The 56659-nt window shown below is 72.2% G+C and carries 52 protein-coding genes, 2 pseudogenes and 1 riboswitch (1 of these 55 cut by a window edge); of the genes and pseudogenes, 36 read left to right on the top strand and 18 right to left on the bottom strand.

The genetic code is table 11. From position 1 onward, the window contains the following. On the bottom strand, positions 1-282 hold the 5' portion of the coding sequence (locus ABEA26_RS05230; RefSeq protein ID WP_345589648.1) for a trypco2 family protein. The gene continues 15 nt to the left of window position 1, outside the view; only the first 282 of its 297 coding nucleotides appear in the window; its start codon is at positions 280-282; its stop codon lies off the left edge, out of view. Positions 283-359: 77 nt separating this feature from the next. On the opposite strand from ABEA26_RS05230, the gene ABEA26_RS05225 reads away from it, so the two are divergent. The 12 genes and pseudogenes from ABEA26_RS05225 to ABEA26_RS05170 all read left to right on the top strand — a co-directional run bounded on the left by ABEA26_RS05225 (position 360) and on the right by ABEA26_RS05170 (position 14491). Beyond that, the gene (locus ABEA26_RS05225) at positions 360-2045 is read left to right on the top strand and encodes a S1 family peptidase (protein ID WP_345589646.1); all 1686 of its coding nucleotides are present in this window, start codon (positions 360-362) and stop codon (positions 2043-2045) included. 75 nt (positions 2046-2120) lie between these two features. Continuing rightward, positions 2121-4595, top strand: coding sequence for a tetratricopeptide repeat protein (locus ABEA26_RS05220; RefSeq protein ID WP_345589644.1), 2475 nt, complete (start codon positions 2121-2123; stop codon positions 4593-4595). A gap of 47 nt (positions 4596-4642) precedes the next feature. Next, a complete protein-coding gene (locus ABEA26_RS05215) occupies positions 4643-6127 on the top strand; it encodes a VWA domain-containing protein (RefSeq protein ID WP_345589642.1) in 1485 nt (494 codons plus the stop codon). Next, positions 6124-7062: a hypothetical protein gene (locus ABEA26_RS05210; protein WP_345589640.1), complete on the top strand. Its 939-nt coding sequence runs from the start codon at positions 6124-6126 to the stop codon at positions 7060-7062. Before ABEA26_RS05215 ends, ABEA26_RS05210 begins: the two co-directional genes overlap by 4 nt. Next, positions 7059-8264 (top strand): ABC transporter substrate-binding protein, encoded by a 1206-nt coding sequence (locus ABEA26_RS05205; RefSeq protein ID WP_345589638.1) that lies wholly within the window; start codon positions 7059-7061, stop codon positions 8262-8264. The genes ABEA26_RS05210 and ABEA26_RS05205 overlap by 4 nt, the downstream gene beginning before the upstream one ends. Positions 8265-8381: 117 nt before the next feature. Next, entirely contained in the window at positions 8382-9068 is a 687-nt protein-coding gene (rpe, locus tag ABEA26_RS05200; protein WP_055415908.1) for a ribulose-phosphate 3-epimerase, read from the top strand. A 78-nt stretch (positions 9069-9146) separates the two neighbouring features. Further along, the gene (locus tag ABEA26_RS05195) at positions 9147-10190 is read left to right on the top strand and encodes a sugar-binding transcriptional regulator (protein WP_345589635.1); all 1044 of its coding nucleotides are present in this window, start codon (positions 9147-9149) and stop codon (positions 10188-10190) included. A gap of 109 nt (positions 10191-10299) precedes the next feature. Beyond that, positions 10300-10620: a barstar family protein gene (locus ABEA26_RS05190; protein ID WP_345589634.1), complete on the top strand. Its 321-nt coding sequence runs from the start codon at positions 10300-10302 to the stop codon at positions 10618-10620. 141 nt (positions 10621-10761) lie between these two features. Beyond that, positions 10762-12204: a GuaB1 family IMP dehydrogenase-related protein gene (locus ABEA26_RS05185; RefSeq protein ID WP_345589632.1), complete on the top strand. Its 1443-nt coding sequence runs from the start codon at positions 10762-10764 to the stop codon at positions 12202-12204. A 75-nt stretch (positions 12205-12279) separates the two neighbouring features. Beyond that, positions 12280-12496, top strand: a pseudogene (locus tag ABEA26_RS05180) (RNA-guided endonuclease TnpB family protein); the annotation flags it as partial. A 171-nt stretch (positions 12497-12667) separates the two neighbouring features. Continuing rightward, positions 12668-13120: an Lrp/AsnC family transcriptional regulator gene (locus ABEA26_RS05175; protein WP_003977367.1), complete on the top strand. Its 453-nt coding sequence runs from the start codon at positions 12668-12670 to the stop codon at positions 13118-13120. A 138-nt stretch (positions 13121-13258) separates the two neighbouring features. Further along, positions 13259-14491, top strand: coding sequence for an MFS transporter (locus ABEA26_RS05170; protein ID WP_345589630.1), 1233 nt, complete (start codon positions 13259-13261; stop codon positions 14489-14491). Here the strand turns inward: ABEA26_RS05170 and ABEA26_RS05165 are convergent. Then, a complete protein-coding gene (locus ABEA26_RS05165) occupies positions 14439-14984 on the bottom strand; it encodes a Repetin (protein WP_345589628.1) in 546 nt (181 codons plus the stop codon). The genes ABEA26_RS05170 and ABEA26_RS05165 overlap by 53 nt on opposite strands. Before the next feature lie 341 nt (positions 14985-15325). Between ABEA26_RS05165 and ABEA26_RS05160 the strand changes: the two genes are divergently transcribed. Together ABEA26_RS05160 and ABEA26_RS05155 are read left to right on the top strand one after the other, a co-directional pair. Continuing rightward, complete coding sequence (locus tag ABEA26_RS05160; protein WP_345589627.1) at positions 15326-16114, top strand: carbon-nitrogen hydrolase family protein; 789 nt, start codon at positions 15326-15328, stop codon at positions 16112-16114. 49 nt (positions 16115-16163) lie between these two features. Next, positions 16164-17861, top strand: a complete 1698-nt coding sequence (locus ABEA26_RS05155; RefSeq protein ID WP_345589626.1) for a flavin monoamine oxidase family protein — start codon at positions 16164-16166, stop codon at positions 17859-17861. 79 nt (positions 17862-17940) lie between these two features. Here the strand turns inward: ABEA26_RS05155 and ABEA26_RS05150 are convergent. Next, positions 17941-18141, bottom strand: a pseudogene (locus ABEA26_RS05150) (LLM class F420-dependent oxidoreductase); the annotation flags it as partial. A 19-nt stretch (positions 18142-18160) separates the two neighbouring features. After that, on the bottom strand, positions 18161-18856 hold the full coding sequence (locus ABEA26_RS05145; protein WP_345589625.1) for a DUF5995 family protein: 696 nt from the start codon (positions 18854-18856) through the stop codon (positions 18161-18163). A 173-nt stretch (positions 18857-19029) separates the two neighbouring features. Here ABEA26_RS05145 and ABEA26_RS05140 point away from each other — a divergent pair, with 173 nt between their 5' ends. Beyond that, a complete protein-coding gene (locus ABEA26_RS05140) occupies positions 19030-20175 on the top strand; it encodes a glycoside hydrolase family 6 protein (protein ID WP_345589679.1) in 1146 nt (381 codons plus the stop codon). Here ABEA26_RS05140 and ABEA26_RS05135 read toward each other — a convergent pair. Continuing rightward, on the bottom strand, positions 20157-21575 hold the full coding sequence (locus tag ABEA26_RS05135) for a uracil-xanthine permease family protein (RefSeq protein WP_345589624.1): 1419 nt from the start codon (positions 21573-21575) through the stop codon (positions 20157-20159). The two genes, ABEA26_RS05140 and ABEA26_RS05135, sit on opposite strands and share 19 nt — an antisense overlap. A gap of 184 nt (positions 21576-21759) precedes the next feature. Between ABEA26_RS05135 and ABEA26_RS05130 the strand changes: the two genes are divergently transcribed. Next, a complete protein-coding gene (locus ABEA26_RS05130; protein ID WP_345589622.1) occupies positions 21760-22218 on the top strand; it encodes an acyl-CoA thioesterase in 459 nt (152 codons plus the stop codon). Here ABEA26_RS05130 and ABEA26_RS05125 read toward each other — a convergent pair. Continuing rightward, positions 22178-23389, bottom strand: a complete 1212-nt coding sequence (locus tag ABEA26_RS05125) for an MFS transporter (protein WP_345589621.1) — start codon at positions 23387-23389, stop codon at positions 22178-22180. The two genes, ABEA26_RS05130 and ABEA26_RS05125, sit on opposite strands and share 41 nt — an antisense overlap. Before the next feature lie 130 nt (positions 23390-23519). Between ABEA26_RS05125 and ABEA26_RS05120 the strand changes: the two genes are divergently transcribed. Beyond that, positions 23520-24782, top strand: a complete 1263-nt coding sequence (locus ABEA26_RS05120) for an ROK family transcriptional regulator (RefSeq protein ID WP_345589620.1) — start codon at positions 23520-23522, stop codon at positions 24780-24782. Between the two features lie 136 nt (positions 24783-24918). Here the strand turns inward: ABEA26_RS05120 and ABEA26_RS05115 are convergent, their stop codons facing one another. Then, positions 24919-25353 carry a hypothetical protein gene (locus ABEA26_RS05115; RefSeq protein ID WP_345589618.1) on the bottom strand — a complete coding sequence of 145 codons (435 nt, stop codon included), beginning with the start codon at positions 25351-25353 and terminating at the stop codon, positions 24919-24921. A gap of 342 nt (positions 25354-25695) precedes the next feature. Continuing rightward, positions 25696-28077, bottom strand: a complete 2382-nt coding sequence (locus ABEA26_RS05110; protein ID WP_345589616.1) for a chitinase C-terminal domain-containing protein — start codon at positions 28075-28077, stop codon at positions 25696-25698. A 216-nt stretch (positions 28078-28293) separates the two neighbouring features. Further along, positions 28294-28424, top strand: a riboswitch (FMN riboswitch). Positions 28425-28575: 151 nt separating this feature from the next. On the opposite strand from ABEA26_RS05110, the gene ABEA26_RS05105 reads away from it, so the two are divergent. From ABEA26_RS05105 to ABEA26_RS05065, 9 genes are all read left to right on the top strand, one after another. Further along, the gene (locus ABEA26_RS05105) at positions 28576-29187 is read left to right on the top strand and encodes a riboflavin synthase (RefSeq protein WP_345589615.1); all 612 of its coding nucleotides are present in this window, start codon (positions 28576-28578) and stop codon (positions 29185-29187) included. Beyond that, a complete protein-coding gene (locus ABEA26_RS05100) occupies positions 29184-29828 on the top strand; it encodes a nicotinamide mononucleotide transporter family protein (RefSeq protein ID WP_345589614.1) in 645 nt (214 codons plus the stop codon). The genes ABEA26_RS05105 and ABEA26_RS05100 overlap by 4 nt, the downstream gene beginning before the upstream one ends. Beyond that, entirely contained in the window at positions 29825-31114 is a 1290-nt protein-coding gene (locus ABEA26_RS05095; protein WP_345589612.1) for a bifunctional 3,4-dihydroxy-2-butanone-4-phosphate synthase/GTP cyclohydrolase II, read from the top strand. Before ABEA26_RS05100 ends, ABEA26_RS05095 begins: the two co-directional genes overlap by 4 nt. A gap of 21 nt (positions 31115-31135) precedes the next feature. Next, positions 31136-31621, top strand: a complete 486-nt coding sequence (gene ribH, locus ABEA26_RS05090; RefSeq protein WP_345589610.1) for a 6,7-dimethyl-8-ribityllumazine synthase — start codon at positions 31136-31138, stop codon at positions 31619-31621. 34 nt (positions 31622-31655) lie between these two features. After that, positions 31656-31928: a phosphoribosyl-ATP diphosphatase gene (locus tag ABEA26_RS05085; protein WP_122617146.1), complete on the top strand. Its 273-nt coding sequence runs from the start codon at positions 31656-31658 to the stop codon at positions 31926-31928. Positions 31929-31974: 46 nt separating this feature from the next. Further along, positions 31975-32832: an ATP phosphoribosyltransferase gene (gene hisG, locus ABEA26_RS05080; protein ID WP_345589607.1), complete on the top strand. Its 858-nt coding sequence runs from the start codon at positions 31975-31977 to the stop codon at positions 32830-32832. A gap of 72 nt (positions 32833-32904) precedes the next feature. Continuing rightward, positions 32905-33396, top strand: coding sequence for a PH domain-containing protein (locus ABEA26_RS05075; protein WP_345589606.1), 492 nt, complete (start codon positions 32905-32907; stop codon positions 33394-33396). 205 nt (positions 33397-33601) lie between these two features. After that, entirely contained in the window at positions 33602-34933 is a 1332-nt protein-coding gene (locus tag ABEA26_RS05070; protein ID WP_345589605.1) for a hemolysin family protein, read from the top strand. Further along, a complete protein-coding gene (locus tag ABEA26_RS05065) occupies positions 34930-35967 on the top strand; it encodes a hemolysin family protein (protein ID WP_345589603.1) in 1038 nt (345 codons plus the stop codon). The genes ABEA26_RS05070 and ABEA26_RS05065 overlap by 4 nt, the downstream gene beginning before the upstream one ends. A 9-nt stretch (positions 35968-35976) precedes the next feature. Here ABEA26_RS05065 and ABEA26_RS05060 read toward each other — a convergent pair whose 3' ends face one another. Further along, positions 35977-37842, bottom strand: a complete 1866-nt coding sequence (locus ABEA26_RS05060; RefSeq protein ID WP_345589602.1) for an AAA family ATPase — start codon at positions 37840-37842, stop codon at positions 35977-35979. 431 nt (positions 37843-38273) lie between these two features. Next, on the bottom strand, positions 38274-38894 hold the full coding sequence (locus tag ABEA26_RS05055; protein ID WP_345589601.1) for a uridine kinase family protein: 621 nt from the start codon (positions 38892-38894) through the stop codon (positions 38274-38276). A 209-nt stretch (positions 38895-39103) separates the two neighbouring features. On the opposite strand from ABEA26_RS05055, the gene ABEA26_RS05050 reads away from it, so the two are divergent. The 4 genes from ABEA26_RS05050 (at position 39104) to ABEA26_RS05035 (ending at position 42968) form a co-directional block, all read left to right on the top strand. After that, positions 39104-40477 (top strand): peptidase C39 family protein, encoded by a 1374-nt coding sequence (locus tag ABEA26_RS05050; RefSeq protein WP_345589599.1) that lies wholly within the window; start codon positions 39104-39106, stop codon positions 40475-40477. Between the two features lie 202 nt (positions 40478-40679). Next, the gene (locus tag ABEA26_RS05045; protein WP_345589598.1) at positions 40680-40820 is read left to right on the top strand and encodes an SCO1431 family membrane protein; all 141 of its coding nucleotides are present in this window, start codon (positions 40680-40682) and stop codon (positions 40818-40820) included. A 101-nt stretch (positions 40821-40921) separates the two neighbouring features. Further along, positions 40922-41581, top strand: a complete 660-nt coding sequence (locus ABEA26_RS05040; protein ID WP_345589597.1) for a TetR/AcrR family transcriptional regulator — start codon at positions 40922-40924, stop codon at positions 41579-41581. Between the two features lie 214 nt (positions 41582-41795). Beyond that, positions 41796-42968 carry an acyl-CoA dehydrogenase family protein gene (locus ABEA26_RS05035; protein ID WP_345589596.1) on the top strand — a complete coding sequence of 391 codons (1173 nt, stop codon included), beginning with the start codon at positions 41796-41798 and terminating at the stop codon, positions 42966-42968. Here ABEA26_RS05035 and ABEA26_RS36265 read toward each other — a convergent pair. Both ABEA26_RS36265 and ABEA26_RS05030 read right to left on the bottom strand, forming a co-directional pair. Then, positions 42931-43230 (bottom strand): hypothetical protein, encoded by a 300-nt coding sequence (locus ABEA26_RS36265; RefSeq protein WP_425587786.1) that lies wholly within the window; start codon positions 43228-43230, stop codon positions 42931-42933. The two genes, ABEA26_RS05035 and ABEA26_RS36265, sit on opposite strands and share 38 nt — an antisense overlap. A gap of 227 nt (positions 43231-43457) precedes the next feature. Continuing rightward, on the bottom strand, positions 43458-43895 hold the full coding sequence (locus ABEA26_RS05030; protein ID WP_345589594.1) for a hypothetical protein: 438 nt from the start codon (positions 43893-43895) through the stop codon (positions 43458-43460). Between the two features lie 267 nt (positions 43896-44162). Here ABEA26_RS05030 and ABEA26_RS05025 point away from each other — a divergent pair, with 267 nt between their 5' ends. The 4 genes from ABEA26_RS05025 (at position 44163) to fxsA (ending at position 48477) form a co-directional block, all read left to right on the top strand. Next, the gene (locus ABEA26_RS05025) at positions 44163-44603 is read left to right on the top strand and encodes an Lrp/AsnC family transcriptional regulator (RefSeq protein ID WP_345589592.1); all 441 of its coding nucleotides are present in this window, start codon (positions 44163-44165) and stop codon (positions 44601-44603) included. 131 nt (positions 44604-44734) lie between these two features. Further along, positions 44735-46339 carry an amidohydrolase gene (locus ABEA26_RS05020; RefSeq protein ID WP_345589590.1) on the top strand — a complete coding sequence of 535 codons (1605 nt, stop codon included), beginning with the start codon at positions 44735-44737 and terminating at the stop codon, positions 46337-46339. Positions 46340-46865: 526 nt separating this feature from the next. Beyond that, positions 46866-47858, top strand: coding sequence for a polyprenol monophosphomannose synthase (locus tag ABEA26_RS05015; protein ID WP_345589588.1), 993 nt, complete (start codon positions 46866-46868; stop codon positions 47856-47858). 46 nt (positions 47859-47904) lie between these two features. After that, positions 47905-48477, top strand: a complete 573-nt coding sequence (gene fxsA, locus ABEA26_RS05010; RefSeq protein ID WP_345589586.1) for an FxsA family membrane protein — start codon at positions 47905-47907, stop codon at positions 48475-48477. Positions 48478-48586: 109 nt separating this feature from the next. On the opposite strand, the gene ABEA26_RS05005 is transcribed toward fxsA, so the two are convergent. The 4 genes from ABEA26_RS05005 to yczE form a co-directional block, all read right to left on the bottom strand. Then, on the bottom strand, positions 48587-48961 hold the full coding sequence (locus ABEA26_RS05005; RefSeq protein WP_345589584.1) for an RNA polymerase-binding protein RbpA: 375 nt from the start codon (positions 48959-48961) through the stop codon (positions 48587-48589). A gap of 278 nt (positions 48962-49239) precedes the next feature. Continuing rightward, the gene (locus ABEA26_RS05000) at positions 49240-50604 is read right to left on the bottom strand and encodes an MFS transporter (RefSeq protein WP_345589583.1); all 1365 of its coding nucleotides are present in this window, start codon (positions 50602-50604) and stop codon (positions 49240-49242) included. A 93-nt stretch (positions 50605-50697) separates the two neighbouring features. Continuing rightward, the gene (locus ABEA26_RS04995; protein WP_345589582.1) at positions 50698-51465 is read right to left on the bottom strand and encodes a glycerophosphodiester phosphodiesterase family protein; all 768 of its coding nucleotides are present in this window, start codon (positions 51463-51465) and stop codon (positions 50698-50700) included. Then, positions 51462-52160 (bottom strand): membrane protein YczE, encoded by a 699-nt coding sequence (yczE, locus tag ABEA26_RS04990; protein ID WP_345589580.1) that lies wholly within the window; start codon positions 52158-52160, stop codon positions 51462-51464. The genes ABEA26_RS04995 and yczE overlap by 4 nt, the downstream gene beginning before the upstream one ends. Positions 52161-52261: 101 nt before the next feature. Here yczE and ABEA26_RS04985 point away from each other — a divergent pair, with 101 nt between their 5' ends. After that, positions 52262-53761: an SCO1417 family PLP biosynthesis transcription factor gene (locus ABEA26_RS04985; RefSeq protein ID WP_345589579.1), complete on the top strand. Its 1500-nt coding sequence runs from the start codon at positions 52262-52264 to the stop codon at positions 53759-53761. Positions 53762-53833: 72 nt separating this feature from the next. Here the strand turns inward: ABEA26_RS04985 and ABEA26_RS04980 are convergent, their stop codons facing one another. After that, on the bottom strand, positions 53834-55660 hold the full coding sequence (locus tag ABEA26_RS04980; protein ID WP_345589577.1) for an NACHT domain-containing protein: 1827 nt from the start codon (positions 55658-55660) through the stop codon (positions 53834-53836). A gap of 55 nt (positions 55661-55715) precedes the next feature. Then, a complete protein-coding gene (locus ABEA26_RS04975) occupies positions 55716-55910 on the bottom strand; it encodes a hypothetical protein (RefSeq protein ID WP_003977410.1) in 195 nt (64 codons plus the stop codon). 337 nt (positions 55911-56247) lie between these two features. On the opposite strand from ABEA26_RS04975, the gene ABEA26_RS04970 reads away from it, so the two are divergent. Continuing rightward, entirely contained in the window at positions 56248-56640 is a 393-nt protein-coding gene (locus tag ABEA26_RS04970; RefSeq protein ID WP_345589576.1) for an ankyrin repeat domain-containing protein, read from the top strand. Positions 56641-56659: the final 19 nt, after the last annotated feature.

Genomic DNA, 56659 nt, shown 5'->3' with positions numbered 1-56659 from the left:
CTTGACACGCTCCCCGCCCGCCAGCTCCGGTGTCAGGTCCACCTGGACCTGATGGGTGGTCTGATGGTCGACGCTGCCGCCGAGTTCGGCCGTCACCACGCCGATCCGGACGCCGCCGCGGCCGCTGCCGGCGCGGTGGACCTGCACGGTGAAGGTCAGGCTCACGTTCTCCACGGTGAAGCCGAGGGCCCGGCCCGCCGCCTCGGCGCGGGCCTCCTCCAGCTCGCCCCGGACCTGACGGATCACCTCGGCCAGCCCCACGAACCCCGATTCGTTCGTCAATTCTCCTCCGTACAAGGCTCGTTCACCTCTTGTCGTACCAGTATGCGACAGGAGTGCACGCCCGTATAGTTTTGTCCATGGCTGCTGGCGGGGGAGTCCAGGCCGCCTCGTTGATGCGCACGCCGAGCTGGGCGGTGCGGATCCGGGGAGCGGACGGCGAGATCGCGGGGGCCGGCATTCTGCTGAGCCCCGACCAGGTGCTCACCTGTGCCCATGTGGTGGACCGCGCGGCGGCCACGATCACCGCGGAGTTCGTCGGCGCGGCCGAGTGCGATGTGCCCGCGATTCCCGCCCGGGTGGACGGTGACGCCTACGTGCCGGAAACGCGGGACGCCGACGGCGACCCCGGCGGGGACGTGGCGCTGCTGCGGCTGGAGCGGCCCCGGCCCGCGGAGGAGGCGGTACGGCTGCGCCGGCTGTCCACGTCCAACCGCGACGTGCGGATGTACGGCTTCCCGTACGACCACAACGGCGGCGTCTGGTTCCGTGCCACCGTCGTCGGTGGCTGCGGACGCGACGGACAGGTGCAGCTGAGCCCGGCCACCCCCGGTGAACTGGCCAGCGCCGGATGCAGCGGCGCGGGCGTCGCCGACAACGTGACCGGCGAGGTCATCGGCATGGTGCTCAGCGGTCAGCAGGATCAGCACGGCAACCGGTTCTCCTTCATGAGTCCCGCCGAGACCATCGCCGGTCACCTGCGTCAGGTCAAAGCCCGCACCTCGGGGCTCAGCGCCGTCGACCCCGAACTGCGGTCCACCGGCGACGACGCCTCTCAGGGCCTGCTCGACGAGCCGTTCGCCCAGCGCCTCGCGGCCTGGCTGCGCGACGACGGCAGCCAGGTGAAGATCAGCGTCGTCCGGCGGGACGACGCCGTGCGCGACGCCACCCTGCGCCGAGCCATCACCCTCGCCGACCGTGAGTTACGCACCCCGGTCTCCGTCAGCCGCGCCGCCCAGGACCCGCCCGGCACGGTCCCGTCGGCCGGCGGTCACGACCTCGCCGTGCACGCGGGCGGGCGGACCTCCGCCTGGATCGCCGAGCGGATCGCCTCACGCGTGGGGCTGTGGCAGCATTCGGACGAATCCCCTCTCGACCGCATCCGGGCCGCGAAGGCCACCCTCAATCTGGTCGTCGTCGGCGTCGACGAGGCGCTCGACCCGCTCGCCCTGCTGGACCTGCTGGACGCCCTGCGTGCCGGGGGAAGCCGCCTGCTGCTGGTCTTCCGCACGGACGGCGACGGCCACCGCCGCGCTCGTGACCAGCTGCTGACCCGGCCCGCGCAGGAGCGCCGTACCCGGCTCGTCGAGCGGCTGAAGGAAATCACCGGACCGCTCGCCAAGGCCCTGCACGAACGCCGCGCGGCCGTGGTGCCGGAGGGCGTGCGGCCCTTCGACGCGGAACTGGTGGCCGCGCACGCCGCACTCGCCGACCTGCTGCGTGTGCGGGACCCGGCCCCCGGCCACGGCCCGGACCTGGGCCGGTACGAGCGGCTGGCCGACCGGGTCGCCGCCCGGCTGATGACGAGCGTGGGACGGCTCGACCGGCTCCGCGACCGCCGCGACGAACTCACCGGGCGCCTGCGCAGCTATCACGTCCTGCACCAGCACGCCACGCGGGGCGCGGAGGACATGGCGGTGGACGCCCTCTACCTCCGGGCCCACGACCTGCTCCGGGCAAGGCCGTGCGACGTGCGCGCGGCGGAAGCGGCGGTGGAGGCGTACACCCGCCGCGTCGACGACCATGGCGGAGGAGACGCGCGATGACGCCGGAACCGAGGACACCGAGGACGCCTGAAAGAGGGACACCTGACGATCCGACGGTCCGACGGGGGACCCGGCATGAGTGAGACGGTCTGCGTCAGACCCGACTGCGAGGGCGGCCACATCATGGTCACCGGCTTCTGCGACACCTGCTTCCGCCGCCCCCTAGTCCGCGAGCCCTCCCCGGCACGGTCCGCCACCGCGCCCGCCACCGAGCCGGTGGGCTCCACCGAACCGGCACCACCGGAACCATCCGCACCGCCCGCCCAGCGCGCCGCCGCAGCGACCGGTGGTGAGCTGGACCGCGACGGGCTGCTGCTCCTGCCCCACCTGCCCTCGCCCGATCCGTCCGAGACCGCCGACACCACCGCCCGTCCCCCCACCGGCGGCCGGCGCTGCGGGGTCGACAACTGCGCCGGCACCATCGGTGTCTCGTACGACGACGGCCCCGCGCCCGACCACGGGTACTGCCCGGCGTGCGGCACGGAGTACTCCTTCCGGCCGAGACTGCGTCCCGGCGACCGGGTCGGCGGCCACTACGAGGTGCTCGGCTACCTCGCGGTCGGCGGCCACGGCTGGGTCTACCTTGCCGAGGACACCCGGGTGCCCGGTCTGCACGTGGTCCTCAAGGGAGTGATCAACTCCGGCGATGCCATGGCCCGGCGGGCCGCCGTCGAGGAGCGCCGCTCGCTCACCACGCTGCACCACCGGGACATCGTCCGCATCGTCACCCACGTCCAGCACCAGGCGCCCGGCGATGCCGAACCGACCGGCTACATCGTGATGGAGTACGTCGGCGGCCGTTCCCTCGCCTGGATACGGTTCGCCCCCGAGGAGGAGCTGGTCCGGCTGTTCGGAGCCGGCGGATTCCAGTTCGGGCACGTCATCACGTACGGCTGCAAGATCCTCGGCGCCCTGGAGTACCTGCACGACCAGGGCCTGCTCTACTGCGACATGAAGCCCGAGAACGTGATCCACTACGGCCGTGAGATCAAGGTCATAGACCTGGGGGCCATCCGCCGGACCGACGACCGTTCCTCCGGGCTCGTCCACACTCACGGCTACTCCCCACCGAAGAGGGAACGCGACGAACGCGGCTTCCACGTCGACAGCGACCTGTACACCGTCGGCCGGACCCTGAAGGTGCTGGCCGAGCGTGCCTCCCCGCCCGCCGGGCTGGCCGCCCGCTCCTTCGACGCGCTGGTCCGCCGTGCCACCCACACCGAGCCCGCCGCCCGGTTCCGCTCCGCGGCGGAGATGTCCCGCCAGCTGTGGGAGGTGCTGCGCGAGCACCAGGCGCTCGGCGGGAACGAACCGTACCCGGAGCGCTCCACCCGGTTCGAGCCGACCGCCTCGGTCTTCGGCGCCGCCCTCGGCACGGTCCCGGCGCTTGGGCGGTGGACGCGCGGCGACGGCACCGGGGCGCCGGAGCTGCCGGCCGGCACCCCGGACCCCCGGGCGACGGCCCGCGCGCTGCCGGTCCCGCTCCCCGACGCCTCGGACCAGGCGGCCGTACTGCTCGGCGGACTCGCCGCCGACACCCCCGACCGCATCGCCGAACGAGCGGAGGGCGACCCCGCGCTGCGCACCGTGGAGACCGCGCTGTGGCTGTGCCGCGCCTACCTGGAAGCCGGGGACGCCGCGCGGGCCGAAGCATGGGTGGCCCGGGCCAAGGGGAGGAGCGGCGACTACGACTGGCGGATCTTTTGGCACCAGGGCCTGGTCCGGCTCGTGCACGGCGCGGTGAAGGAGGCACAGGACGAGTTCGCCGCCACCTACGCCGCGCTGCCCGGGGAGGTGGCGCCGAAACTGGCTCTCGGATACTGCGCCGAATACCTGGCCGAGCGGCTGCGTGAACCCGGCGTACGGGAGGCCCCCGCACCCGAGCCGGTGCTGCGCGACCCCGCCGCACGGAAGGCAGGTCCGGCGGACGCCGGGGCGGCGCCGGACCGGATCCGGAGCGCCGGGCAGCAGCAGGCCGGGCGGGCGCGCGCCCGCGAGCTGCAGGCCGAGGAGTACTACGAGGCCGTCCGGCGGCGCGATCCGACCCAGGGCAGCGCCGCCTTCGGACTGGCCCGCATCAGGCTGCGCCGTGGCGGCCGGAGCCAGGCCGTGGCCGTACTGGACGAGGTGCCGACCACCTCCCGGCACTACGACGCCGCGCGCATCGCCGCGGTGCGGGTGCTGGCCGGCCGGCTGCCCGGCGGGCCGGGACCGCGCGCCGCCGAGCTGAGCGAGGCCGCCGAACGGCTGACCGGGCTCCATCTGGACGGCAGCGGAGCCTGGGACCGGCTGGTGACCGAGCTGCGGGAGCACGCGCTCGCCTGTCGCCCGCCCGACGGCTGGGGGAGCGGCTTCCCCGCCGGGGAACTGTTCGGGCCGCAGGACACCGAGGAGGCACTGCGCGCGCTGCTGTCCCGGTCGCTGAAGCGGCTCGCCGACCAGGCGGGCAGCGTCGGCGAGCGCGGCGACCTGCTGGACCGGGCGTACGCGGTGCTCCCGGAACCGGCCGGTCCTCGGGAACTGCTGCGGGGATGGCGACGTAAGGCGTGAGCACGCGGCGATGCGAGTGACGACCAGGCCGAGGGGGCACGGACAGCGTGGAGACAGGAACGCCCCGGGCGGGCGAGGGGACAGGAACGCCCCGGGCGGGCGAGGAGACCGGGCAGATCACCGCCAAGCTGGAGATCGACCAGGAGAAGTACCTGTCCAGCGAGGCGGACGACCCGCAGATGCACGCAATTCTCAGCGTGCGAGTGGACGGCACCGGGGGCGTCGGCCGCCCGGACGGCCCGGTGCTGGCGCAGGTCCTCGCGGTGGACTGCTCCAGCTCGATGACCTGGCCGGTGGAGAAGCTGCACGCCGCCCAGCAGGCGGCGGTCGCGGCGATCCGCAAACTGCCGGACGGCACTCCGTTCGCGGTGGTCCGGGGCAGCGAGCGGGCGGCCATGGCGTACCCGGACACCCCGCGCATGGCGCAGGCCTCCGCCCGTACCCGGGCGCGGGCGGAGCGGGCCGTGCACGGGCTGGTCGCGGGCGGCGGCACCTGCATCGGCGCCTGGCTGGATCTGAGCCACCGGCTGCTGACGGAACAGGACGCGCCCATCGGGCACGTGCTGCTGCTCACCGACGGCAAGAACCAGCACGACGAGGAGATGCCGCTCGCACAGGTGCTGGAGGACTGCGCGGGCCGGTTCGTCTGCGACGCCTGGGGCATCGGCGACGGCTGGGACGGCCGGGAACTGCTGCGCATCACCCGCCGCCTGCACGGCAGCGCCTCCTCGGTGCGTGAGGAGGCGGCCCTGCCGGCGGAGTACGAGCAGGTGATGAGCCGTCTCCTCACCAAGGCCGTTCCCGAGCTGGCGATCTCCGTGACGCCCATGCCCGGGAGCACGGTGCGCTATCTCAAGCAGGTCTTCCCCACCGAGGCGGAGCTGACCGCGCAGGAGGGCACCGGTCGGTTCGTCACCCGGGCCTGGGGCGACGAGACCCGCCGCTACCAGCTGTGTCTGTCCGCCGACCCGGCGGGCCGCCCGCACGGCGAGGACCTCCAGCTCGCCGTGGTCGCCGTCGACGTGCCCGACGGCGAGGTTCGGCTGCCACCGCCGCGGCCCTGCCTGGTGCACTGGACCGACAACCCGGCCCTGTCCCGGCACACCGACGCCCAGGTCGACCACTTCGAGCGGCATCGGCGGCTCGGAGAGGCCATCGCCGCCGCCGCCGACGCCCACCGGACCGGACAACGCGACCTGGCCGAGCACCAGCTGGGGCGGGCCGCGCGACTCGCCCACGCGATGAACGACGACGCGCAGCTCCGTCGCCTGTCCCGGCTGGTGCGCGTCGACGACGCGCAGGCGGGCCGGGTCGCCCTGCGCCCCGACGCGGAGGCCGTCGACTTCGAGCATCTGATCACCGCGAGCAGCCGCAGCACCTTCGGCCCCGAGTCCGGCAGTGGCGTCGGCGGTGCGGCGGGTGCCGAGCCGGGCGGCGGGGGCACCGTGTCGTGCCCGGCCTGCTCGGCCAAGGCGCCGGTGGCCGCCCGGTTCTGTCCGGCCTGCCGCCACACCATCGAGGAGCGGCGGTGAGCACCACCGGCCGGGACCTGACCCGAAGACTCAGGCTGCTGCTGGTCCTCGGGACCGCCACCACCCTCGTGCTGTTCTTCGCCTACCGGGGCGTGCACGACGACACCGTGCCGCTGTCGACGGCGAGCACGCCCGGCATCCTCGCCGTCGACACCGCGCAGAACGCGATGCGCGAGGCGCACCAGGTGGTCCGCGGAAGCGGACCCGAGGGCGACATCAGCGGCGAGTTCCACACCCGGATCTCGGTCGCCCAGCAGAGCCTCGCCCTGGCCGCGTCCGAGAACGTCACCGGCCTGGCGGGGCGCCACGACCTGCAGACCGTCACCGGGCTGATCGCCGTCTACTCGGCCTGGGTGGAGCGCCGGGGCCGCGAGCCGGTCGACTCACCGCTGCGCGCCGCCTACCTCCACTACGCCGAGAAGGTCCTCGGTCTGAAGGCCGAACCGGGGACCGACGGCGACATAGAGAGCCGACTGGACGACCTGCGCGCGGAACAGCTGGCGGAGGCCCGGCGGCAGGCTGCCTTCCCCTGGCAGCTGTGGCTCGGCTGGGGCGCGGTCGCGGTGCTGTACGCGGTGCTGTGCGGGGCGCTGCTGGAGACCCAGCGGTTTCTCCGGCGCCGCTTCCGGCGGCCCGTGCAGCTGCGGCTGCTGGCCGCCACCGCGGTGTGCGCGCTCGGCGTGCCGGTGCTGGCCTGGTACACGCTCTCGGCGCACCGTGCGATGACCGGCTCCCTCGCCGACGTACGGGTGCCGCACGACGACCCGGACACCATCCCCGACGTGGCCGACGAGGTGCACGGCGCGCTCGCGGACGCCGGATTCTGGGCCTCGCTGTCCGACTGGGTGCTGCTGGGAGGAGCCGTGGTGGTGGCGTTGACGGTGTGGGGATTGTGGCCGCGGATAGCCGAGTACCGGCTCCGGGGGCCGCGATGAGCCGCCCCGGAGCCCGCACACTCGGCGTCCTCGGCGTCTGTCTGGTCCTGCTCGGCGCCGGTGTGCTCGCCGGAGTGCGCTGGGCGCGCGACTGGCAGGGTTCGGTCACCCTGCTCGCCAACTGGACCGGCGCGGAGCGCGATCAGTTCGAGGAGCACGTCATCGAGCCGTTCGAGGAGAAGTACCGGATCGACGTCGTCTACCAGGGCAGCTCCGCGCTCAGCCAGGTGCTGGCCGCCGACATAGCGGCCGGCAACCCGCCCGACGTGGCGGTGCTGCCCGGGCCCGGCGAACTGCTCGCCTACGCGGCCGACGGCCGGCTCCACCCCCTGGACGGCCTGTTCGACACCGGGCACTACGACCGGTTCTGGGCCCCCGAGGTCACCGTGCCGGGGCAGGAGGCCCACACGTACTGGCTGCCCGTGAAGACCGGTCTGAAGAGCATGGTGTGGTATGCCGGACAGCCACCCACGGCGGAATCGGCGAACCGTCCCGACCGGTGGTGCCTCGGCATGGAGTCCGGCGCCACCTCCGGCTGGCCCGGCACGGACTGGGTGGAGGACATCCTGCTCCAGCAGGCCGGACCGCGGGTGTACGAGGAGTGGGCCAACGGCCGGCTGCCGTGGACCGACGACGCCGTGCGCAAGGCCTGGACGACCTGGGCGGACCTGGTCGGCGCGGGCGCGGGCGCACGTGTCGAGCAGGTGCTGACCACCGGGTACGGGGCGGACTGCGCGCCCAGCCGCCTGGAGCACCAGGGGTCCTTCCGCGCCGGGCACTGGCAGCGGGCGGGCGGCGACTACGTCCACTTCTCCGAGGTCGTCCCGGAGCCCGGTCCGGACGCCGGCGCCTGGGAGGTCTCCGGCGACCTCGCGGCCCTGCTGAACCCGACCCCGCAGGCGGAGCAGCTGATCCGTTATCTGGCCGACCCCGGCACCGAGCTGCCGGAGTACACGGCGAACAAGGCGGCGGCAGCGGACGGTGAGCGGAACGCGACCGAGCGGGGGATCGGGGCCGTCCTGCGCGAGCCCGGCCGGGCCCGCTGCTGGGACGCCTCCGACGCCATGCCCCGTACCACCCGGGACGCCTTCCACCAGGCGGTACTGCGCCACTTCGCCGCTCCGGACGAACTCGACGAACGGCTGGCGGAGCTGGAACGCCTCCGGGAGCCACAGGACCTGCCGGTGTGCGGAGGGGGCTGAACACGCCCCGAAGGGCCACGTGGTGCGAGCGCCCCGTACCACCCGCGGCCGACGGACAACCGTATCCACCCGTGGACCGATGCCCCCCACCCCCCAAGGGCATGGCAGTCTTGGGGCATGGCCGCGCAGATCAACCCCAGCATCCTGTCCGCCGACTTCGCCCGCCTCGCGGACGAGGCCAAGGCGGTCGGGGGAGCCGACTGGCTCCACGTCGACGTCATGGACAACCACTTCGTACCGAACCTCACGCTCGGCGTGCCGGTCGTGGAGTCCCTGGCCAGGGCGACGGACACCCCGCTGGACTGCCACCTGATGATCGAGGCACCCGACCGCTGGGCGCCGCAGTACGTGGAGGCGGGCGCGGGTTCCGTCACCTTCCACGTCGAGGCGGCCGCCGCTCCGGTGCGCCTCGCGCGGGAGATCCGGGCCAAGGGGGCCCGCGCGTCCATGGCGCTGCGGCCCGCGACGCCCATCGAGCCGTACGAGGATCTGCTCCCCGAACTCGACATGCTGCTGATCATGACGGTTGAACCGGGCTTCGGTGGGCAGGCGTTCCTCGACATCATGCTCCCGAAGATCCGGCGGACCCGTGAGTTGATCAAGAAGCACGGTCTGGAGCTGTGGCTCCAGGTCGACGGCGGGGTGTCGGCATCGACGATCGAGCAGTGCGCCGACGCCGGCGCGGACGTCTTCGTCGCGGGTTCCGCCGTGTACGGGGCGTCCGACCCGGCCGAAGCGGTACGTGCATTGCGCACGCAGGCCGAGGCGGCGACCGCCAAGGCATCCTGGGCGTGCGACCACTGAGATACGAGAACGTGAACGGCTCCCATCAGGGCTGATCAAGTGCGCCGAATCTGCGAGGATGAACGGCGAATCCAGAGTGTGAACAGCAGTGAGGAGATCGCCGTGTCGGGTATGTCGGCGGGCCGTTCAGCCATGCGGATGGGACCCGCTGAGCTGGTCCAGGCGGCGGCCATGGCCCGCCGCTTCTACCTCGAGGGAAAGTCCAAGATCCAGATCGCGGAGGAGTTCGGCGTCAGCCGCTTCAAGGTGGCCCGGGTCCTTGAGACCGCTCTCGAGCGGGACCTTGTCCGAATCGAGATCCGGGTGCCGGCCGAGCTGGACGCCGAGCGCTCCGACGCCCTGCGGGCGCGCTACGGCCTCAGGCACGCCGTCGTGGTGGAGTCCCCGGCGGACGCCGAGGAGACACCCGATCCGGAGAACCTGGGAGAGGTGGCCGCAGACCTGCTCGGCGAGCTGGTCAACGAGGGCGACGTGCTGGGGCTGGCCTGGGGCCGGTCCACCATCCACATGGCGGCGGCGCTCGACAAGCTGCCGCCGTGCACGGTGGTGCAGCTGACGGGCGTGTACGACGCCGGGACCGCCGAGCGCGGCTCGGTGGAGGCCGTCCGCCGCGCCGCCCAGGTGTCGGGCGGCGACGCCCACCCCATCTACGCGCCGATGCTGCTGCCTGACGCGGCCACCGCGCAGGCGCTGCGCCACCAGACCGGGATCGCCCGGGCCTTCGAGTACTTCGACAAGGTCACGGTCGCCTGCGTCTCCATCGGTTCCTGGGAGCCGGGCATCTCCACGGTGCACGACATGCTCAGCGACGAGGAGCGGGCACACTACGCCTCGCTCGGCGTCGCCGCCGAGATGTCCGCGCACCTCTTCGACGCCGAGGGGCGCCGGGTCGGGCGGGATCTGGGGGAGCGCTGCATCACGGTCAAGGCCGACCAGCTCCGCCGTATCCCCGAGGTCGTGGCGATCGCGGGAGGGGCGCGCAAGGCGGGGGCCATCGACGCGGTGCTGCGCTCCGGGCTGGTCACCAGCCTGGTGACGGACACGTCGGCCGCGGACTCCCTGATGACGGTGGGCCCGGCGCCCAAGTCGACGCTCAACCGGACCGACCCGGACGGCATCTGACGACCGGTCGGGGCGGCCCGAGCAAGGGAAAGGCCCGAGCGAGGGAAAGGCCCGAGCGAGGGAAAGGCCCGAGCAGGGGAAGAAGTACGAGCAAGGGAAGAGGCGCGAGATGAGCGAGGACCCCGCGGGACGGCTCGTGGTCACGCTGGACCTCGACGGGGTCACGGACAAGGCGGCCCTGATGGACCGCTGCGCCTGTGACCTGGCGCTGCCCGACCGGTTCGGCCGCGACTGGGACGCGCTCGCCGACTCCCTCGCCGACCCCTCCGTCTGGCCCGAGGACGCGGTGGAGCGGGGTCTGGTGCTCGTCGTACGGGGCTGGCGGGGGTACGCCGAGACGCGGCCGGACGAGTGGGCGGTCGCCGAGGAGATCTTCGCCGAGGCGACGGACCGCGGGCCGGGGCTCTTCGTGACCCTGGGCCCTGGATGATCCTCCAAGGAGGTCGCTGACCAGCCTGGATGATCTGCCCAGGGGGTGTGGGGTGTCCGTCGTGGGAGAATGAAGTACGTGCTCTTTCCCCCTGGCTGACCTGTCCGGGGGCCACCTCTGATCGACTGGGATGTGCAGCACGTGCGTTTCCTGAATGACATCCAGCCCTCGTACGACCTGACGTACGACGACGTGTTCATGGTGCCGAGCCGCTCCGCCGTCGGCTCCCGGCAGGGCGTGGACCTCGGTGCCCCGGACGGCACGGGCACCACCATTCCGCTCGTCGTCGCCAACATGACCGCCATCGCGGGGCGCCGCATGGCCGAGACGGTGGCCCGGCGCGGCGGCCTGGTGGTCATCCCGCAGGACATTCCGATCGAGGTCGTCACCGACGTCGTCTCCTGGGTGAAGAGCCGCCACCACGTCCTGGACACCCCGATCGTGCTGGCGCCGCACCAGACCGTCGCCGACGCGCTGTCCCTGCTCCCCAAGCGCGCGCACAACGCCGGTGTCGTCGTCGACGAGGGCAACAGGCCCGTCGGCGTGGTCACCGACACCGACCTGGCCGGCGTGGACCGCTTCACCCAGCTCGAGGAGGTCATGTCCAAGGACCTGATCCTCATCGACGCGGACATGGACCCGCGCGAGGCCTTCAACACCCTCGACGCCGCCAACCGCCGCTACGCGCCCGCCGTCGACCAGGACGGCCGCCTGGCCGGCATCCTCACCCGCAAGGGCGCCCTGCGCGCCACCCTCTACACTCCGGCCACCGACGCGCGGGGCCGGCTCCGCATCGCCGCCGCCGTCGGCATCAACGGCGACGTGGCCGGCAAGGCCGAGCAACTCCTGGACGCGGGCGTGGACACCCTCGTCATCGACACCGCGCACGGTCACCAGGAATCGATGATCAGCGCCGTCAAGCTGGTGCGCGACCTCGACCCGCAGGTCCCGATCGTCGCGGGCAACATCGTCTCCGCCCAGGGCGTGCGCGACCTGGTCGAGGCGGGCGCCGACATCATCAAGGTCGGCGTCGGCCCCGGCGCGATGTGCACCACCCGCATGATGACCGGCGTCGGCCGGCCGCAGTTCTCCGCGGTCCTGGAGTGCGCCGCCGAGGCGAGGAAGTACGGCAAGCACGTGTGGGCCGACGGCGGCATCCGCCACCCGCGCGACGTGGCGATGGCCCTCGCGGCCGGCGCGTCCAACGTGATGGTCGGCTCCTGGTTCGCCGGGACCTACGAGTCCCCTGGTGACCTTCAGCACGACGCGAACGGCCGCCCCTACAAGGAGTCGTTCGGCATGGCCTCCGCCCGCGCGGTGCGCAACCGCACCTCCGAGGAGTCCGCCTACGACCGGGCCCGCAAGGGGCTTTTCGAGGAAGGCATCTCCACCTCCCGGATGTTCCTCGACCCGACCCGCCCCGGCGTCGAGGACCTGATCGACTCGATCATCGCCGGAGTCCGCTCCTCCTGCACCTACGCCGGTGCCGCCTCCCTGGAGGAGTTCGCCGAGAAGGCCGTCGTCGGCATCCAGAGCGCCGCCGGCTACGCCGAGGGCAAGCCGCTGCACGCCAGCTGGAACTGACCGCGCCCGAACCCGTTCCGTCAGGCCTGACGGAACGGGTTCGGACGCATGACGCGACACCGCAGAGCACCGAGCCGCAGCACACCCTGTGGTACCACCACGTCCGGCAGTCGGGAGTCCCAGGCCGTGTTCGTGTGCAAGAATCCGGATTGCGGCTGGTCGGGCAACGTCGGCCACAACGCGGCCCGGAACGTCCCGCACCCTGTACCGGACGGGCCTCGCGCTCATCCCGGCTGCCGGGAGGGCTGCCGTCAGGCGCGGGCAACGCGTCAAGCCCTCTACCGCAAGGTGAGCAGGAATCTCCCGGCCTTCAGCCGGGAGAGCACTTCGATTCCTGTACGGCCATCGGTCATCGCCTTCCCTTCCCCGGCTCACCACGCCGAGCACCCCCAGAAGCCCAGAAGCCCAGAAGCCCAGAAGCCCAGAAGCCCAGAAGCTCCAGAAGTGAAGTGAACCACCCGCAGTGCTGAACGATCTCGACGAACGCATCGTGCACGCCCTCGCCGAGGACGCCCGCCGCTCCTACGCGGACATCGGGCAGTCGGTCGGCCTGTCCGCGCCCGCCGTGAAACGGCGCGTGGACCGGCTGCGCGCCACCGGAGCCATCACCGGATTCACGGTACGGGTCGACCCGGCCGCGCTCGGCTGGGAGACCGAGGGGTTCGTCGAGATCTTCTGCCGCCGCAACACCTCGCCGGAGACCATCCAGCGGGGCCTGGAGCGCTACCAGGAGGTCGTGGCCGCGTCCACCGTCACCGGGGACGCGGACGCGGTCGCCCAGGTCTTCGCCTCCGACATGCGGCACTTCGAACGGGTCCTGGAGCGCATCGCCGGGGAGCCGTTCGTGGAGCGGACCAAGTCCGTGCTGGTGCTGTCACCGCTGCTGCGCCGTTTCTCGTCGGGGTCGCCCACGTAATCCCGTGGCAGGACGGCACCCGACGTCTAGCATCGGTGTCATGACCTGGCGACATTGATCCACCAGCCGTGCCTCCTCCCGAGGGCCGCCTCGGACGCCGTACCTCCGGTGTCCGATCCGCCCCCTCGGGAAGGCCTCATGACTCCCACACCCACGTGTGTGCCCGCCGCCGGCTACCGGCGGTTGACGACCACACTGTACGGCTACTCGTTCCTCGACGAGTTCATCCTGCTCTACCCGGTGTACGCGCTGCTCTTCAGCGACACCGGCCTGTCCGTCTGGCAGCTGTCCTCCCTGTTCGCCGTGTGGTCGGTGACCGGCGTGCTGCTGGAGATCCCCTCCGGTGCCTGGGCCGACGCCGTCTCCCGGCGGCGCCTGCTGTGGCTCGGCCCGCTGCTCACCGCCGCCGGCTTCGCCCTGTGGGTGCTGGTGCCGTCCTACGGCGCCTTCGCGCTGGGCTTCGTGCTGTGGGGTGCCGGGGGAGCGCTCGGATCCGGCGCGCTGGAGGCCCTGGTCCACGACGAGCTCGACCGGATGGGCGCGGCACACCGGTACGCCCGTGTCATGGGCCGGGCCCGCTCGGCCGGACTGGTGGCCGTGATGGCCGCGATGGGCCTCGCCGGACCCGTGTTCGCCCGGGGCGGCTATGCCGCGGTGGGCGCGGCGAGCGTCCTCGTGTGCCTGCTGACGGCGGTCGTCGCGACCCGGTTCCCCGAGCACCGTACGCCGGTGACCGGCGGCGACGGCTGGTCCACGACCCTGCGGGCCGGGCTTGCCGAGGCACGCGCCGACCGGTCCGTACGCGGCGCGCTGCTCCTCGTCCCGGCCGTGACGGCCGTGTGGGGCGCCCTCGACGAGTACACGCCGCTTCTGGTGCTCGGCACCGGGGTGGCGCAGTCGACCGTGCCCTGGCTGCTCCTGCTGGTCTGGGGCGGCGCGACGGCCGGCGGCCTGCTGGCCGGGGCCGGTGAACGCCTGGGCAGGGCCGGTCTCGCCGGGCTGCTCGCGGGCGCCGCCCTCGCACTGGCCGTGGGCTCCGCCGTCGGCACGCCGGCCGGGCTGCTGCTGGTCGCCGTCGCCTTCGGCGGCTTCCAGCTGGCGAGCGTGCTTGCCGACGCCCGGCTCCAGCGGCGTATCGACGCGACGGGCCGGGCGACCCTGACGTCGGTGGCCGGACTCGGCACGGAGCTGGCCACGGTCGTGGTGCTGGGAGGCTACGCCGTGATCGGGACGTCGGCCGGGCACGCCACCGCGTTCGCGTGGTCCGCGGTGCCGTACCTGCTGACGGCGGTGGTGCTGGTCGCCGCCCGGACGGGCCCTACAGCTTCGGCTGCCAGGGCACGACCTCGAAGTCACCGGTCCCCTTCTTGACCTTCTCGAAGGGGGCCGATGCCACGCACCGGGGCAGATCCCCGCCCTCCACGGGGCTGCCCGTCGCGGCCCAGCTGTAGCCGAGCCGGTCGTGGCGGCCCCGGTCGTGGACCGTGATGCCCACTCGCCTGCCCTCGGCGCCGGGCAGGTCGGAGTCGGTGATGACGCCGGAGACGACGGCCACGTCACCCCCGGTCAGCAGACAGTCGACGTCGGCCTTCGCCCGGGCGCCCTCGCCGTCCAGGTAGTGGCTGAACTCGAACGTCCCCGTGGCCTTGAGCGGGTCGTCGTTGTCCTCGGCCGCCAGGTGGGCGTCGAAGGTGAAGGTGATGTCGTCCCCGGCCGACCGGTACAGCTCGGCGCTGCCGGTGAGCGCGGCGGCCTCCCTCGGGGGCCGTTCCTCGTGCGGCCCGGAGGCGACGGCGGCGCCGGTGGTGACGGCGGTGAGCAGCAGGGCGACGCAGAGCGCGGCGGTCGTCGTACGGCGTTTCATGGCGGTCCTTTCCGCGGACGGAAACCAGTGAACGGAACCGAGTGGAACCGAACGGTCACCACTGTTCCGGCCCCGCACTCCCGCCACATCGCACCCCGGGCGGGAGTGCCCTCCGCCGTGCGGCGGGGGACGGCGGGCGCGGTCTGCGCCCCGAGAAGGAGCCGGAGGTACGACCCGGAGGTACGCCCCGCGGGCCAGTCGCGCAACGAATCGCCGGAATGTGACCGGTGAACGCAACGATCCGCTCAGCGGCGCGCAACGGCTCCTGCTTGTCCGGCCGAGTCCGCCGACCGTACCGTCTATCTGGCCCCCCGACCCCCTCCCACCGGTGAGGAACACGCATGCGCACCGCCCTGCTCCAGAGCTCCGGTCGGCCCGGCTCCACCGTCGAGAACCTCAAGGTCCTCGACGAGGCCGCGGGCCGCGCCGCCGCCGCGGGCGCCGGGCTGCTCGTCACCTCCGAGCTGTTCCTGACCGGGTACGCGATCGGCGACGGCACCGGCCGCCTCGCCGAGTCCGCCGACGGCGACGCGGCCCACGCGGTCGCGGAGACCGCCGCGCGGCACGGCCTCGCCGTCGCCTACGGCTACCCCGAGCGGGCCGGCGAGAGCGTCTTCAACTCCGTGCAGCTGATCTCCGCCGAGGGCACGCGCCTGGCCAACTACCGCAAGACCCACCTCTTCGGCTGCTTCGAGCACGACCACTTCGTCCCCGGCCGGCAACCGGTCGTGCAGGCCGAGCTGAACGGTCTCACCGTCGGCCTGATGATCTGCTACGACGTCGAGTTCCCGGAGAACGTGCGCGCCCACGCCCTGGCCGGCACCGACCTGCTGCTCGTGCCGACCGCGCAGATGCACCCGTTCCAGTTCGTCGCCGAGTCCGTCGTGCCCGTGCGGGCCTTCGAGAACCAGCTGTATGTGGCGTACGTCAACCGGGTCGGCCGGGAGGGCGAGTTCGAGTTCGTCGGGCTGTCCGTCCTCGCCGGCCCGGACGGCACCGCCCGCGCCCGGGCGGGACGCGGGGAGGAGCTGGTCCTCGCCGACGCCGACCCGGCCCTCCTCGCCGCCTCCCGCGAGGCCAACCCGTACCTGAAGGACCGCCGCCCCGGCCTCTACGGGACCCTCGCCTGACCCCCACCGCCACCTCCCCCGTTCCACCCGTGCAAGGAGTCCGTACCCCATGACGTCCACCGTGCCCAACGCGATCGAGCACGCAGACGAGCAGCAGCCGCCGATCACCATGTTCGGGCCGGACTTCCCGTACGCGTACGACGACTTCCTCGCCCACCCGGCGGGCCTCGGCCAGATACCGGCGACCGAGCACGGCACCGAGGTCGCGGTCATCGGCGGTGGCCTGTCCGGCATCGTGGCCGCCTACGAGCTGATGAAGATGGGCCTCAAGCCCGTCGTCCACGAGGCCGACAGGATCGGCGGCCGGCTGCGGACCGTCGGCTTCGACGGCTGCGACGAGTCGCTGACCGCCGAGATGGGCGCGATGCGCTTCCCGCCGTCCTCCACCGCCCTTCAGCACTACATCGACCTGGTGGGACTGGAGACGCGTCCGTTCCCCAACCCCCTCGCCGAGGCGACGCCCTCGACCGTCGTCGACCTCAAGGGCGAGTCGCACTACGCCGAGACGCTCGACGACCTGCCCCAGGTCTACCGCGACGTCGCCGACGCCTGGGCGAAGTGCCTCGAGGAGGGCGCCGACTTCTCCGACATGAACCGCGCCCTGCGCGAGCGCGACGTCCCGCGCATCCGCGAGATCTGGGCGAGGCTGGTCGAGAAGTTCGACAACCAGACCTTCTACGGCTTCCTCTGCGACTCGGAGTCCTTCAGGTCCTTCCGCCACCGCGAGATCTTCGGCCAGGTCGGCTTCGGCACCGGCGGCTGGGACACCGACTTCCCCAACTCCATCCTGGAGATCCTCCGCGTCGTCTACACCGAGGCCGACGACCACCACCGCGGCATCGTCGGCGGCTCCCAGCAACTGCCGACGAGGCTCTGGGAGCGCGAGCCGGAGAAGATCGTCCACTGGCCCCACGGCACCTCGCTGAAGTCCCTGCACGCGGACGGCGAGCCGCGCCCGGCGGTGACCCGGCTCACCCGCACCGCCGGCAACCGCATCACCGTGACCGGCGCCGGGGGCGACATCCGCACGTACCGGGCGGCGATCTTCACCGCCCAGTCCTGGATGCTGCTCTCGAAGATCGCGTGCGACGACTCGCTCTTCCCGATCGACCACTGGACCGCCATCGAGCGGACCCACTACATGGAGAGCTCCAAGCTCTTCGTGCCGGTGGACCGCCCCTTCTGGCTGGACAAGGACGAGGACACGGGGCGGGACGCCATGTCGATGACGCTCACCGACCGCATGACCCGCGGTACCTACCTCCTCGACGACGGCCCCGACAGGCCCGCCGTCATCTGCCTCTCCTACACCTGGTGCGACGACAGCCTGAAGTGGTTGCCGCTGTCCGCGAACGAGCGGATGGAGGTCATGCTGAAGTCGCTCGGCGAGATCTACCCGAAGGTCGACATCCGGAAGCACATCATCGGCAACCCGGTGACGGTCTCCTGGGAGAACGAGCCGTACTTCATGGGCGCGTTCAAGGCCAACCTCCCCGGTCACTACCGCTACCAGCGGCGCCTGTTCACCCACTTCGTGCAGGAGGAGCTGCCCGAGGACAAGCGGGGCATCTTCCTCGCCGGCGACGACATCTCCTGGACGGCCGGCTGGGCCGAGGGCGCCGTCCAGACCGCGCTGAACGCCGTCTGGGGCGTCATGCACCACTTCGGCGGCCGGACCGACGCGACCAACCCCGGCCCGGGTGACGTCTACGACGAGATCGCGCCGGTCGAGCTCCCCGAGGACTAGTCCGCGGGCCGGCCCCGGTCCGTCGCTAGACCCCGGCCGCCCTTGCCTTCTCGTACACCTCGGCGGCCAGATCCTTCAGCTACTCGGCGCCCCGCGCGGAGCCCTGGAGGTCGATGAGGATCTCGTCGAGGCCGATCTCGGCGTGCGCGGCGAGATCCTCGACGATCTGGTCGACGCTGCCGTGGAAGGGGCGGCGGTCGGTGCCCTCGTGGCCCGACGCGCGGTACCGGGCGTTGACCCGCAGCATCGTGCGGATCGGCCGGCGGTTCCGGGAGCGCGCACCGGGCAGCCGGGCCGGATCAGTCCGGCAGCGGGGTGAGCAGCATGCGTCCCGCGAAGCCCACGGCCGAGTCCAGCCGCTCGGTGAACTCCCCCGCGACATCGGGCAGCCGGCGCAGCGCCCACAGCGCGCGAGCCGTCGTCCAGGCGGCGTCGCGGGCGCGTTCAAGACTCCAGGAGCCGAGCAGATGGGTCAGCGGGTCGGCGACCTGGAGGACGTCCGGACCCGGCATCAGCTCGTCGCGGACGCGCTCCTCCAGCGACACGAGGAGATCGCCCACTCGGTCGAACTCGTCCTCCAGGTCGACGGGTTCGCAGCCGAGCGTACGACAGGTGTCCACAACGGCCAGCGCGAGATCGTGGCCGATGTGCGCGTTGACGCCCGCCAGCGCGAACTGCAACGGCCGTACGCCGGGATGGCGGCGGAACTGGAACAGGGGCCGCCAGCACGCGGGCGGACGCTGTCCCTCCTCGAACGTGTCGACGGCGGTCAGGTAGCGCTCCGCGAACCGTACGTCCAGCGCGATCGCGGCCCGTGCGTCCGTGAAACGACCGCTGTCGATGTGCCGGTCGACCGCTTCGGTGACGGCCAGGTAGACGCGGTTGAAGACCGCCACCCCGTCCCTGGCGGGCAGCGTCGTGTGGAGGGCACGCATCCGGGAGAGGACGGTGTCCACGGTTTGGACGTCCCCCGTGACTTGTTCGCAGTACGCCATGGCGGCAGCGTGGCACCTTTAGGCTGGCGGGAGTGCCGGCGGGCCCGACGCTTCCCCAGAACGGGGGAACGCACCCGTCGCACGGGGGAGGGGGAACCCTAGTGTCAGGCCTTCGTGCCCGGCGCCTGGCCGCTCGCAGGGCCGAGCGCAGGCGTGCCGCCCGCCGCAGCGCGATGGTCGCGGCGGCGTCCGTCGTGGTCGCGGTGGGCACCGCGACCGGCATGCTGTCCGCTCTCGGTGACGACGGCGGCGGTGTGGACGAGGCCCGTCCGCAGGTGACGCGGTCGCCGTCGCAGGGCTCCCTGCCCGGACTGCCCTCGCCGTCCGTGTCGGCGACGCCGTCGGCCTCGGCCTCGCCCTCCGCCTCGGCGAAGAGGACGAGTTCCGCCCCCTCGCCGAAGCCGAAGAAGAAGTCCGAGAAGGCCGACGCGAAGGAGTCCCGGACCTCCCCGGCCTCCTCCCGCCTCTACCGGCACCCCGAATCGCAGGTCCTCGACTGGGTCCGGGCCCACCCCGACGACCCGCGCCAGGACGTCATCCAGTCCCGTATAGCCGATCACCCGGCCGCCGTGTGGTTCGCCGACTACACGCCCGGGACCATCACCTCCCGGGTCCGCGCCGTCACGTCGGGCGGTGCCGAGGCGGGCCGGGTGCCCGTGGTGGTGCCGTACGCGATACCCGACCGTGACTGCGGCGGCCACTCCCAGGGCGGGGCGCCCGACCTCGACGCCTACGACGACTGGATCGACCGCTTCGCCGCCGGGCTCGGCTCCGGTGACGTCGTCGTCGTCCTGGAGCCCGACTCGGTAGCCCAGGCGGAGTGCATGTCCGCCGGTGAGCGCGCCGACCGCTTCGCCTCCCTGGCCCGCGCCGGCCGGGTCCTGAAGAACGCCAACCCGAACGCCCGGGTCTACTTCGACGCGGGGCACTCCGGCTGGCACGCGCCCGCCAAGCAGGCGGGCTGGCTGAGGCAGGCGGGCGCCGCCTCGGCCGACTCCTCCGACGGCATCTTCAGCAACGTCTCGAACTTCCACACCACCGCCGACGAGGTCGCCTACGACCGCGCGGTCCTCGACGCCCTGGGCGGCCCCGCGAGCCTGGGCGCCGTCATCGACACCAGCCGCAACGGCAACGGCGCCCCGGCCGACGGCCAGTGGTGCGACCCGGCCGGCCGCGAGATCGGCCGCGCACCGACCCTGAGCACCGGCATGGGGCGCATCGACGCCTACCTGTGGGTCAAGCTGCCCGGGGAGTCGGACGGCTGCAAGGGGAAGCCGGGCACCTTCACGCCGTCCTACGCCTACGACTTGGCGCGCTGAGACCCGTCGCCCTCGCCCTCGCCCTCCGCCTTCTCGTCGTAGGAGGAAGTGCCCTCGTCCAGCAGCGGCTGCTGCGTCTTGAGGTGGGCCGGGGCGAAGGCCCGCAGCGCGTGGTAGCCGGTGATGACGACCACGGTGCCGAGCGCGATGCCGCTGAGGGAGAAGGTGTCGGTGAACTCCATGCTGACGTTGCCGACGCCGATGATGATGCCCGCGGCGGCCGGTACCAGGTTCAGCGGATTGCGCAGGTCCACCTTGGCGTTGATCCAGATCTGCGCGCCGAGCAGGCCGATCATGCCGTAGAGGATGACCGTGATGCCGCCCAGCACCCCGCCGGGGATCGCGGCCACGACCGCGCCGAACTTCGGGCAGAGGCCGAAGAGGAGGGCGAAGCCCGCGGCGGCCCAGTAGGCGGCCGTCGAGTAGACCCGGGTCGCGGCCATCACGCCGATGTTCTCGGAGTACGTGGTGTTGGGCGGGCCGCCGACCGCGGTGGACAGCATCGAGCCGACACCGTCCGCGGAGATCGCCGTGCCGAGCTTGTCGTCGAGGTTGTCGCCGGTCATCTCGCCGACCGCCTTGACGTGCCCGGCATTCTCCGCGATCAGGGCGATGACGACCGGCAGGGCGACCAGGATCGCCGACCACTCGAAGCTCGGCCCGTGGAAGGACGGCAGCCCGATCCAGTCGGCCTGCCCCACGGCGGAGAAGTCCAGCCGCCAGTGGTCGGTGAGCTTGCCGCTGCCGTCCACCGAGTGAATCTTCCCGAAGACCCGGTCGAGGGCCCAGGAGAGGGCGTAGCCGAAGACCAGACCCAGGAAGATCGCGATCCGTGACCAGAAACCGCGCAGGCAGACCACGGCCAGGCCGGTGAACAGCATCACCAGCAGCGCCGTCCACTGGTCCTGCGGCCAGTAGGTGGAGGCGGTGACGGGGGCCAGGTTGAAGCCGATCAGCATCACCACCGCGCCGGTGACGATCGGCGGCATCGCGGCGTGGATGATCCGCGCCCCGAACCGCTGCACGGCGAGCCCCACCAGGAACAGCGCGGCACCGACGACCAGGACCGCCCCGGTCACCGTCGCGCTGGTGCCGCCCTGGGCCCGGATCACCGCGGCGACGCCGACGAAGGAGAGCGAGCAGCCGAGATAACTGGGCACCCGGCCGCGGGTGGCGAGCAGGAAGATGACGGTCGCCACGCCCGACATCATGATCGCGAGGTTGGGGTCAAGGCCCATCAGGACCGGAGCCACGAAGGACGCCCCGAACATGGCCACCACATGCTGGGCGCCGAGCCCGGCCGTGCGGGGCCACGAGAGCCGTTCGTCGGGGCGGACCACCGCTCCGGGGGCGGGTACCTTTCCGTCCCCGTGCAGCTTCCAGCGCACGCCGAGGTCCATGGTGAGGTTTCGCTTTCTCTGTACGTGAGGACTGTCCGGACCATTGTCAGGGGTGCGGGGTGGTCCCGTGTCCGGCGCCCCCGGCTGACCAGCACCTTCCCGGCCTTCACTACTGAGCGACCGCTTAGGATGGAGTGGATCCGTCGTACGTGAGCACAGCCGAGCAAGACCAGGAGCCCCGCCCGTGACCGCCGAAGCCCCCGCCGCCCCCGTCCTCTCCTACGGCCGGCTCGTCCCGGCCACCGTCCACTTCGACGACCTGGACGCGCTCGGCCTGCTGCACAACGCCCGCTACCCGGTGATGGTCGAACGGGCCTGGGCCGAGCTGTGGACCGAGCACGGCTTCCGGTTCGAGGGCGACTGGGCGGCGGCCGGCGACGCCTGCAACGCCGTCAAGGAACTGACGATCACCTACGAGGCGCCCGTCACCCGGCCGGGCGCGTACGCCGTCCACCTCTGGCTGGACCGGCTCGGCACGACCGGGCTGACGTACGGCTTCCGCTTCTGCTCGGCGGACGGTGCCACCACATACGCCCGCGGCACCCGTGTGCTGGTCCGGCTGGACCCCGGGACGCTGCGCCCGGCGCCGTGGAGCGACACCTTCAGGACCGCCGGTCGGGCACTGCTGCGTCCGACGGACTGATCTTCGGACGCTCCCGGTCCCCGGCGCGCAGCACCTTCGCGAACACCACCAGGCAGAAGGCCAGCGCGGTCACCAGACCGAACGACACCACCAGGCTGGTCGCCTGGGCCAGACCGCCGATCGCGCTGGGGGCGACCAGACCGGAGGTGTACGTGATGGTGGCGACACCCGCGATGGCCAGGCTGGGGTTGGAGCCGGCGCGGCCGGCCGCGGCGAAGCACAGCGGGATGACGACGGCGATGCCGAGACCCATCAGCGCGAATCCGGTCATCGCCACCGCCGGATGGCCCCCGGCGACGACGAGCAGACCGCCCAGGGTGGCCAGCACACCGCTCACCCGGACCGTGCGCACCGCGCCGAACCGGTCCACCACCCTGTCCCCGGCGAACCGGGCCAGCGCCATGGTCAGCGTGAAGCCCGTCGTGCACGCCGCCGCCAGACCGGGCGAGGCCTCCAGCTGGTCCCGCAGGTAGACCGCCGACCAGTCCAGGCTCGCGCCCTCGGCGAACACCGCGCAGAACCCGACCGCGCCGATCAGCAGCGCGGACCTGGGCGGCAGCGCGAACCTGGGGGGCGGATCCTCGTCCTCGGCGGGCTGGAGGTCCAGCACCCGGGCGCAGGCGACCAGGCCCACCAGGGTCAGCACCGCGGCGGCCAGGGCGTGGTGCAGCCGGGCATCCGCCTCCAGATGGGCGGCGAGCGTGCCGGCCGCCGAGCCGATCAGGGCGCCCGCGCTCCACATGCCGTGCAGGCCCGACATGATCGACTTGTCGAGCCGGTTCTCGATCTCGACGCCGAGCGCGTTCATCGCCACGTCCGACATGCCCGCCGTGGCGCCGTAGACGAAAAGGGCGAGGCACAGGGTGAGCAGGCTCGGCGCGAGAGACGGCAGGAAGAGCGCCAGCGTCCACAGGGCCAGCAGGCCGCGCAGCGCGGTGCGGGCACCGAAGCGGTGGCTGACGCGGCCGGCCAGCGGCATGGCGACCGACGCGCCGAGCGCCGGGAAGGCGAGCGCCAGGCCCAACTGGCCCGCGCTCACCCCGGCATGGTCCTGGATCCACGGCACACGCGTCGCGAACGAGCCGGTGACGGCCCCGTGCACGGCGAAAACGGCCGCCACGGCATACCGGGCGCTCCTCACCTCGCGTCGCTCGTAGACCACCGCGCTCATTTCCGGGCCCTCCGTCGGGTCTGTCGCACTGCCTGCCTCCACTGCGTCGCGTAAACTATCAGGGTCCCTTCCTGATAGATAGGGGGTTGCCGGTGCGGACCCCGCGCCGCCGATCTGGAAGGATCCCGGCATGCCCGCATCCCCGAGCACCGCCCGGGCCATCAACGACCGGCTCGCACTGGACCTGCTCCAGCGGGAGGGCCCGTTGACGGCAGGGCGGTTGAAGCAGCTGACCGGCCTGTCCCGGCCCACCGTCGCCGACCTCGTCGAACGCCTCACCGTCTCCGGCCTGATCGAGGTGGCGGGGGAGTCGGGCGAGCAGCGCCGCGGCCCCAATGCCAAGCTGTACGGCATCGTCGCCGGGCGCGCCCATCTCGCCGCCCTCGACGTGCGCACCGAGAGCGTCGCCGTACTGGTCTCCGACCTGCTCGGCCGGGTGCTGGCCGAGGCCTCCGTGCCGATCGGCGACAACACGGGGACCGGCCCCGCGGTGGAGCGGGCGGTGGGCCTGGTCGAGCGCGCGGCGAAGGAGGCCGGCGCCGAGCGGCTGCACACCGTCGGCATCGGCGTGCCCGGTTTGATCGACCCGGCCGGCGGTGAACTCCGCGGCTCCAGCGGCCTGCCCGAGTGGCACCGCCGGCTGATGGCCGCGTTGCAGGAGAGGTATCCCGAGGCGCGGGTCGGCGTGGAGAACGAGACCAACCTCGCCGCCCTGGCCGAGCAGCGCGACGGGGCGGCCCGGGACCGGGACACGTTCGTCCTGCTCTGGCTCGGCCTCGGTATCGGCGCCGCGGTCGTCCTCGACGGCACCCTGCGGCGGGGCGTGTCCGGCGGCGCGGGCGAGATCGGCTTCCTGCCGGTACCGGGCACCTCGGGCCTGCCGTCGGCCACCGACTGCGACGGCGGGTTCCACTCCGTGGCCGGGGCGACGGCGGTGGCTGCCCTCGCGGCGCGGCACGGCGTGACGGCGGTGCCCGAGGGGCCCGAGCCGCACGCCGCCGCGCTGGTGCGGGAGGCGGTACGGCGGTCGTCGACGGACAAGGACGGGGAAGGGTGCGGGGACGGGGAGGAGTGCGGGGATCACTCCCAGAACCACCACCCGGACCACGCCGCCGCTGAGCGCTTTCTCGACGCGCTCGCCGACCGGGTCGCCCTCGGCGCCGCGGCCGTCGTCTCCGTGCTGGACCCAGGTTGCCTGGTGCTGGCCGGCGAGATCGGCCGGGCAGGCGCCGGCACACTCGCCGACCGCGTCCAGCGCCGCCTCACACGGATGTCACCGCTCGCCACCGAGGTACGGCCCAGCACGCTGGGCGGCGGTGCCGTACTGCGCGGGGCTCTGCTGACCGCCCGCGACCGCGCCCAGGACGTGCTGTTCGCCCCGCAGGGGCGGTAGCCCGCCATGTGCTCGACGCGCTCCCCCGCCTCGGCCGCGGGCGGTCGCGTCGCGGGGGGCGGCACGGGTGGGCGCGGCGGCATCGTGCGGCGCCTGACGGAGCCGGTGCCCACCGGCCCTCTCGGCGGTGGTCCTCTCAGGGCGCCGGGCGCCGCGCCGTGTGGCCGGGCTCCCGGAAGGCGTCCCCGCCCGCCGCCACCCACAGCAGCACGGCCGGCAGCAGCACCGCCGCTCCCAGCAACACCATGAACCCCGCGCCGCTCGCCGCCGACAGGGGCTCCAGATGCCGGGCGTGAAAGAGAAGATGGACGACGGCGGACACGAGGTAGGCCACCAGCGCGGTGACGACCAGAAGCCGTTCCATCGCCACCACCGCCGCGCACAGCACCACCGCGAGCGCGACGCTGGCCCCGCCGAAGTCCCGCAGCAGATGTTCGTTGTACGGCGGCAGGTGCGACACCCAGGGCCACTTCCAGAACAGCTCGGGCAGCAGCATGACCCACAGCCCCAGCACCACCTGCGCGCAGGCGAGCAGTCCCAGGCCCGCACGCAGCCACGCCCGCCTGCTCATCCGCTCCACCTCCGAGTCCCGCCTCGAACCGCACCGCCGGACACTCCTGGGACGTCCCGTTGCCGACCGCCGACCGCCGACCGCCGACCGCCGACCGCCGACCGCCGACCGCCGGCACGGGCGCGAGGAGTCCGCCCGTGCGGAGACCCGGTGAGCCTTCCCCGCCGGCGACACCTTCACCCGGTGGTCCGGGCCGGACGGCGACGGACGGGCCGGTGGCGCTCGGACCCCTCGGTGATCGCGGCCGTCACGCGTCCCACCCTGCCCGAGGCCAGGGGGACGCTGTGGGAGACCCGGCGGCGGGCAAGGCTCGTCACCGCCGCCGGGCCGGTCTTGCCGGGGTCAGCAGGCGCCGAGGTCCTGCCAGACGCCCCACTCACCGGTGGTGCCGGGCTCCTCGCCCTTCGTCCACCACTTGGACTTCCATGAGTGGCCCTCGTGGGACACCGTGCTGCCACTGCCGTACTCCGTGCCCGCCGCCCAGGCCGGGGCCGCGCACTGCCCGGCGCCGTCCGTCGGGCTCGGGCTGGGGCTCGGGCCGGGAGACTCCGTGCCCGTGGGCGTGGGAGTCGGTGCCGGCGTCTGAGCCCCGGGGTCGACCACGGTCGTGCCCCGGGCCAGGTCCCCCGCCAGGGAGTACGTCTTCCCGCCGAACGCCACCGTCCAGTTCGACGGGGTCGAGACCGGCAGGTAGTAGACGAAGTCCACCGTCGTGGACGCGCCCGGCGCCAGCGACTGCCAGGCCGGCAGTTTCAGCGACACCCGGTGGTAGTCGCCCTTCAGACCGCCCACGTTGCCGCCCGTGTGGTCGCTGCGGATCACCGACGTGCCCCAGCCGGACTGGTCCTTCGCGTTGCCGGGCGCGGAGGTGGCGTAGTCGAACCGGAACTCCGTACCGCCGGGCAGCGGCGTCTCCGTGTTGTTGGTGATCTTCAGCTTGGGGCCGATCGGGTAGTTGGAGTCGCCGAGCGGGAACTCCCCGAACTCCACGTCGATGTCGAGCGCCTCGGCCGGCATGTCGATCGTGGCGCGCTCGGCACCGTAGGGGGAGGCGTTCTTGAACGTGTCGTACATCGTGTCGGTCAGCGTCGAGCCGGGCACATACTGCCCCTTGCCCGCGTCCCAGGCGTAGTCGCCCGCGAGCTCCCACACCATCGTGCCGCCGATGCCGCGGTCGACGACGTAGTCCGCCTTGGCCTGGACCGACTGCTCGTCCTCGGTGGACAGGAAGACCTTCTTCTCGGCGTTCCACAGCCAGGGCGCGACCAGCGTGGCGTCGTACTTGCGGGCGTAGGTCCCGGTCAGCTTCGTGTCCGCCGGGAATCCGTAGTCGGTGACGTAGTCGCCGACGACGCCCTTCTCCAGGTTCTTCGCGTGCCACATCGGGTTGGAACCCGCGGGCGACTCCTCGCCGTTGGTGTCCAGGTCGTGCCACAGGTTGTCGATGCCGACCGCGCCGTCACCGCACTTGGTCAGGCCGGAGCCGGCCGGGCAGTCCGTGGAGGGCGCCCTGCCCCAGAGCCCGTCGGTGCCGCCGGTGACGTTCTTGAAGCCCCGCGTGTAATAGGGCAGCCCGATGTTGATGCGGCCGGCCGGCATCGAGCCGCGGAAGTAGTGGTACGCCCAGTCGGTGTTCAGGTACCCGATACCGCCGTACTGGGAGGTGGAGTACACACCCCCGGCGGCGAGCTCGGGGTCCTTGCCGTCGTCGAAGAGGGAGGCGTTCGGGCCGACGTACTCGTTCCAGGCGCCGTGCAGGTCGTACGACATGATGTTGACGTAGTCCAGGTACTTCTGGACCTGGAAGGTCTCCATGCCGCGCAACAGATACCCGGAGGACGGCGCGGCGACGGAGAGGAGGTAGTGCCTGCCGTCCGCGGCGCCCGCGCGGTCGAGCTTCTCGCGCAGCGTCTTCATCAGGGCCGCGTAGCCCTCGACCAGCCCGGCCCGGCGGCCGTTCGCGAAGGACCAGTCGAGCGGGTTGCCCGCGTCCTTCATCGTCGTCGGGTACTCGTAGTCGATGTCCACGCCGTTGAAGCCGTACTTCCGGACGAAGTCGACCGCCGAGTCCGCGAAGGTCTCGATGCCCGCCCGGTTGACCGAGCCGTCGGCGTTGGTGGCCATCGAGTAGAAGCCGCCCGAGTCCACGCGCGTGCCGTCGTCCGCGAAGTGGCCGCCCGTCTCGGCCCAGCCGCCCACCGAGATCATCGTCTTGACGTCCGGGTGCTGCTTCTTGAACTTGTTCAGCTGGTTGAAGTGGCCCTTGTAGGGAAGGTCCGGGTCCATCTCGGCGCCCTCGACCCCCGGCCACGTCATGCCGGTCGCCGGGTTCTTCCCGCTGTCCGCACCCACGGAGAGCTTGTTCTCGCCGTCGACGTGGGCGAAGGCGTAGTTGATGTGGGTGATCTTGTCCCACGGGATGTCGGAGGCGAGGTAGGCGGGCTTGCCGTCCTTGCCGGTGCGCCAGCTCGTGAAGTAGCCGATCACACGGCGCGGGTGGTCGGCGCCCATCTTCTCCCGGCCCGCCGAGTCGTAGACCGAGCAGTAGGGGACGTCGACGCCTGGGGTCTGGTAGAGCCCGTCGGGGCGGCAGTTCTCCTGGCCGGCGGCCTGCGAGGCGGTCGCCGGGAGGCCGGCGAGCAGCAGACCGCCGACGGCGGCGGCAGCCGCGAACAGGGCCGGCCCCGCTCTGTGGCGGGTTCTGGAGCGTGACGGGGAAGGCACAGTCGGTTCCTCTCCACGGAAGTTGCGCAGACCCTAGAGAGGACTAGACCAGTGAGTCAATAGGTATGGACCAATTGCAAGGCGGGGTGGGAGGGGTCCAGTTGGGGGCGGTCGTGGCACGGCCGGGACTCTCGTGGAAGCGTTCTGTGAGCCACTCCACACAATCCGTCCGCGTGGACGGCGATCAGGCGTGGCACACTGGCCCTGTACCAGAAGCAGCGCACTCCGGGGTCGGTGAAAGTCCGAACCGGCGGTTACAGTCCGCGACCCGGTCGCTTCCAGCGATCGGTTGACCAGGTGAAATTCCTGGACCGACGGTTAAAGTCCGGATGGGAGGCAGTGCGCGGCGGGTGAGCACACGTGCGCGCCGCCGATCTCTGGGCTCGCCCGTTGCCGGGCGGGTCCCGTCCGGCGTCGTTCCCGGTGTCCTCGCTCGCGACATCTGTCGTTCCCGACAGCCCCGGAGTCCGTGCCCGAAGAGGCAGGAGGACCCGGGAAGTGTTCACCGGAATCGTCGAAGAGCTGGGCGAGGTCACGGCCGTCGAGACCCTCGACGACGCCTGCCGCTTCCGCCTGCGCGGCCCCGTGGTCACCGAAGGCGCACGGCACGGCGACTCGATCGCCGTCAACGGCGTCTGCCTCACGGTCGTCGACCACGAGGGTGACGAGTTCACCGCGGACGTGATGGCGGAGACCCTCAACCGCTCCAGCCTGGGCGTCCTCACCACCGGCTCCCGAGTCAACCTGGAGCGGCCCACCGCCGTCGGCGCCCGCCTCGGCGGGCACATCGTGCAGGGCCACGTCGACGGCACCGGCGAGATCCTGGAGCGCAAGCCCTCCGAGCACTGGGAGCTCGTGAGGATCTCCCTGCCCGCGGACCTGACCCGCTACGTCGTGGAGAAGGGCTCCATCACCGTCGACGGCATCAGCCTCACCGTCGTCGACGCCGGCCCCGACTTCTTCACCGTCAGCCTCATCCCCACCACCCTCGCCCTGACCACGCTCGGCCTGAAGCAGCCCGGCGACCCGGTCAACCTCGAGGTGGACGTCATCGCCAAGTACGTCGAGCGCCTGCTCGGCGCCCGGGCCGCCCAGGGAGACACCAAGTGAACTGGCTCAACTCCGAGGCGTTCACACTCTTCGACCAGCACATCAAGTGGTCGGACATGATCGGCAACGTGATCGGCCTGCTCGGCCTCGCGCTCGGCTGGCGGCGCTCCATCTGGACCTGGCCCGTGCAGTTCGTCTCCGGACTCGTCCTCTTCACGGCCTTCGCCACCGCCCACCTCTCCGGCAGCGCGGGCAAGCAGATCGTCGTCATGGTCGTCGCCGCCTGGGGCTTCCGGCAGTGGAACCGCGGCAGGCAGCAGACCCAGGACGGTTCCATCGCCGTCCGGTTCGCCACCTGGCGCGAGCGCGGCGCACTGCTCGCCGCCGCCGCCGTCGGCACCCTCGCGGTCGGTGGCCTGTTCACCGCCTTCCCGGCCCTGTCCTGGGATCCCTGGCCGGACGCGTACATCTTCGTCGGCACCGTCGTCGCCATGTACGCCCAGGCGCGCGGCATGGTCGAGTTCTGGTTCGCCTGGCTGCTGGTCGACCTGGTCGGCGTCCCGCTGAACTTCGCCAACGGCTTCGCCTTCTCCGGCTTCGTCTACGTCATCTACGGCGCGCTCGTCCTGTGGGGCCTGCGCGACTGGTGGCTGCGCTCCCGCACCGCGGCGCGGCCCGTCCCGGAAGGAGCGCCCGCATGAGCACGGCACCGATCCTCTACAGCACCGACGGCCTCGACGATGTCGCTCTCGACCCCGTCGAGCAGGCCGTCGCGGACATCGCCGCCGGCCGGCCCGTCGTGGTCGTCGACGACGAGGACCGCGAGAATGAGGGCGACCTCGTCATCGCCGCCGAGAAGGCGACCGAGGAGATCGTCGCCTTCATGATGAGCGAGTGCCGCGGCCTGATCTGCGCCCCCATGGAGGGCGACGAACTGGACCGGCTCCGCCTCCCGCAGATGGTCGACGACAACACCGAGTCGATGAAGACCGCCTTCACCGTCTCCGTGGACGCCACCGCCCGGCACGGCGTCAGCACCGGCATCTCCGCCTCCGACCGCGCCACCACCCTCCAGCTCCTGGCGGGCGGCACCGCCGAACCGACCGACCTGGTCCGCCCCGGGCACATCTTCCCGCTGCGCGCCCGCTCCGGCGGCGTGCTCGTCCGAGGCGGCCACACCGAGGCCGCCGTCGACCTCGCCCGCCTCGCGGGCCTGCGTCCGGCCGGCGCCATCGTCGAGATCGCCGGCGAGGACGGGCGTATGCTGCGGCTGCCCGAGCTGATCCCGTTCGCCCGCAAGCACGGCCTGACGATCATCTCCATCGAGGACCTCATCGCCTACCGCCGCAGCGAGGAGCCCACCGTCCGCCGCGAGGCCGAGGTCCGGCTGCCCACCCGGCACGGCGAGTTCACGGCGTACGGCTACCGCTCCACCGTCGACGGAGTGGAGCACGTCGCCCTCGTGCACGGCGAGATCGGCGACGGCGCCGACGTCGTGGTCCGCATCCACTCCGAGTGCCTCACCGGCGACGTCTTCGGCTCCCAGCGCTGCGACTGCGGCCCCCAGCTGGACGCCTCGCTCGACCGTATCCAGGCCGAGGGCAGGGGAGTGGTCGTCTACCTGCGCGGCCACGAGGGACGCGGCATCGGCCTGATGTCCAAGCTGCGCGCCTACGAGCTCCAGGAGCGCGGCCGGGACACCCTCGACGCCAACCTGGAACTCGGCCTGCCCGCCGACGCCCGCGACTACGGCGCAGGCGCCCAGATCCTCATGGACCTCGGCGTGCGCGCCGTGCGGCTGATGACCAACAACCCGGACAAGAGCGACGCCCTCGAACGGCACGGCATCGAGGTCACCGGCCGCGAGCCGATGCCCGTCCAGGCCGGCGAGCACAACCTCCGCTACCTGCGCACCAAGCGGGACCGGATGGGACACGACCTGCCCTGGCTGGACACGACGCCCGTGTCCACCTGCGGCAACCAGTAAGCAAGCGAAGCGAGGAGAGACGTGAGCGGCAAGGGTGCACCGGACCTGTCCGTACGCAACGTGGGCGACCTGCGGGTCGCCGTCGTCGCGGCGCAGTGGCACGACAAGGTGATGGACGGACTGGTCGACGGCGCCCTGCGCGCCCTGCACGAGCTGGGCATCGACGAGCCGACCCTGCTCAGGGTCCCCGGCAGCTTCGAGCTCCCGGTGGTCGCCAAGGTCCTCGCGGGCCGCGGCTACGACGCGATCGTCGCCCTCGGCGTCGTCATCCGCGGCGGCACCCCCCACTTCGACTACGTGTGCCAGGGCGTGACCCAGGGCCTCACCCAGGTCTCGGTCGACACCGGCGTCCCCATCGGCTTCGGAGTGCTCACCTGCGACACCGAGGAGCAGGCCCTGGACCGGGCCGGCATCGAGGGCTCCCGCGAGGACAAGGGCCACGAGGCGGTGACCGCGGCCGTCGCCACGGCGGCCACACTCCGCTCAGTATCCGAACCGTGGCGTTAGGCCGGTCGGCACTACGCGTAAAGTGGGCGCCACCATGTCCAACAAGACTTTCGAAGAGCTCTTCACCGAGCTCCAGCACAAGGCCGCGAACGGCGACCCCGCCACCTCACGCACCGCCGAGCTGGTGGACAAGGGGGTCCATGCCATCGGCAAGAAGGTCGTCGAGGAGGCCGCCGAGGTCTGGATGGCCGCCGAGTACGAGGGCAAGGAGGCGGCGGCCGAGGAGATCTCCCAGCTGCTGTACCACGTCCAGGTGATGATGGTCGCCCGCGGGATCTCCCTGGACGACGTCTACGCCCACCTGTAAAGCCGAACCCCTTTTTCCATCCCTTCACACAAAGGAAGCCGACCTCATGCTGCGCATCGCCGTCCCCAACAAGGGTTCCCTGTCAGGCCCCGCGGGGGACATGCTGCATGAGGCCGGCTACCAGCAGCGCCGCGAGTCCAAGGAACTGCGCGTCGTCGACCCGACGAACGAGGTGGAGTTCTTCTACCTCCGCCCCCGGGACATCGCGATCTACGTCTCCTCCGGCAAGCTCGACATCGGCATCACCGGCCGCGACCTGCTGATCGACTCCGGTGCCGACGCCGAGGAGATCCTCCCGCTCGGCTTCGCCCGCTCCACCTTCCGCTTCGCCGGCAGGCCGGGCACCGCGGACGGCATCGAGGACCTGGGGGGCCGGACCGTCGCCACGTCCTACGAGGGCATCGTCGCCGCGCACCTGGCCGACCGGGGCGTCGACGCCTCCGTCGTCCACCTCGACGGCGCCGTCGAGACCGCCATCGAGCTCGGTGTCGCCGAGGTCATCGCGGACGTCGTCGAGACCGGAACCTCCCTGCGCAACGCCGGCCTGGAGGTCTTCGGCGAGCCCATCATGAAGTCCGAGGCCATCGTGATCCGCCGCTCGGGCGCGGAGCCCGACGAGACGACCGAGCCCAAGGTGCAGCAGTTCCTGCGCCGCCTCCAGGGCGTCCTGGTGGCCCGGACGTACGTGATGATGGACTACGACTGCCGCGTGGAGCAGCTGGAGAAGGCCGTCGCGCTCACCCCCGGCCTGGAGTCCCCGACCGTCTCCCCGCTGCACAACGAGGGCTGGGTCGCCGTCCGCGCGATGGTCCCGTCCAAGGAGGCCCAGCGGATCATGGACGACCTGTACGAGATCGGCGCACGGGCCATCCTGACCACGGCCATCCACGCCTGCCGCCTCTGAACGGTCGTCCACGCCTGCCGTCTTCGTGCGGCCCCCTCGCCGCCGCCTCTGAGCACGACCCGGAGCAACGCCATGCCCGACACCACGCCGGACACCACGTCGGACGCCACGCCGGCCCTGCCCGCCCTGCCCGTCACCTTCCGGCCGGGGCGCACCCGCGTGGTCCTGTCCGTTCTCGCCGTCGGCACGTTCGTGACCATCTCGGCGGTCGGCATGCTGCTGGACGGCCTCGGCACGGGGGAGCGCCTCAGCTTCGCGCTGACGGCCCTCCTCCTCGCCGGGGTCCTGTTCCTGCTGGCCCGGCCCCGGATCACCGCCGACGACGCGGGCGTCACCGTCGTCAACCTCACCACCAAGCGACGCCTCGCCTGGGCCGAGATCCTCCGGGTCAACCTCCGGCAGGGCGACCCCTGGGCCTTCCTCGACCTCAGCGACGGCACCAGTCTGCCCGCGCTCGGCATCCAGCCGGGCATCGCCCGGCAGCGCGCCATCCAGGACGCGCGTGCTCTGCGCGCCCTCGCCGAGGCCCGGTCCGGTGCCGCCCCCGAGGCGCCCCGCGGCTGACGCGCGGGGCGGTGCCCCTGCCGCGGGCACCCTTTTCGTGATTAATCTGGGAACGAGGACGCGGCCGTCGCGTCCTCGCCCCTGTCGCTCCGCCCGGTGCGCGGGGGTTCCCGCTACCCGAGGAGTGACTCCCTCCGGCGATGGACGGATCGTCCTGCAGTACCTGCGCCGCCCCCTGCTGTGACTCCCCACAGGCGGCGGCAACATGACCACCCCCCTGCTGCTCCTCGCAGCCGCGTTCCTGCTGATCCTCGCCAACGGCTTCTTCGTCGCGGCCGAGTTCGGCCTGGTGACCGTCGAACGGCCGGACGCCGAGCAGGCCGCCGCCGACGGCGACCGCCGCGCCCGCCGGGTCGTCGAGTCCCTCAAGGAGCTGTCCTTCCAGCTCTCCGGCACCCAACTCGGCATCACCATCACCTCCCTCGTCGTCGGCATGCTCGCCGAGCCGGCGCTCGCCCAGCTCCTGGACGGCCCTTTCACGGCGATCGGCACCCCCGACGGCGCCGTCCCCGGTGTCTCCGTCGTCGTGGGCATGCTGTTGGCGTCGGCGGTGCAGATGGTGATCGGCGAGCTGGTGCCCAAGAACTGGGCGGTGTCCAAGCCACTCCAGGTCGCGCGCTTCGTCGCGGGCCCGCAGCACGCCTTCGCCCGGCTCTTCCACCCGGTGATCGCCGCGCTGAACGCCGTGGCCAACCGCCTCGTCCGCGCCCTCGGCATCGAACCCACCGAAGAGCTGGCCTCCGCCCGCACCCCCGGCGAACTGGTCTCCCTGGCCCGGCACTCCGCCCGGGCCGGCGCACTGGAGCAGGACACCGCAGACCTCTTCGTACGGACCCTATCCCTGGGCGAACTGACCGCGCAGCACGTCATGACCCCGCGCGTGAGGGTCAGCGCCCTGCACTCCTCGGCCACCGCCGAGGACGTCGTCAACCTGACCCGCGCCACCGGCCTGTCCCGCTTCCCCGTCTACCGGGAGAAGATCGACGACATCCTCGGCATGGTCCACCTCAAGGACGCCCTCGCGGTCCCCGCACACGACCGGCTGCGCACCACCGCCGGCCGGATCGCCCGCCCCGCGCTGCTCGTCCCCGAAACGCTGCCCGTCAGGCCGCTGCTCACCCGCCTGCGCAACGAGCAGCCCATCGCGGTCGTCGTCGACGAGTACGGCGGCACGGCAGGCGTCGTCACCCTGGAGGACATCGTCGAGGAGATCGTCGGCGAGGTCCGCGACGAGCACGACGGCCTCGACATCCCCGAACTGGCCCCCGCCCCGCCCGAGGAGGGCCGGCCCGCCTGGGACGTCGACGGCAGCTGTCGCGTCGACGCCCTGCGGCGCATCGGCCTGAAGGCGCCCGAGGGGCCGTACGAGACCGTGGCCGGACTCGTCGCCGACCAGCTCGGCCGCATCCCGGCCGTCGGCGACCGGGCGGAACTGCCCGGCTGGCGTCTCCTGGTCCGCCAGGTCGGCCACTACCGCGCCGAGCGCATACGACTGGTGCGGACGGCGCCGGTCCCCGCGCCGGAGGCCGCCCGATGAGCGTCCTGCAACTCCTCTTCGCCGCGCTGCTCGTACTCGCCAACGGCTTTTTCGTCGGAGCCGAGTTCGCCCTCGTCTCGGTGCGCCGCAGCCAGATCGAACCACTCGGCACCGCCCGCGCCCGACAGGTGCTGTACGGCCTGGAACGGCTGCCGCAGATGATGGCCGCGGCCCAGTTCGGCATCACCGTCTGCTCCCTGACCCTCGGCGCGGTCGCCGAACCGACCGTCGCCCATCTGCTGGAACCGGTCTTCGAGTGGATCCACCTGCCACAGGGCATGATCCACCCGCTCGGTTACGCCATCGCGCTGGCCCTCGTGATCTTCTGCCACCTCGTCATCGGCGAGATGGTCCCGAAGAACCTCGCGATGGCCGCCCCCGAGAAGGCCGCGCTGTGGCTGAGCCCCGGCCTGGTCGGCTTCGCCCGCCTCTGCAGGCCGATCACCGCGGCCCTCGGCGCCTGCGCCCGGGGCGTTCTGCGGCTCTTCCACGTCGAGCCCAAGGACGAGGTCGAGGCCGTCTTCACCAGTGAGCAGCTCAACCGGTTGGTCGAGGACGCCGGCCAGGCGGGCCTGCTCGACCCGGAGGAGCAGGAACGCCTGGAGGACGCCCTGGAACTGGGCTCCCGCCCGGTCACCGACGTCCTCCTCGGGCGCGAGTCCCTGATCACGGTCAGCCCTTCGGTCACGCCGGGCGAGATCGTCGCGCTGACCGCCCGCACCGGGTACTCGCGCTTCCCGGTCGCGGCGGGCAAGGGCGCCTTCATGGGCTATCTCCACGTCAAGGACGTCCTCGACCTGGAGGACTCCGACCGGGCCGTCCCGCAGCACCTCTGGCGCCCGATGACGACCCTGCGCCCCGAACTGCCGCTGGACGACGCCCTCACGGTCATGCGCCGAGCGGCCACCCACCTGGCCCAGGTGACGGACGCCTCGGGAAAGGTCCTGGGCCTGGTCGCCCTGGAGGACGTACTGGAACTACTGGTCGGAGAGGTCAGGGACCCGGCCCACAGAGAGGTGACACTGGCGACGTAGGGCGGCGCCTCACATCCCCGGAGGGTCCTGCGGCCCCCGCCCCGACAGCACCTCCCCGTACGCCTGCATCAGATCCGGCAGCCGCAACGTCGCCAGGTCGTCCCGGGTCAGCACCCCGGGACACACGGACAGCCGCAGATCCCGGTACGCGCAGCTCTTCTCGTACAGCGTCCGCAGGAACCGCCCGTTCCCCAACTCGTCGATCCACCCCTGATCCACCACGTGCCCGGCGATCGACCGCAGCTCGTCGAGTGCCTCCTCGTCCCACCCGTCCCCGTTCTCGGCGGCGAGCACCTCACCGATGGAGGTCAGTTCCAGCGGCCGGTACGACGGGAAGTCGACCCGGGTGGTGAAGCGGGAGGACAGTCCCGGGTTGGCGGTCAGGAGCCGGTCCATGCCCTCCGGGTAGCCGGCCAGGATCACCACCAGGTGGTCGCGGTTGTCCTCGGCCCTCTTCAGCAGCACCTGGAGGGCCTCGTCGCCGTACGCGTCGCCCTTGCCGTAACCGGAGTTGGACAGGGAGTACGCCTCGTCGACGAAGAGAACGCCGCCGAGTGCGGAGTCGATCAGTTCGTTGGCCTTCACGGCGGTCTGGCCGAGGTACTCGCCGACCAGGTCGGCCCGCTGTGCCTCCACGAGGTGGTCGCCGCCGAGCAGGCCGAGGGCGTAGAAGACGCGGCCCAGGATGCGGGCCACAGTGGTCTTGCCGGTGCCGGAGGGGCCGGAGAAGACGAAGTGACGCTTGGGCGGCTGGACCGGCAAGCCCTGGCCGGCCCGCAACCGCGCCATGTTCAGCTGCGCGGACAAGGCCTTGACCTGCCGCTTCACCGGCTCCAGCCCTACCATGCGCTCCAGCTCGGTGAGTGCCTCCTCCAGTAAAGCGGGGTCGGTGGGCCCGGTGGGCAGGGAGGGGTCCGGTCCGCCGGCCTTCTCGCGCACCGACGGTCCGGTCAGCGAGGGCAGAGGGGTGCTCAGCGGGGGTTCGGGGGCGGAGAGCTTGAGGCCGCGCTCCTCGGTGCCGAAGAGGGGGTCGAGTCCGTCGACGCCGTCCAGGCCGTCCGGTCCCGTACCGGCCTGCGCGAGCCCCGCCAGGTCGGCGGCGTCGTCGTAGCCGTCGCTCTCGGCGATCGCCGCCAGCCGGGCCCAGGTGTCCATGAAGGCGGGGTCGACGCGGTGCACGGCCCGGTACAGCGGCAGCGCGGCGGCGCTGCGGCCCGTGCCCTCGTGCGCCCGCGCCAGCCAGTACCGTAGTTCCTTGCGCTGCGGCTGCTCGCTGCGGCATCGCATGAGGGCCGCCGACAGCAGGGGCTCGGCCTGTCCGTACATCTCCAGGCGGACCCGGGCCATGCCACTGAACAGTCCGGCCTCGATGCGCAGCAGGGGATCGCCGAGCAACGGGTCGGTGTGCCGGACGAGCTGTTCCCAGTCCTTGACGAGGTAGGCGCGACAGGCGTGCAGGAAGCGGACCTGGGGGTCGGCGTCCACCGGCGGCAGTCCGGCCAGCGCCCGGTCCAGTTCCGGCACGTGGCGGCCGTCCAGCCAGTGGGAGGCGTGCGCCAGCAGCAGATCCCGGGGATGCTCCAGTACGGGCTGAACCCACCAGCCCAGCCAGTACCACGAGTTGAGCGTACGACGATGGCGGGCGCGCTGCTCACCGAAGCGCTCGCGGTGCCGGAACATCCTCAGCAGCGCGTTGGTGGTGTCGACGCGCAGCGCGTGCAGTCCCAGCCAGCCGTCGGCCATCCCGGGATCGGCACGTACCGCGGTCCGGAACTCCTCCTCCGCCTGTGGATAGGCCCCCATGGTGTAGGCGTCCACGCCGCGCAGCCAGGCGAGGTCGGCCGGGGCCTGCGGGCCCTGCGTGCCGAAGTCCATCCCGTCCCCCACGTACCGTGCCCCCGTCGGTATGCCGCCGAGCCGTCGCCCGTCGGCCGCCTCGGCCAACGGCTGTGCCGTGGACCGGAGTTGCAAGGTGCGCGCGGCAACCGCCCGTAGGTCGCACCGAGGTGCATCGTACCCGCGGCGGTCTTTCCTCCGAAGGGTGCCGGGGCAGGCCGTTGCGCCAGGTGGGAGCGCACGGGGCGCGCACGGAACGGTGACCGAGGGTGAGCGTTTCGCGCCATGGAGCAGCCGGAAAAGGCGCTCAGGGCAGAACGAAGCCCCCGATCACGGGGGAACAACCGGGGGCTTCGCGTCTGCCGGCGGCTTCGAACTGCCGCACATCCAGAACGTAAGACCTGTACGGCCCCCGGGTCAAGCGGAGTTGAGGCACTCCGGCCGACTGTCGGACAGCGGTCTTCACGAGGTCAGCACATTGCGGAAGGTCCGTCACCGTGTGTGAGGAAGTGGGCTGGGGAGGAGGGTCCCGCAGGCCCCGGGAGTACCTCGTACCCCCCTTCTCTCTGCAGCACCAGAAGGTGCGCGTAGGGGCGCGAGGGGTCGTCGGCGAAGTGCCGGCGCTCTGCCGGGATCCACCCGTCCCAGAACGTCCGCTGCTCCGCTCCGTCGCGCGCCCTTCCACGTGCCCACGCCTCCTCGCGCGGCAGCTCCATCCAGAGCAGCCGGGCCAGGTGCGGACGCAGTGCCCCGCGCCCGGCGCCGACCCCCTCCACCAGGACCATCGGGGCCGGCGGCAGTGGGCGGGACGTCGTGAATGACCGGGCCCGCCAGTCGTAGGGGGCGTAGTGCGCGGTGTCACCGCGCCGCAGGGGCTCGATCACCTGGCGCAGCAGCGGCCCGGTCCAGTCGAACAGCTCGTCGTGGCTGGCGATGTCGTCGAGGTGCAGCACCGGCGCGCCGCCCAGTTCGGCGGCGAGCAACCCGGCGAACGTGGACTTCCCGGAACCGGCGTACCCGTCGACGCCGATCAGGCGCACCGGCCCGCAGGAGGGGGGAAGCCGACGGAGCCGGGCTGCGAGGTCGTGCATGGCGGGTCCTGGGCGGTGCGAAGGGACGGGCGGCGTTCGTCCCGCACTCTAACCGCGTCGCTCCGCCCACCCCCACGCCACTGGTCGATACCAATATTCGTGGCGTGGCGTGCGCAGAAGTGCTGGCAGGAGTGGGCACCGGCGGCCATAGTTGGCGCACAACCGTGCAACGGACCCGCCCGACTCGGACACCTGGGGGTCTTCCGCCCATGAGCAGAGCCGAACAGCCGTCCCGCAGAACCGTCCTGGCCGCCGCCGTCGCGGCCGCCGTGGCGGGCAGCGCGATCCCGGCCACCGCAGAAGCGACGCCCGGCGCGGTCGCCGGCCGCGCGGACCCCGACCGCGGCCCCGCCGGACAGGTCGACTACCGCGCCTGGACCACCTTCCGCGACTGGCGGCGCGGCACCGCGCAGGGTGCCCGTCCCGTCGCGGGCGCCCGGCCCGGTGTCGTGATCGGCACCCCGGCCGGCATCACCGAGTACACCGACCCGCACACCGGCAGGGCCGCCACCTGGGAGTACGCGACCTGGACCTCGCCCGTCCACCGGCTCGTCGTGCCCTCGACGGAGGTCATCGCCTCCTGGAACGCGCACACCCCGAGCGGCACCTGGCTCCAGGTCGAGCTCAAGGGCACCTACTCCGACGGCACGGACACCCCCTGGTACGTGATGGGCCGCTGGGCGGCAGGCGACCAGGACATCAAACGCACCTCGGTCGACGACCAGAGTGACGGCAGGAGCAGCGTCTGGACGGACACGTTCGCCATCGACGACGCCTCCACCGGCCTGCGCCTGGCCTCCTACCGGCTCAGGCTCACCCTCCACCGCCGCCCCGGTACGAGGGTGACGCCCACCGTCTGGCGGCTCGGCGCGATGGGCTCCGACGTGCCCGACCGCTTCACCGTCCCGGCCTCCACCCCCGGGCTCGCCCAGGAGCTGCGCGTCCCGCGCTACTCGCAGGAGATCCACAAGGGCCAGTACCCCGAGTACGACAACGGTGGCGAAGCCTGGTGCAGTCCGACCTCCTCGCAGATGATCATCGAGTACTGGGGCGGCCGGCTCACCGAGGAGCAGCTCGCCTGGGTCGACCCCTCCTACGCCGACCCGCAGGTGTGCCACGCCGCCCGGTACACGTACGACCACCAGTACGCCGGCTGCGGCAACTGGCCCTTCAACGCCGCCTACGCGGCCACCTTCAAGGGCCTCCAGGGTGTGGTCACCCGCCTCGGTTCCCTCACCGACCTGGAGACGCTGATCGCGGCCGGCATCCCGGCCATCACGTCCCAGTCCTTCCTGGAGGAGGAGCTGACCGGGGCCGGTTACGGCACCTCCGGCCACCTGATGACCGTGATCGGCTTCACCGCCGACGGCGACGTGATCGCCAACGACCCGGCCTCGGACGACAACGAGTCCGTGCGCCGTGTCTACAAGAGGCGCGAGTGGGAGAACATCTGGCTCAGGACCAAGCGGTACAACGCCAGTGGCAAGGTCGCCTCCGGCACCGGCGGTGTCTGCTACCTGTACTTCCCGGCCCATCCCAGCCCGCGCCAGCGCAAGGCCCTCGCGGCGGTGGGCGTGCGCTGACCGCACCGCACCGCGACGACGGCCCCGGGCACCGCTCCGGCACCGCCGGGGGCCGTCTGCCGGGGGCGTGCGGCCCGCTGTGACCAACGTCTCCGCCGCAAAAGCCGCTCACGGTGGCAAGGTGGACAGGGTTACCGCCGGGGGAGGCGGGGTGCCGGGGGAGTCGGGGGAGTCCACCGAACGTCGAGATCAGTGAGAAGCCATGAGCGCACACACCGCCACCGCCGCCCGGGTCCGTACCGGCGGGCCCAAGGACGACGGCCCGAAGATCGTCGAGCACGTCATGGGCTGGACCCTTGTCGTGGTGATCGCGATGCTGGTCGTCCAGCTGGGTCTGCTGTGATCTGTGCGGTCTGCTGCGACGCGACCCTTGTGTGACCTGCCCCACGACTCGGCCTGCCATACTGCGGATGTCCTGCCCCCCGTAGGAGACCAGGGTCGAAATTGAACATTGGTCAACAGCGTGCCGCCGCCCGTCCCCGGGCGCGCGGTACCGAGCGCTCGCTGACGCGCCGCGCCGAACTCATCGCCATCGGGCGGATGCTGTTCGCCGACACGTCGTACGACGCGCTCTCGATGGATGACATCGCCCGGCAGGCGCGTGTCGCCAAAGGGCTGATCTACTACTACTTCCAGTCCAAGCGGGGCTACTACCTGGCGATCATCCAGGACTCGGTCGCCGGTCTCGTCACCACGGCCGCGGGCGGCACCGAACTGGCACAGGTGGACCGCGTCCACCGCACCATCGACGGCTACCTGCGCTACGCCGAGCACAACCAGGCGGCCTACCGCACGATCGTCAGCGGCGGAGTCGGGTTCGACACCGAGGTGCACGCCATCCGGGACGGGGTGCGTGAGGCGGTCGTCGTCACCATCGCCGAAGGAGCATACGGGCGTTCCGACGTCGGACCGCTGGCTCGCATGGGCCTGCTCTCCTGGGTGTGCGGCGTCGAGGGCGCCACCCTGGACTGGATCGGCCGTCCCGGACTGCCCCGCGAGACCATGCGCGACCTGCTGGTGAAGTCGCTCGGCGGCACCCTGCGCGCCATCGAGGAGCTGGACCCCGCCTACCCGGCCCCGCCCGCCGCCCGCCGGGACGGCTGACGAAGGGCGAGGGCCGGAACCTTCCTTGAAGTAAGCGGTCGTTAACTGGTGACTCCATGCCTCCGATCGGGCATACTCACAGCGCACAGCCGCTGGTCAGCCGCTTCCGTGACCCGGGAGTGCGAGCATCGGCCAGGCCCGAACGACCCGGCGGAACCGCCTCCACCCAAGGCGCACATCCGCCGATGTGCCCGACAGGGAGGAGAGCGTCGCCATGCCCGACCGCGCCCCGCAGCCGGTGGACCGGCAACTGCCCACGGACGAGGCACGGGATCTGATCTCGCTCGTCCGCGACATCGCGCAGCGTGAGATCGCCCCGAACGCGGCCGAGGAGGAGGACGCCGGATGCTTCCCGCGCGAGGTCTTCACCCTGCTCTCCGAATCCGGCCTGCTCGGGCTGCCCTACGACGCCGAGTACGGCGGCGGCGAGCAGCCGTACGAGGTCTACCTCCAGGTCCTCGAAGAGCTCGCCGCCGTCCGGCTCACCGTCGGTCTCGGCGTGAGCGTGCACACTCTCGCCTCCTACGCGCTCGCCGCGTACGGCACCAAGGAGCAGCAGGGCGAGCACTTGCCCGCGATGCTCGGCGGTGGCCTCCTCGGCGCCTACTGCCTCTCCGAACCCGCCTCCGGATCGGACGCCGCCTCGCTGCGCACCAAGGCCGTCCGTGAGGGCGGTGGCTGGGTGATCACCGGCACCAAGGCGTGGATCACGCACGGCGGCATCGCCGACTTCTACACCGTGATGGCCCGTACGGGGGAGGACGGCCCGCGGGGAATCACCGCGTTCCTGGTCCCCGGCGATGCCAAGGGGCTGAGCGCCGCGGTGCCGGAGAGGAAGATGGGACTCAAGGGCTCGCCCACGGCGCAGGTCCACCTCGACGGGGTGCGGGTTCGCGACGCCCGGCGCCTCGGCGACGAGGGACAGGGCTTCGCGATCGCCCTGTCCGCGCTCGACTCCGGGCGGCTCGGCATCGCCGCCTGCGCGATCGGCGTGGCCCGGGCGGCGTTGGACGAAGCGGTGTCCTACGCGGCCGAGCGGCGGCAGTTCGGCAAGCCGATCGCGGACTTCCAGGGGCTGCGCTTCATGCTCGCCGACATGGCGACCCAGATCGAGGCCGGCCGCGCGCTGTACCTGGCGGCGGCCCGGCTGCGCGACGCCGGGCTGCCGTTCGCCAAGCAGGCCGCCATGGCCAAGTTGCACTGCACCGACACGGCGATGCGGGTCACCACCGACGCCGTGCAGATCCTCGGCGGGTACGGCTACACCGCGGACTTCCCGGCCGAGCGGTACATGCGCGAGGCCAAGGTGCTGCAGATCGTCGAGGGCACCAACCAGATCCAGCGGATGGTCATCGCCCGTCACCTCGCGGGTCCCGAGGGACGCTGAGGTCACCGGTGGCGCCGGCTTGGGCGGTGGCGCGGAAGTCACCGGTGGTGCGGAAGCCCTCGAGCCCGCGCTCAGGCGCCGCGAGCCGGATCCACTCCGGGTCGTGGCGCCCCGGCAGGGTGCGCCCGCGGTCGGCCCAGGTCCGCATCAGCTCACGGTAGATCGGCGGGTCCGGGACCTGCGGAGCCGGGGGGACCCGTCCCGCGGGCACCGGGACGACCGCGCGACGCCGACGCGCGGTCGCCGAGTACGTGGGGGTCATACCCGGGCAACGCGGCAGAGGCGGGCAGGACACCGGCTCATGGAATCGAGCGTGAGTTCGCGGGCGTACGCGGCTGAGTCGCCGTCACGGGACCGGTCCTGACGTGTCGTCACCTGCACCGGCCCGGGCGGCGCACGTCGACCCGTGCCACGGCGTCCCTGCGGGTCATGGCACGGGTCGGGGTGCGGAACGGGTCTACGCCCCCGCAGATTGGCTGCTCGGGCGGCTCAGGCGGCCTCGCGCCGCATCGTCGGCACACGCATCGGGCGTGAGCCCGGACCGCCGACGTGGGAGAAGGGCTGGGTCCGCCAGTCGAGGCCCTGAGGGAGCGTCAACAGCAGAGCCGTGTCCTGCTCGTGGGGCTGGAACGACTTGTCCGCGGGGCGGGCGTCGGCGGCCCTGCGGCCGGTGCCGGCACAGACCGAGAGCCCGAACGGGTTCCATGGTGAGGCGCACAGGGCGTGCTCCGGCAGCACCTCCTCGTCCGCCAGCAGGGCGATGGGCTGCGCGCAGTCCGGGCAGATCACCCGGTACATCTCGAAGGTGTCGTAGGTGTCGAGTTCCTCGTCGTCGAAGGCGTCGGGTTCGACGCCCTCCGATGCGAGCTCGACGACCGGCTGCTGCCGCTTGGGCGTGGTACGTCCAGGGCGCTTAAGACTCTGCATTGGGTTCTCCCCCTCGGGCTGGGCCGTGACGGCACTGCGGCCTCGACCACAGCAAGCACTTCCCGTCCCCCCTGCGGGGTAATCACGAGGACATCACGGAGACCGTTCGGAGGGTGTGGTCTTCGTCACATGCCGCTCGTAAGTGCCCCCTGCGGCGCATTTGTCCCCACTCGGCCGTCGGTCGACCCTACGTCACATCACGAACCGGGCATGACCCGGACTGCTCAGGTATCCGAGGAGATCAACCGCACTGTAGGTTCTTGCGCCATGGAGGAGCTGGACCGACAGATCGTGCAGCTGCTCGTCAGGGACGGGCGGATGAGCTACACAGACCTGGGCAAGGCCACGGGCCTGTCCACGTCGGCCGTGCACCAGCGGGTGCGGCGGTTGGAACAGCGCGGCGTGATCCGCGGTTACGCCGCGGTCGTCGACCCGGAGGCCGTCGGGCTGCCGATGACCGCCTTCATCTCGGTGAAACCGTTCGATCCCAGCGCCCCCGACGACATCGCGGACCGCCTGGCCGGAGCCCCGGAGATCGAGGCCTGCCACAGCGTGGCGGGCGACGAGAACTACATCCTCAAGGTGCGTGTGTCCACCCCGCACGAGCTCGAGGAACTGCTCGCCCGGGTCCGCTCCCTCGCCGGGGTGTCGACCCGGACCACCGTGGTGCTGTCCACGCCCTACGAGTCCCGGCCGCCGCGGGTCTGACGGGCGCCCGGGCTCGTCGGCGCCGCCCCGGGCGCCGGGTCGTCCCGACGCTTTCGGGTTCCCGCCTCGCGCGGCGTGGCGCGGCCGACCCCCCTGCGGGGTCGTTCGCGAGAGGGGCGAGACTGGTGCTCATGAGTGAGTCCACCACGCCGTCCACGACCGTCCTGCTGCGCCGCGGCGAGGTCCACAGTCCCGCCGACCCCTTCGCGACGGCGATGGTCGTCGAACGCGGCCAGGTCGCCTGGGTCGGCTCCGAGGGCGCCGCGGACGCCTTCGCGGACGGTGTGGACGAGGTGATCGACCTGGACGGCGCCCTGGTCACCCCGGCGTTCACCGACGCACACGTGCACACCACGTCCACGGGCCTCGCCCTCACCGGCCTCGACCTGTCCGGTGCCCCCACCCGTGAGGCGGCCCTCGCCCTCGTACGGGACTTCGCCGCGGCCCGCCCGGACGACCGCGTCCTCCTCGGCCACGGCTGGGACGCCGCCCGCTGGCCCGACGGCCTGCCTCCGACCCGCGCCGAGCTGGACGAGGCCGCGCACGGGCGCCCTCTCTACCTCAGCCGTATCGACGTCCACTCGGCCGTCGTCACGACCGCCCTGCTCGATCTGCTCCCGCGGGACGCCGGCCGCGTGGACGGCCCGCTCACCGCCGACGCCCACCACGCCGTACGCGCCGCGGCCCTCGGGGCCGTTGCCCCCGCCCAGCGCACCGAGGCCCAGCGCGCCGCCCTCGCGCACGCCGTCTCTCTCGGTATCGGGACCGTTCACGAGTGCGCGGGGCCGGAGATCTCCTCCGAGGACGACCTCACCGGCCTGCTGCGTCTCGCGGCCGAGCGGCGCGGGCCGCGAGTGATCGGATACTGGGCCGAACAGGACGTCGACAAGGCGAGGGAGCTGGGCGCCGTCGGCGCCGCGGGCGACCTCTTCGTCGACGGCTCCCTCGGCTCGCACACCGCCTGCCTGCACCAGCCGTATGCCGACGCGGGTCACACCGGCACCGCCTTCCTGGACGCCGGTGCCGTCGCCGCCCACGTCGGCGCCTGCACCGAGGCCGGCCTCCAGGCAGGGTTCCACGCCATCGGCGACGCCGCCGTGACCACAGTGGTGGAGGGGGTGCGCGCCGCCGCCGACGAGCTCGGCCTCGCCCGGATCCGCGCCGCCCGGCACCGCGTCGAGCACGCCGAGATGCTCACCCCCGAGACTGTCGCGGCCTTCGCCGAGCTGGGCCTGACCGCCTCCGTCCAGCCCGCCTTCGACGCCCTGTGGGGCGGCGAGGACGGCATGTACGCCCAGCGCCTGGGCACCGGACGGGCCGGTACCCTCAATCCCTTCGCGGCCCTGCTTCGAGCCGGCGTCCCGCTCGCCTTCGGCTCCGACAGCCCGGTCACGCCTTTCGATCCGTGGGGCACCGTCCGGGCCGCCGCCTTCCACCGGACGGCGGAGCACCGCGTCTCCGTGCGCGCCGCGTTCACGGCACACACGCGCGGCGGCTGGCGGGCGGTCGGACGCGACGACGCGGGTGTCCTGGTGCCGGGCGCGCCCGCGGACTACGCCGTGTGGCGTACCGGGGAACTCCTGGTCCAGGCCCCCGACGACCGGGTGGCGCGCTGGTCGACCGACCCGCGCTCCGGCACCCCCGGTCTGCCCGATCTGACTCCGGGCCGGGACCTGCCCGTCTGCCTGCGCACCGTGGTGGGCGGCCGGACGGTGTTCGTACGGCCGGGCGAGTGATCTCCACGGCCGACGGGGCGATGATCTTCTTCCGCGTACGACCTGCGTGTCCACCGCTCTGACCTGCGCGTTGACGCGGAAGCCGCAGGTCGAACGACTGTTGACAGGCGACGGCAGGGGGCCGGTAGGTTCGGCCGAGTCCACCACCGGACGCCCGACGGGGAATCTTCCGCGCACGCGTCGCGGCGCCGCTGGGTCAGGGACGGTGTGCCGCTCAGGGGCACTGTCACTGGGAGCCAGGCTCAGCGCTCGCGCCGCGACGAGGGGACGTTCCGGCCGGTCGGGAGGTGTGACCCGGGTGGGGCCCGGGCGCTCAGTAGACAACGGCTTTCGGTCGACCCGCAGCCAGCGGGCCCCAGGTCGGCCCGAAGGGCGCCGGGCCCCCATCCGCAGCGGAAACGGTCCTTAACCGCTCATCCCTACCCCGGTCCTAGGGAAATGACACCGCCATACGAACGTCCTGTCACGTCATCGCAGGCCGCGGCCATTATGGTGGTCCTCTGCGTACGGACATGAAGGGACAGCGGTGAACGACGGCGACGGGACGCCCGCGGAAGCGGGGCGGGGGAGGCGGTTCGGCCCCCTGGGTACGGCCTTGGTGATCGTTCCGACCTACAACGAGGCGGAGAACATCAAGGCGATCGTCGCGCGTGTACGCGAGGCGGTCCCTCAGGCGCACGTTCTCGTGGCCGACGACAACAGCCCCGACGGCACCGGCAAGCTCGCCGACGAACTGGCCGCCGAGGACGATCACGTCCAGGTCCTGCACCGCAAGGGCAAGGAGGGTCTGGGCGCCGCCTACCTCGCGGGCTTCCGCTGGGGCCTGGAACACGGTTACGGCGTACTGATCGAGATGGACGCCGACGGCTCCCACCAGCCCGAGGAACTGCCCCGCCTGCTGACCGCGCTCAAGGGTGCCGACCTGGTGCTCGGCTCCCGTTGGGTGCCCGGCGGCCGGGTGGTGAACTGGCCCAAGTCCCGCGAGTTCATCTCCCGCGGTGGCAGCATGTACTCGCGCCTCGCGCTCGACCTGCCGCTGCGCGACGTCACCGGCGGCTACCGCGCGTTTCGCCGCGAGACCCTGGAAGGGCTAGGCCTGGACGACGTCTCCTCGCAGGGCTACTGCTTCCAGGTCGACCTCGCCCGCCGGGCGATCAAGGCGGGCTACCACGTCGTCGAGGTGCCGATCACGTTCGTCGAGCGTGAACTGGGCGACTCCAAGATGAGCCGCGACATCCTGGTGGAGGCGCTCTGGCGGGTCACCACGTGGGGCGTGGGGGAGCGGGTCGGCAAGGTCCTGGGCCGCGACAGGCAGCTCCACAGGGCGGACGGTGAACCGGCCGGCGCGCCGGCCGAGGCACCGGCGGACGAGTCCGTGGGCGAGTCGACGGGCGAAGGCCCCGGCGCGGAACCCGCCGAGAAGGCCGAGAAGCCCGCCGAACCCGCCGAGAAGCCGGTCGAGAAGCCTGCCGAGCCGGGTGGCACGACGGCGGCACAGGTACCCGACAAGAACACCTGATCGTCCCCTTATGCCGTGCTGAGCCGGGGCCAGGCACACTGGGGGTATGACGACTGGCGCTCAGACCCCCAGGTCCCCCGCCCGGCCCCCGCGCTCCAGGCTGCGCACCTTCGTGCCGCTCGGCGTCGCCGCGTGGCTCGTTCTGGAGATCTGGCTGCTGACCGTGGTCGCGGGTGCCTCCAGCGGGTTCGTTGTCTTCCTGCTGCTGGTCGCGGGCATCGTCCTCGGCTCCGTGGTGATCAAGAGTGCGGGCCGCCGGGCCTTCAGGAACCTCACGGAGACGCTGCAACAGCAGCAGGCCGGCGTCATACCCGAGGCCCGTTCGAACAGCGAGGGCAACGGCCTGATGATGCTGGGCGGTCTCCTCCTGATACTTCCCGGTCTCATCTCGGACGCGCTGGGCCTGCTCATGCTGCTGCCGCCGGTCCAGAAGGCCGTGAGCCGCTACGCGGAGCGGACGGTGGAGCGCAAGCTCCGCGAGGCCGGCCCGGGCACCCTGGGTGACGCCTTCCGCCAGGCCCGCATGCACCAGCCGGACGGCAAGGTCGTCCAGGGCGAGGTCGTACGGGACGACGCGGACGACGCACCTCAGGACCCCCGCCCTCCGCTGACGCGCTGAGCCGCACACCCCCGCACCGCGACCCGGACACACCAAAAACCGCGGGTGCCGTACGTGAAAGCCACGTACGGCACCCGCGGTGTTCGGTTGTGCTGCTTACAGTTTCCCGCTACGCACTCTTGCGGCTGTCTCGCGGATGTACCGCGATGTTCATCGCACCGGAGCGCAGAATGGCCAGCCGCTCTTCGAGGACCTCTTCGAGTTCCTCGCGGGTGCGTCGCTCCATCAGCATGTCCCAGTGCGTACGCGCGGGCTTGGCCTTCTTCTCCTCAGGGCCGTCGCCGTCCACGAGGAGTGCCTGGGCCCCGCAGACCTTGCACTCCCACTCCGGCGGGATCTCCGCCTCGACCGAGAAGGGCATCTCGAATCGATGCCCCTTCTCGCATGCGTACTCCACGGCCTGGCGCGGGGCCAGGTCGATGCCGCGGTCCGTCTCGTAGCTGGTCACCACGAGGCGCGTGCCGCGAAGAGCTCGCTCACTCATGAATCGTGCCTCCCGGGCTTGTCGCCCACAGGACAGGTGTCGCTGTCGTCGTCTTCCGGTCAACGTCCGGGCGGCGGTAAAGATTCCCGTCCCGACTCCCGTTCCGGGCGTCTGCGTCGCCGTCGCAGTCGCAGCCTTGCAACCAGTGCAGTACCCGCCGTCGTCCGGTTTGTCACCCCTGCCAGCAGGTGCGACATAGCCTTTCGGCACCTTTGACGCGCAGTAACGGTACGCCTGGCAGGCCAAACGCGTACACTACAGCCCTTTCGCGCCGAGTGCTAAATCCTTTCGGGTACCGGGTTGCCCGCGTCGCCGATCGCCCGCCGCACCGGCACCCGGGCGAGTAGCACGAAACCGAGGACGAAGAAGGCCACCAGCGAGATGATCGCGTCCCGGTAGCTGCCGGTCAGCTGGTAGGTGAGCCCGAAGAGGAGCGGCCCGAGCCAGCTCATCCCGCGGTCGCTCAGCTCGTACGCCGAGAAGTACTCGGCCTCCTTGCCGGGCGGCACCAGGTGCGAGAACAGGGAGCGGGACAGCGCCTGGCTGCCGCCCAGGACGAGCCCGATGCCGGCGGCCAGAACGAAGAACCACACCGGCTCCCCGGCCGGCAGGAAGTACCCGGCCGCGAGCGTGACCGTCCAGGCGACCAGTGACCCGAGGATCGTGCGCTTCGCCCCGTACGTCCGGGCCAGCCGGCCCAGTGCCAGCGCGCCCGCCACCGCCAGCAGCTGGACCAGCAGTACGGCCACGATGAGGGTGGACTGCCCGAGGTCCAGCTCCTTCGAGCCGTAGACCGAGGCCTGGGAGATCACCGTCTGGATGCCGTCGTTGTAGACGAGGTACGCCAGCAGGAACGCCAGAGTGAGCGGACGGCGGCGCATGTCGCGGACGGTCGCCGCGAGCTGCCGGAAGCCGGGCAGGGTGGCCGACCGCGTGCCCTCGCGTCCCCGCGCGGGTGTACGGCGGTCACGCAGCCGCCTCAACGGGATGAGCGCGAAGGCGCCCCACCACAGGCCGGCCGACGCCAGGCAGACGCGGACCGCCGCGCTCTCGCTCAGCCCGAAGGAGTCGTGGGCCGTGTAGAGGATCAGGTTCGCGACCAGGACCAGTGCGCCGGCCGCGTACCCGAAGGCCCAGCCCCGGGACGAGACCGCGTCACGCTCCTCGGGAGGGGCGATCTGGGGCAGGTAGGAGTTGTAGAGCATCATCGCCACCGACTGCGCGGCGTTGGCGACGACCAGGAGCAGTCCACCCAGCAGATAGCGGTCGCCGTCGAGGAAGAACATGCACGTCGTGGCCGCGGCCCCGGTGTACGCGGCGGCGGCCAGCAGCGGCTTCTTGCGGCCCGAGCGATCGGCCGCGGCGCCCACCAGGGGCATCACCAGCACCGCCACGATCACCGACAGGGACACCGAGTACGCGAAGAAGGACCCGGCCCGCACGGGTATGCCCAGCGGGTGGACGTATCCGTCCGCGTCCGCCGCCGCCTCGGCGACCGACGTCAGATAGGGGCCCAGGAACACGGTGAGCACGCTCGTCGAGTAGACCGAGCACGCCCAGTCGTAGAAGTACCAGCCGCGCTGTTCGCGCCGTCGGTCGTCGGCGCCGTCGGCCGCGTCCGTCCGCAGGGTGTCGGTGCCCACCCGTGCCCTCGCTTCCCCGTGAACGCGCGACGCCCCGGGGCTCGGCAGCGGTTCTCCGGCGGTCCTGGACGGTCCGGAGAGTCCCGGACGGTCTCAGACCCAGACGCCGCGGTCCTCCATGACCTTGCGCAGTGTGTCGATGTGATCGGTCATGATGCCATCCACGCCCAGGTCCAGGAGCCGGTGCATGTGGTCGGGGTCGTTCACCGTCCAGACGTGCACCTGGAGGCCGCGCGCGTGGGCGGTGCGGACGAAGCGGTGGTCCACCACCTGGATGCCCGACTGGACCTCCGGCACCTGCGCGGCCACCGCCGAGCGGCGCAGTGCGGCAGGGAGGCCCCAGGAGCGCAGCCGCAGGCCGAGGACGCCCCGGGTGCCGTACGAGGTGGCCAGGCGCGGGCCGGCCAGCCGCTGGGCGCGGACGACGCGGGCCTCGGAGAAGGAGCCGACGCAGATCCGGTCCCAGGTGTTCGTGCGCCCGATCAGCTCCAGGAGCGGCAGCAGCGCGGACTCCGCCTTGACGTCGATGTTCCAACGCACCCCGGGGAAGGTTTCCAGGAGCTCCTCGAAGAGGGGTACCGGCTCCTCGCCCGCCACACGCGCGCGGCGGACCTTCTCCCACCTGAGATCGGCGATCCGGCCGGCCCCGTCCGTCACCCGGTCCAGGGTCGCGTCGTGGAAGGCGACGATCCTTCCGTCCCGCGTGGCGTGGACGTCCGTCTCGATGTACCGGTAGCCCGCCTCCACCGCGCGTCGGAACTGCCGCAGCGTGTTTTCCAGGCCGTCCGCCGCACCGCCCCGGTGGGCGAAGGCGATCGGACCGGGATGGTCCAGGTAGGGATGGCGTATGGCGGTGGTCACGGACGCAGTATCGCGCGCCGGGGTTGACCGGCGGCAACCACCGTGCTGCCGCCGGATGCCGGGGGAACGGCGAACACGCGCAGGAACACCTGGGCGAGCGGGCCGATCGACACCGCGTACAGCAGGGTGCCGACTCCGACCGTGCCGCCGAGTGCGAAGCCCGTCAGTACGACGGTGATCTCGACGGCGGTCCGCACCAGGCGCACCGACAGCCCCGTGCGCTCGTTCAGCCCGGTCATCAGGCCGTCGCGCGGGCCCGGACCGAACCGGGCGGCGATGTACAGCCCGGTCGCCGCGCCGTTCAGGACGATCCCCGCCACCATCATGGCGGTCCGCAGCGTCCAGCCGTGGGCGTCGGGCACCACGGCCAGCGTCGCGTCCATCGCGGCGCCGATCACCAGCACGTTGGATATCGTGCCGAGGCCCGGCCGCTGGCGCAGTGGGATCCACAGCAGCAGCACCGCCGCACCGAGCAGAGTCAGCACCACGCCCATCGACAGGCCGGTGCGCTCCGCGAGACCCTGGTGCAGCACGTTCCACGGCTCCAGGCCGAGTCCCGACCTGACCAGCAGCGCCGAACTCGCGCCGTACAGCACGAGACCGCCGAAGAGCTGGGTCAGTCGCCGTGTGAGATGCCGGTGTCCGGACTGCCCGGACTGCCCGGAGCAGCTGGGCCTGGTGGTCTGCCTGGACAAGATGTCCCCCCTGTGTGGTGGTAGTGGCCTGCTGCGTGCCACTCTGTGGCTTGAGAAGGAGAGCCAACCATGGCCAATTCCGAGAAGGTGGACTGATTTCCATGGCTCAGTGGACCTCGGCCGTGGGGGCGGGGCAGCTCGCCCGGCTGCTCGGCTCCCAGCAGGACCGTCCGGCCGGGCCCGGCACCCGCCGCCCGCCCGCCTACCGCGCGCTCGCCGACGGCATCCGGCTGTTGGTGCTGGAAGGGCGCGTGCCGGTCGCCGCCCGGCTGCCCGCCGAACGCGAGCTGGCCATGGCCCTGACCGTCAGCCGCACCACCGTCGCCGCCGCCTACGAGGCGCTGCGCGCCGAAGGCTTCCTGGAGTCGCGGCGCGGTGCCGGCAGCTGGACCGCCGTGCCTGCCGGGAACCCGTTGCCGGCCCGCGGTCTGGAGCCGCTGCCGCCCGAGGCCCTCGGGTCGGTGATCGACCTGGGCTGCGCGGCGCTGCCCGCGCCCGAGCCCTGGCTCACCCGTGCCGTGCGGGGAGCCCTGGAGGAGCTTCCCCCTTACGCGCACACCCACGGCGACTATCCGGCAGGGGTGCCCGCACTGCGCTCGATGATCGCCGAGCGCTACACCGCGCGCGGGATCCCGACCATGCCCGAGCAGATCATGGTGACCACGGGGGCGATGGGCGCCATCGACGCCATCTGCCACCTCTTCGGGGGACGCGGCGAGCGCATCGCCGTGGAATCGCCCTCGTACGCCAACATCCTGCAGCTGATGCGCGAGGCGGGGGCCCGGCTGGTCCCCGTCGCGATGGCCGAGGGGCTCACCGGCTGGGACGTGGACCGCTGGCGCCAGGTGCTGCGTGAGGCCGCGCCCCGGATCGCGTACGTGGTCGCCGACTTCCACAACCCCACCGGCGCGCTCGCCGACGACGACCAGCGGCGGCGGCTGGTGGACGCGGCGCGCTCGGCGGGGACGGTGCTGGTGGCCGACGAGACGATGAGCGAGCTGTGGCTGGAGGACGAGGTCGAGATGCCGCGCCCGGTGTGCGCCTTCGACCCGGCCGGATCCACGGTCGTCACCGTCGGCTCCGCCAGCAAGGCGTTCTGGGCGGGGATGCGCATCGGCTGGGTCCGCGCCGCGCCCGACGTGATCCGCAGTCTGGTCGCCGCGCGCGCGTACGCCGACCTGGGCACGCCCGTACTGGAGCAGCTCGCGGTGAACTGGCTCTTCAGCACCGGCGGCTGGGCACAGGCCGTCCAGGTGCGGCGCGAGCAGGCCCGCCAGAACCGGGACGCGCTGGTGGCCGCGGTGCGACGGGAGCTGCCCGACTGGGAGTTCGAGCTGCCGCGGGGCGGGCTCACCCTGTGGGTTCGCACCGGGGGCCTGTCGGGCTCTCGGCTGGCCGAGGTGGGGGAGCGGCTGGGGGTACGGGTCCCGTCCGGGCCGCGCTTCGGGGTCGACGGGGCCTTCGAGGGCTACGTCCGGCTGCCGTTCACCGTCGGTGGCGTGGTGGCCGAGGAGGCGGCGGTACGCCTCGCCGCGGCGGCCCGGCTGGTGGAGAACGGGGGCGTCGGGGGCGGCGAGGCACCGCGGACGTTCGTGGCGTAGAGGCGCAGGGTGTGACGCGGGCCCTTGGGTGGCGAGGCCCGGGTCCAAGGTGTGGGCGGCCCCGGCCCGGTGTCAGGAGGTCTCCGCCGCGACCGCCTTCGCCGGGACCGTCTCCGCCGGGGCTGGTTCCACCGCTGTCTCCCCCGAGACCGGCGCCGGTCCGGCGTCCGCCACGGGCTTCTCGGGCGCGGTCCCGGTGCCGGCCGCATTCAGGGTCCCCGTCCCGGCCGCAGTCAGGGCCCCCGTCCCGGCCAGGGTCTTGGCCGGCGGGTCCTTCTTCCTGGTGGAGACGGCCTCCGGCTCAGGATCCGCCGCCTCTGCCTCCGCCGCCTCCACCGCCTCCACCGCCTCCGCTTCCGCGGGGATCGGCGCCCGCTCCCCGTCCGCCGGCGTCGTACGCGGCGGGAGCAGGTCGAGCACCGCCTGCCGGTGCGCGTCACTCGTCGCGTCGTCGTAGGGGTCCGGTGTGGCCGGCACCTGAAGGCGGTGCACCGGACCGGTGCCCAGACGGGCGTAGCCCCGACCGGGCGGGACCTGGTCGACGGGTGTGGTGTGCGGAGGAGCGCCCAGCGCGGTCGTGAGCTCGTCAGCCGTGGCCGGGCCGAGAACGGCACGCGCGCGTGTGTGCTGCCGTACGGCGTCGCTCAGGCTGTCCAGGGCGTCCAGTTGGTCGGCGACGACCACGGTCACGTTCGCGGCTCGGCCGTGCCGCAACGGGACCTGGAGCAGGGACTGCGGGTCCTTGCGGCCGTCCGCGGCGGCCAGGTGCGCGAAGGCGCTCGGCCGGTCCACGAAGATCCACAGCGGCCGTCTGGTCTCGTCGGGCGTCGGCCGGCCTTCCTGACGGGCCCGGTTGACGGAGACCAGCCGGCGTTCCGTCTCCGCGGCGGCCCACTCAAGGCTGGTCAGCGCTCCGGTGAGGCCGCACTCGACGGCGAGGACGCCGTCCCGGCCGACCAGGCAGGCGTACTCGCCGGTGCCGCCGCCGTCGACGACCAGCAGGTCGCCGTGGTGCAGGGCCTGCAGCGCGACCGAGCGCAGCAGGGTGGACGTGCCGGTTCCCGGCTGCCCCAGGACCAGCAGGTGGGGCTCGGTCGAGCGGATGCCGGTACGCCAGACGACCGGCGGCATGTCTAGCCGCTCCTCGCCGTGGGTGAGCGGGAGGGTGCGCTGGACCTGGGTCGGGTCGGTGAAGCCGAGGACGGTCTCTCCGGGCGCCGTCACGAAACGCTGGACGGCGATGTCGGTGGGCAGCGCGGCGAGCACGTCGACGGAGAGGTGGTTGGCCTCCTCGTCCCACGTGAAGTGGTACTCCCGGCCCCGGCCGGACTTCGCGGTGAGCAGGTGCTCGATCCGGGCGCGGGCCTCGGCCTCCCCGTCGGTGAAGTACGCGGGGTAGCGGATCACCAGGTGGGCGAAGCGGCCGGTGTCGTCGAACTCGTACGCCGGGAACGCCTTCTCCCACGCGCCGCCGTGGGCGTACAGGGGGTCGGGGTCCTCGGCGAGGGAGAAGTACGGGACCAGCGCCTCGTAGAGCGACTGCAGGCGCTTGGTCCGGGAGTCGTCGGGGCCCCCCGGCTCCGACGGGGCGCGGTCCCTGCCCTGCCAGGCTGCCGCCGCCATCAGGGCGATGACGGCGAGCAGCGGGCCGTACGGCACGAGTGCCACGACCAGGACCACCGAGGCCACCAGGAACAGCAGCGCGCCGCGCCGGTCCTTGGGGGTCTCGGTCCATCTGCGCCGCGCGGCCGCGGCCAGGCGGCGCAGACCGCGGGCGATCGTGATCAGCGGCTGGAGGACGTCGGTGGCGCTGTCGGCCGCCGTCCGGGCCAGCTCCCGGCTCCGGGCGAGCTGTGCGCCGCCGTTGCTCAGAATGCGGGGGAGGGGCCGCCGGGCCACTGCTGCCTCCTGGAGGTGCGTACGTGTGGATGTCGGGCGGGGGGTGAGACGGGCGTCAGAACTTGATTCCGCCGAGGAGGCCCGCCAGGCTTTCGCCGCCTGCCTTGATGCTCGGGGCGATGGCCGTACTCGCGAGGTAGAAGCCGAACAGGACCGCGACCAGCGCGTGCGAGGCCTTGAGGCCGTCCTTCCGGAAGAAGATGAAGACGACGATGCCGAGCAGGACCACGCCTGAGATCGAGAGGATCATGTGAGTTCTCCTGGTTCGCGGGGACAGTCACCATGAGTACTTCCAGGCTCACAGCATGTATCCATACGATAAAAGGTGCAAATGGTGGAAATTCGGCCGAATTACCCCGTGCGGCGGATCAGCTCATTGGGCCGGTTGCGCAGGGCTGTTGCGCCTGGCCGGGTCCGTGCTGATCTTTACCGGGGCATCTCGGCCCATGTGTCGCGCGAGCCAGTACCCTGGCGATTCACCCGCACGGCCGCACCGCTCGCGACCGTGCGCACACGCAGTCCCCGACGTTGCCGGGTTCGACGCGTCGTCGCGTCCGAAACGTCCGTAGTGAGAGGTGGTCCGGCCGATGAGTGAAGCCCCCGACCCGGAGGTCGTGGAGCTGGCGACCAAGATCTTCGATCTGGCCCGGCAGGGGCGGACCGAGGACCTTGTGGCGTATGTGGACGCCGGTGTACCCGCCAATCTCACCAACGACCGCGGGGACTCCCTCGTCATGCTCGCCGCGTACCACGGCCACGCCGAAGCGGTGCGTGCGCTGCTGGCCCGGGGAGCCGAGGCCGATCGCGTCAACGACCGTGGTCAGACCCCACTCGCCGGAGCCGCCTTCAAGGGTGAGACGGATGTCACCAGGGCGCTTCTGGAGGCCGGCGCGGACCCGTCCGCGGGCACCCCGTCGGCCGTCGACACGGCGCGGATGTTCGCCCGGACGGAGCTGCTGGAGCTGTTCGGCGTCCAGTGACCGGTTGTCGGCCCGGGCG

The sequence above is a fragment of the Streptomyces marokkonensis genome, assembly GCF_039539045.1.
Classification (GTDB): domain Bacteria; phylum Actinomycetota; class Actinomycetes; order Streptomycetales; family Streptomycetaceae; genus Streptomyces; species Streptomyces marokkonensis.
This window is presented reverse-complemented; position numbering and strand designations above follow the sequence as displayed.

Coding starts and splice junctions, on each gene's coding strand:
- ABEA26_RS05190 (WP_345589634.1), top strand. CDS start 10,300: ATGAGCGAGGACCCCGCGGGACGGCTCGTGGTCACGCTGGACCTCGAC.
- ABEA26_RS05050 (WP_345589599.1), top strand. CDS start 39,104: ATGAGCAGAGCCGAACAGCCGTCCCGCAGAACCGTCCTGGCCGCCGCC.
- rpe (WP_055415908.1), top strand. CDS start 8,382: ATGGCCGCGCAGATCAACCCCAGCATCCTGTCCGCCGACTTCGCCCGC.
- ABEA26_RS05020 (WP_345589590.1), top strand. CDS start 44,735: ATGAGTGAGTCCACCACGCCGTCCACGACCGTCCTGCTGCGCCGCGGC.
- ABEA26_RS05155 (WP_345589626.1), top strand. CDS start 16,164: ATGACGTCCACCGTGCCCAACGCGATCGAGCACGCAGACGAGCAGCAG.
- ABEA26_RS04970 (WP_345589576.1), top strand. CDS start 56,248: ATGAGTGAAGCCCCCGACCCGGAGGTCGTGGAGCTGGCGACCAAGATC.
- ABEA26_RS05140 (WP_345589679.1), top strand. CDS start 19,030: ATGGTCGCGGCGGCGTCCGTCGTGGTCGCGGTGGGCACCGCGACCGGC.
- ABEA26_RS05085 (WP_122617146.1), top strand. CDS start 31,656: ATGTCCAACAAGACTTTCGAAGAGCTCTTCACCGAGCTCCAGCACAAG.
- ABEA26_RS05055 (WP_345589601.1), bottom strand. CDS start 38,894: ATGCACGACCTCGCAGCCCGGCTCCGTCGGCTTCCCCCCTCCTGCGGG.
- ABEA26_RS36265 (WP_425587786.1), bottom strand. CDS start 43,230: ATGACCCCCACGTACTCGGCGACCGCGCGTCGGCGTCGCGCGGTCGTC.
- fxsA (WP_345589586.1), top strand. CDS start 47,905: ATGACGACTGGCGCTCAGACCCCCAGGTCCCCCGCCCGGCCCCCGCGC.
- ABEA26_RS05120 (WP_345589620.1), top strand. CDS start 23,520: ATGCCCGCATCCCCGAGCACCGCCCGGGCCATCAACGACCGGCTCGCA.
- ABEA26_RS05165 (WP_345589628.1), bottom strand. CDS start 14,984: ATGAAACGCCGTACGACGACCGCCGCGCTCTGCGTCGCCCTGCTGCTC.
- ABEA26_RS05160 (WP_345589627.1), top strand. CDS start 15,326: ATGCGCACCGCCCTGCTCCAGAGCTCCGGTCGGCCCGGCTCCACCGTC.
- ABEA26_RS05220 (WP_345589644.1), top strand. CDS start 2,121: ATGAGTGAGACGGTCTGCGTCAGACCCGACTGCGAGGGCGGCCACATC.
- ABEA26_RS05125 (WP_345589621.1), bottom strand. CDS start 23,389: ATGAGCGCGGTGGTCTACGAGCGACGCGAGGTGAGGAGCGCCCGGTAT.
- ABEA26_RS04985 (WP_345589579.1), top strand. CDS start 52,262: ATGGCTCAGTGGACCTCGGCCGTGGGGGCGGGGCAGCTCGCCCGGCTG.
- ABEA26_RS05145 (WP_345589625.1), bottom strand. CDS start 18,856: ATGGCGTACTGCGAACAAGTCACGGGGGACGTCCAAACCGTGGACACC.
- ABEA26_RS05095 (WP_345589612.1), top strand. CDS start 29,825: ATGAGCACGGCACCGATCCTCTACAGCACCGACGGCCTCGACGATGTC.
- hisG (WP_345589607.1), top strand. CDS start 31,975: ATGCTGCGCATCGCCGTCCCCAACAAGGGTTCCCTGTCAGGCCCCGCG.
- ABEA26_RS05045 (WP_345589598.1), top strand. CDS start 40,680: ATGAGCGCACACACCGCCACCGCCGCCCGGGTCCGTACCGGCGGGCCC.
- ABEA26_RS05170 (WP_345589630.1), top strand. CDS start 13,259: ATGACTCCCACACCCACGTGTGTGCCCGCCGCCGGCTACCGGCGGTTG.
- ABEA26_RS05225 (WP_345589646.1), top strand. CDS start 360: ATGGCTGCTGGCGGGGGAGTCCAGGCCGCCTCGTTGATGCGCACGCCG.
- ABEA26_RS05135 (WP_345589624.1), bottom strand. CDS start 21,575: ATGGACCTCGGCGTGCGCTGGAAGCTGCACGGGGACGGAAAGGTACCC.
- ABEA26_RS05060 (WP_345589602.1), bottom strand. CDS start 37,842: ATGGACTTCGGCACGCAGGGCCCGCAGGCCCCGGCCGACCTCGCCTGG.
- ABEA26_RS05005 (WP_345589584.1), bottom strand. CDS start 48,961: ATGAGTGAGCGAGCTCTTCGCGGCACGCGCCTCGTGGTGACCAGCTAC.
- ABEA26_RS05035 (WP_345589596.1), top strand. CDS start 41,796: ATGCCCGACCGCGCCCCGCAGCCGGTGGACCGGCAACTGCCCACGGAC.
- ABEA26_RS05205 (WP_345589638.1), top strand. CDS start 7,059: ATGAGCCGCCCCGGAGCCCGCACACTCGGCGTCCTCGGCGTCTGTCTG.
- ABEA26_RS05075 (WP_345589606.1), top strand. CDS start 32,905: ATGCCCGACACCACGCCGGACACCACGTCGGACGCCACGCCGGCCCTG.
- ABEA26_RS05070 (WP_345589605.1), top strand. CDS start 33,602: ATGACCACCCCCCTGCTGCTCCTCGCAGCCGCGTTCCTGCTGATCCTC.
- ABEA26_RS05065 (WP_345589603.1), top strand. CDS start 34,930: ATGAGCGTCCTGCAACTCCTCTTCGCCGCGCTGCTCGTACTCGCCAAC.
- ABEA26_RS05030 (WP_345589594.1), bottom strand. CDS start 43,895: ATGCAGAGTCTTAAGCGCCCTGGACGTACCACGCCCAAGCGGCAGCAG.
- ABEA26_RS05025 (WP_345589592.1), top strand. CDS start 44,163: ATGGAGGAGCTGGACCGACAGATCGTGCAGCTGCTCGTCAGGGACGGG.
- ABEA26_RS05115 (WP_345589618.1), bottom strand. CDS start 25,353: ATGAGCAGGCGGGCGTGGCTGCGTGCGGGCCTGGGACTGCTCGCCTGC.
- ABEA26_RS04975 (WP_003977410.1), bottom strand. CDS start 55,910: ATGATCCTCTCGATCTCAGGCGTGGTCCTGCTCGGCATCGTCGTCTTC.